This window comes from Mesorhizobium sp. DxT (assembly GCF_058448885.1).
In genome coordinates, this window is the sequence record NZ_JBZFLJ010000010.1 from 1 (window position 1) to 54,910 (window position 54,910).

At 62.9% G+C, this 54,910-nt stretch carries 58 protein-coding genes, 1 tRNA gene, 1 other RNA gene and 1 pseudogene (1 of these 61 cut by a window edge); 32 read left to right on the forward strand and 29 right to left on the reverse strand.

The genetic code is table 11. From position 1 onward, the window contains the following. Positions 1 to 526: 526 nt before the first annotated feature. From ACVJNE_RS17975 to ACVJNE_RS17990, 4 genes are all read left to right on the forward strand, one after another. Positions 527 to 1,051, forward strand: a complete 525-nt coding sequence (locus tag ACVJNE_RS17975) for a hypothetical protein (protein ID WP_499567801.1) — start codon at positions 527 to 529, stop codon at positions 1,049 to 1,051. Further along, the gene (locus ACVJNE_RS17980; RefSeq protein WP_499567803.1) at positions 1,038 to 1,289 is read left to right on the forward strand and encodes a hypothetical protein; all 252 of its coding nucleotides are present in this window, start codon (positions 1,038 to 1,040) and stop codon (positions 1,287 to 1,289) included. The genes ACVJNE_RS17975 and ACVJNE_RS17980 overlap by 14 nt, the downstream gene beginning before the upstream one ends. Before the next feature lie 157 nt (positions 1,290 to 1,446). Then, positions 1,447 to 1,938, forward strand: coding sequence for a hypothetical protein (locus ACVJNE_RS17985; protein WP_499567805.1), 492 nt, complete (start codon positions 1,447 to 1,449; stop codon positions 1,936 to 1,938). Between the two features lie 71 nt (positions 1,939 to 2,009). Beyond that, positions 2,010 to 2,570 carry a hypothetical protein gene (locus ACVJNE_RS17990; RefSeq protein WP_499567807.1) on the forward strand — a complete coding sequence of 187 codons (561 nt, stop codon included), beginning with the start codon at positions 2,010 to 2,012 and terminating at the stop codon, positions 2,568 to 2,570. A gap of 165 nt (positions 2,571 to 2,735) precedes the next feature. Here ACVJNE_RS17990 and ACVJNE_RS17995 read toward each other — a convergent pair whose 3' ends face one another. The 4 genes from ACVJNE_RS17995 to ACVJNE_RS18010 form a co-directional block, all read right to left on the reverse strand. Continuing rightward, the gene (locus ACVJNE_RS17995) at positions 2,736 to 3,689 is read right to left on the reverse strand and encodes an FRG domain-containing protein (RefSeq protein WP_499567809.1); all 954 of its coding nucleotides are present in this window, start codon (positions 3,687 to 3,689) and stop codon (positions 2,736 to 2,738) included. Between the two features lie 197 nt (positions 3,690 to 3,886). Beyond that, positions 3,887 to 3,961, reverse strand: a tRNA-Glu gene (locus ACVJNE_RS18000). Positions 3,962 to 4,053: 92 nt separating this feature from the next. Further along, complete coding sequence (locus tag ACVJNE_RS18005; protein ID WP_499567811.1) at positions 4,054 to 4,497, reverse strand: VOC family protein; 444 nt, start codon at positions 4,495 to 4,497, stop codon at positions 4,054 to 4,056. Next, entirely contained in the window at positions 4,494 to 4,880 is a 387-nt protein-coding gene (locus ACVJNE_RS18010) for a fimbrial protein (protein WP_499567813.1), read from the reverse strand. Before ACVJNE_RS18010 ends, ACVJNE_RS18005 begins: the two co-directional genes overlap by 4 nt. Before the next feature lie 24 nt (positions 4,881 to 4,904). Between ACVJNE_RS18010 and ACVJNE_RS18015 the strand changes: the two genes are divergently transcribed. Beyond that, complete coding sequence (locus tag ACVJNE_RS18015) at positions 4,905 to 5,957, forward strand: RluA family pseudouridine synthase (RefSeq protein ID WP_499567815.1); 1,053 nt, start codon at positions 4,905 to 4,907, stop codon at positions 5,955 to 5,957. Positions 5,958 to 6,140: 183 nt separating this feature from the next. Beyond that, positions 6,141 to 7,052 carry an RNA polymerase sigma factor RpoH gene (gene rpoH, locus ACVJNE_RS18020; protein WP_173194594.1) on the forward strand — a complete coding sequence of 304 codons (912 nt, stop codon included), beginning with the start codon at positions 6,141 to 6,143 and terminating at the stop codon, positions 7,050 to 7,052. 86 nt (positions 7,053 to 7,138) lie between these two features. Here rpoH and ACVJNE_RS18025 read toward each other — a convergent pair whose 3' ends face one another. Then, positions 7,139 to 8,713, reverse strand: coding sequence for a hypothetical protein (locus tag ACVJNE_RS18025; protein WP_499567817.1), 1,575 nt, complete (start codon positions 8,711 to 8,713; stop codon positions 7,139 to 7,141). A gap of 73 nt (positions 8,714 to 8,786) precedes the next feature. Continuing rightward, positions 8,787 to 10,085, reverse strand: coding sequence for an adenylosuccinate synthase (locus tag ACVJNE_RS18030; RefSeq protein WP_499567819.1), 1,299 nt, complete (start codon positions 10,083 to 10,085; stop codon positions 8,787 to 8,789). A 207-nt stretch (positions 10,086 to 10,292) separates the two neighbouring features. Between ACVJNE_RS18030 and ACVJNE_RS18035 the strand changes: the two genes are divergently transcribed. Next, positions 10,293 to 11,189: a DMT family transporter gene (locus tag ACVJNE_RS18035; protein ID WP_499567820.1), complete on the forward strand. Its 897-nt coding sequence runs from the start codon at positions 10,293 to 10,295 to the stop codon at positions 11,187 to 11,189. Position 11,190: 1 nt separating this feature from the next. Here the strand turns inward: ACVJNE_RS18035 and ACVJNE_RS18040 are convergent, their stop codons facing one another. From ACVJNE_RS18040 to ACVJNE_RS18050, 3 genes are all read right to left on the reverse strand, one after another. Next, the gene (locus tag ACVJNE_RS18040; RefSeq protein WP_499567822.1) at positions 11,191 to 12,810 is read right to left on the reverse strand and encodes an FAD/NAD(P)-binding protein; all 1,620 of its coding nucleotides are present in this window, start codon (positions 12,808 to 12,810) and stop codon (positions 11,191 to 11,193) included. A gap of 85 nt (positions 12,811 to 12,895) precedes the next feature. Then, positions 12,896 to 14,494, reverse strand: coding sequence for a phosphoglycerate dehydrogenase (serA, locus tag ACVJNE_RS18045; protein ID WP_173194598.1), 1,599 nt, complete (start codon positions 14,492 to 14,494; stop codon positions 12,896 to 12,898). Between the two features lie 68 nt (positions 14,495 to 14,562). After that, on the reverse strand, positions 14,563 to 15,738 hold the full coding sequence (locus ACVJNE_RS18050; protein ID WP_499567824.1) for a phosphoserine transaminase: 1,176 nt from the start codon (positions 15,736 to 15,738) through the stop codon (positions 14,563 to 14,565). 318 nt (positions 15,739 to 16,056) lie between these two features. On the opposite strand from ACVJNE_RS18050, the gene ACVJNE_RS18055 reads away from it, so the two are divergent. Continuing rightward, positions 16,057 to 16,887: a hypothetical protein gene (locus ACVJNE_RS18055; protein WP_499567826.1), complete on the forward strand. Its 831-nt coding sequence runs from the start codon at positions 16,057 to 16,059 to the stop codon at positions 16,885 to 16,887. Positions 16,888 to 16,959: 72 nt separating this feature from the next. On the opposite strand, the gene ACVJNE_RS18060 is transcribed toward ACVJNE_RS18055, so the two are convergent. The 5 genes from ACVJNE_RS18060 to ACVJNE_RS18080 form a co-directional block, all read right to left on the reverse strand. Continuing rightward, positions 16,960 to 17,658 (reverse strand): outer membrane protein, encoded by a 699-nt coding sequence (locus ACVJNE_RS18060; protein ID WP_499567828.1) that lies wholly within the window; start codon positions 17,656 to 17,658, stop codon positions 16,960 to 16,962. 187 nt (positions 17,659 to 17,845) lie between these two features. Further along, positions 17,846 to 18,643 (reverse strand): outer membrane protein, encoded by a 798-nt coding sequence (locus ACVJNE_RS18065; RefSeq protein ID WP_368803428.1) that lies wholly within the window; start codon positions 18,641 to 18,643, stop codon positions 17,846 to 17,848. Positions 18,644 to 18,832: 189 nt separating this feature from the next. Continuing rightward, positions 18,833 to 20,188 (reverse strand): phosphoglucosamine mutase, encoded by a 1,356-nt coding sequence (gene glmM / locus ACVJNE_RS18070; RefSeq protein WP_499567830.1) that lies wholly within the window; start codon positions 20,186 to 20,188, stop codon positions 18,833 to 18,835. Between the two features lie 260 nt (positions 20,189 to 20,448). Beyond that, positions 20,449 to 21,510, reverse strand: coding sequence for an SO2930 family diheme c-type cytochrome (locus ACVJNE_RS18075; RefSeq protein ID WP_499567832.1), 1,062 nt, complete (start codon positions 21,508 to 21,510; stop codon positions 20,449 to 20,451). A 14-nt stretch (positions 21,511 to 21,524) separates the two neighbouring features. Beyond that, on the reverse strand, positions 21,525 to 22,676 hold the full coding sequence (locus ACVJNE_RS18080; RefSeq protein ID WP_499567834.1) for a parallel beta-helix domain-containing protein: 1,152 nt from the start codon (positions 22,674 to 22,676) through the stop codon (positions 21,525 to 21,527). A gap of 158 nt (positions 22,677 to 22,834) precedes the next feature. Between ACVJNE_RS18080 and ACVJNE_RS18085 the strand changes: the two genes are divergently transcribed. From ACVJNE_RS18085 to ACVJNE_RS18120, 8 genes are all read left to right on the forward strand, one after another. Continuing rightward, a complete protein-coding gene (locus tag ACVJNE_RS18085; protein ID WP_499567836.1) occupies positions 22,835 to 23,461 on the forward strand; it encodes a TetR/AcrR family transcriptional regulator in 627 nt (208 codons plus the stop codon). A 90-nt stretch (positions 23,462 to 23,551) separates the two neighbouring features. Continuing rightward, positions 23,552 to 24,199 (forward strand): thiamine phosphate synthase, encoded by a 648-nt coding sequence (locus ACVJNE_RS18090; RefSeq protein ID WP_499567838.1) that lies wholly within the window; start codon positions 23,552 to 23,554, stop codon positions 24,197 to 24,199. Positions 24,200 to 24,202: 3 nt separating this feature from the next. Beyond that, on the forward strand, positions 24,203 to 25,162 hold the full coding sequence (locus ACVJNE_RS18095) for a tetratricopeptide repeat protein (protein ID WP_499567840.1): 960 nt from the start codon (positions 24,203 to 24,205) through the stop codon (positions 25,160 to 25,162). A 119-nt stretch (positions 25,163 to 25,281) separates the two neighbouring features. Further along, complete coding sequence (gene efp / locus ACVJNE_RS18100) at positions 25,282 to 25,845, forward strand: elongation factor P (protein ID WP_173194606.1); 564 nt, start codon at positions 25,282 to 25,284, stop codon at positions 25,843 to 25,845. A gap of 31 nt (positions 25,846 to 25,876) precedes the next feature. Next, positions 25,877 to 26,668 carry an inositol monophosphatase family protein gene (locus ACVJNE_RS18105; RefSeq protein ID WP_499567843.1) on the forward strand — a complete coding sequence of 264 codons (792 nt, stop codon included), beginning with the start codon at positions 25,877 to 25,879 and terminating at the stop codon, positions 26,666 to 26,668. Positions 26,669 to 26,693: 25 nt separating this feature from the next. Then, positions 26,694 to 27,302: a GNAT family N-acetyltransferase gene (locus tag ACVJNE_RS18110; RefSeq protein WP_499567845.1), complete on the forward strand. Its 609-nt coding sequence runs from the start codon at positions 26,694 to 26,696 to the stop codon at positions 27,300 to 27,302. A 344-nt stretch (positions 27,303 to 27,646) separates the two neighbouring features. Further along, positions 27,647 to 28,672, forward strand: a complete 1,026-nt coding sequence (locus ACVJNE_RS18115) for a MotA/TolQ/ExbB proton channel family protein (RefSeq protein WP_173194609.1) — start codon at positions 27,647 to 27,649, stop codon at positions 28,670 to 28,672. A gap of 1 nt (position 28,673) precedes the next feature. Beyond that, a complete protein-coding gene (locus tag ACVJNE_RS18120; RefSeq protein ID WP_444726133.1) occupies positions 28,674 to 29,702 on the forward strand; it encodes a peptidoglycan -binding protein in 1,029 nt (342 codons plus the stop codon). On the opposite strand, the gene ACVJNE_RS18125 is transcribed toward ACVJNE_RS18120, so the two are convergent. Together ACVJNE_RS18125 and ACVJNE_RS18130 are read right to left on the reverse strand one after the other, a co-directional pair. Beyond that, a complete protein-coding gene (locus tag ACVJNE_RS18125) occupies positions 29,699 to 30,052 on the reverse strand; it encodes a DUF1304 domain-containing protein (RefSeq protein ID WP_499567848.1) in 354 nt (117 codons plus the stop codon). The two genes, ACVJNE_RS18120 and ACVJNE_RS18125, sit on opposite strands and share 4 nt — an antisense overlap. Before the next feature lie 85 nt (positions 30,053 to 30,137). After that, positions 30,138 to 30,998 (reverse strand): DMT family transporter, encoded by an 861-nt coding sequence (locus ACVJNE_RS18130; RefSeq protein WP_499567850.1) that lies wholly within the window; start codon positions 30,996 to 30,998, stop codon positions 30,138 to 30,140. A gap of 115 nt (positions 30,999 to 31,113) precedes the next feature. Between ACVJNE_RS18130 and ACVJNE_RS18135 the strand changes: the two genes are divergently transcribed. The 5 genes from ACVJNE_RS18135 (at position 31,114) to ACVJNE_RS18155 (ending at position 37,708) form a co-directional block, all read left to right on the forward strand. After that, complete coding sequence (locus tag ACVJNE_RS18135; RefSeq protein WP_499568134.1) at positions 31,114 to 32,511, forward strand: aminotransferase-like domain-containing protein; 1,398 nt, start codon at positions 31,114 to 31,116, stop codon at positions 32,509 to 32,511. A gap of 78 nt (positions 32,512 to 32,589) precedes the next feature. Beyond that, positions 32,590 to 34,074, forward strand: coding sequence for a carboxypeptidase M32 (locus tag ACVJNE_RS18140; protein ID WP_499567852.1), 1,485 nt, complete (start codon positions 32,590 to 32,592; stop codon positions 34,072 to 34,074). Positions 34,075 to 34,334: 260 nt separating this feature from the next. Then, positions 34,335 to 34,727 (forward strand): hypothetical protein, encoded by a 393-nt coding sequence (locus tag ACVJNE_RS18145; protein WP_499567854.1) that lies wholly within the window; start codon positions 34,335 to 34,337, stop codon positions 34,725 to 34,727. Positions 34,728 to 34,874: 147 nt separating this feature from the next. Beyond that, entirely contained in the window at positions 34,875 to 36,533 is a 1,659-nt protein-coding gene (locus tag ACVJNE_RS18150) for an FAD-binding dehydrogenase (protein ID WP_499567856.1), read from the forward strand. 26 nt (positions 36,534 to 36,559) lie between these two features. After that, positions 36,560 to 37,708 (forward strand): amidohydrolase, encoded by a 1,149-nt coding sequence (locus tag ACVJNE_RS18155; RefSeq protein WP_499567858.1) that lies wholly within the window; start codon positions 36,560 to 36,562, stop codon positions 37,706 to 37,708. Between the two features lie 31 nt (positions 37,709 to 37,739). On the opposite strand, the gene ACVJNE_RS18160 is transcribed toward ACVJNE_RS18155, so the two are convergent. After that, the gene (locus ACVJNE_RS18160; protein ID WP_499567860.1) at positions 37,740 to 38,213 is read right to left on the reverse strand and encodes a hypothetical protein; all 474 of its coding nucleotides are present in this window, start codon (positions 38,211 to 38,213) and stop codon (positions 37,740 to 37,742) included. Next, positions 38,210 to 40,012, reverse strand: a complete 1,803-nt coding sequence (locus ACVJNE_RS18165; protein WP_499567862.1) for an ABC transporter transmembrane domain-containing protein — start codon at positions 40,010 to 40,012, stop codon at positions 38,210 to 38,212. Before ACVJNE_RS18165 ends, ACVJNE_RS18160 begins: the two co-directional genes overlap by 4 nt. A gap of 196 nt (positions 40,013 to 40,208) precedes the next feature. Here ACVJNE_RS18165 and rpmE point away from each other — a divergent pair, with 196 nt between their 5' ends. Then, positions 40,209 to 40,430, forward strand: a complete 222-nt coding sequence (gene rpmE / locus ACVJNE_RS18170) for a 50S ribosomal protein L31 (RefSeq protein ID WP_173194616.1) — start codon at positions 40,209 to 40,211, stop codon at positions 40,428 to 40,430. A gap of 128 nt (positions 40,431 to 40,558) precedes the next feature. Then, positions 40,559 to 40,690 (forward strand): glycine zipper domain-containing protein, encoded by a 132-nt coding sequence (locus ACVJNE_RS18175; protein WP_499568136.1) that lies wholly within the window; start codon positions 40,559 to 40,561, stop codon positions 40,688 to 40,690. 49 nt (positions 40,691 to 40,739) lie between these two features. On the opposite strand, the gene ACVJNE_RS18180 is transcribed toward ACVJNE_RS18175, so the two are convergent. Both ACVJNE_RS18180 and ACVJNE_RS18185 read right to left on the reverse strand, forming a co-directional pair. Beyond that, entirely contained in the window at positions 40,740 to 41,042 is a 303-nt protein-coding gene (locus ACVJNE_RS18180; RefSeq protein WP_173194617.1) for an Rdx family protein, read from the reverse strand. Then, on the reverse strand, positions 41,039 to 41,788 hold the full coding sequence (locus ACVJNE_RS18185; RefSeq protein WP_499567864.1) for a YebC/PmpR family DNA-binding transcriptional regulator: 750 nt from the start codon (positions 41,786 to 41,788) through the stop codon (positions 41,039 to 41,041). Before ACVJNE_RS18185 ends, ACVJNE_RS18180 begins: the two co-directional genes overlap by 4 nt. A 109-nt stretch (positions 41,789 to 41,897) precedes the next feature. Between ACVJNE_RS18185 and ACVJNE_RS18190 the strand changes: the two genes are divergently transcribed. Beyond that, positions 41,898 to 42,593 (forward strand): hypothetical protein, encoded by a 696-nt coding sequence (locus ACVJNE_RS18190; protein ID WP_499567866.1) that lies wholly within the window; start codon positions 41,898 to 41,900, stop codon positions 42,591 to 42,593. 80 nt (positions 42,594 to 42,673) lie between these two features. After that, entirely contained in the window at positions 42,674 to 43,489 is an 816-nt protein-coding gene (locus ACVJNE_RS18195; RefSeq protein WP_499567868.1) for an MBL fold metallo-hydrolase, read from the forward strand. A gap of 7 nt (positions 43,490 to 43,496) precedes the next feature. Here ACVJNE_RS18195 and ACVJNE_RS18200 read toward each other — a convergent pair whose 3' ends face one another. From ACVJNE_RS18200 to ACVJNE_RS18210, 3 genes are all read right to left on the reverse strand, one after another. After that, a complete protein-coding gene (locus ACVJNE_RS18200; protein WP_499567870.1) occupies positions 43,497 to 44,270 on the reverse strand; it encodes a TerC family protein in 774 nt (257 codons plus the stop codon). Between the two features lie 119 nt (positions 44,271 to 44,389). Beyond that, the gene (locus ACVJNE_RS18205; RefSeq protein WP_499567872.1) at positions 44,390 to 45,211 is read right to left on the reverse strand and encodes a TIGR00282 family metallophosphoesterase; all 822 of its coding nucleotides are present in this window, start codon (positions 45,209 to 45,211) and stop codon (positions 44,390 to 44,392) included. A 9-nt stretch (positions 45,212 to 45,220) separates the two neighbouring features. Next, positions 45,221 to 45,799, reverse strand: coding sequence for a 5-formyltetrahydrofolate cyclo-ligase (locus ACVJNE_RS18210; protein ID WP_499567874.1), 579 nt, complete (start codon positions 45,797 to 45,799; stop codon positions 45,221 to 45,223). A 117-nt stretch (positions 45,800 to 45,916) separates the two neighbouring features. Here ACVJNE_RS18210 and ACVJNE_RS18215 point away from each other — a divergent pair, with 117 nt between their 5' ends. Continuing rightward, on the forward strand, positions 45,917 to 46,396 hold the full coding sequence (locus tag ACVJNE_RS18215) for a GNAT family N-acetyltransferase (RefSeq protein ID WP_499567876.1): 480 nt from the start codon (positions 45,917 to 45,919) through the stop codon (positions 46,394 to 46,396). A 1-nt stretch (position 46,397) separates the two neighbouring features. On the opposite strand, the gene ssrS is transcribed toward ACVJNE_RS18215, so the two are convergent. Further along, positions 46,398 to 46,554, reverse strand: a non-coding RNA gene (ssrS, locus tag ACVJNE_RS18220) — 6S RNA. A gap of 167 nt (positions 46,555 to 46,721) precedes the next feature. Between ssrS and ACVJNE_RS18225 the strand changes: the two genes are divergently transcribed. From ACVJNE_RS18225 to msrB, 4 genes are all read left to right on the forward strand, one after another. Further along, positions 46,722 to 47,561 carry an AAA family ATPase gene (locus ACVJNE_RS18225; protein ID WP_499567878.1) on the forward strand — a complete coding sequence of 280 codons (840 nt, stop codon included), beginning with the start codon at positions 46,722 to 46,724 and terminating at the stop codon, positions 47,559 to 47,561. A 225-nt stretch (positions 47,562 to 47,786) separates the two neighbouring features. Next, a complete protein-coding gene (locus tag ACVJNE_RS18230; protein ID WP_499567880.1) occupies positions 47,787 to 48,233 on the forward strand; it encodes a GNAT family N-acetyltransferase in 447 nt (148 codons plus the stop codon). Positions 48,234 to 48,238: 5 nt separating this feature from the next. Beyond that, positions 48,239 to 49,429 (forward strand): vWA domain-containing protein, encoded by a 1,191-nt coding sequence (locus tag ACVJNE_RS18235; protein WP_499567882.1) that lies wholly within the window; start codon positions 48,239 to 48,241, stop codon positions 49,427 to 49,429. Between the two features lie 56 nt (positions 49,430 to 49,485). Next, positions 49,486 to 49,887, forward strand: coding sequence for a peptide-methionine (R)-S-oxide reductase MsrB (gene msrB / locus ACVJNE_RS18240; protein WP_499567884.1), 402 nt, complete (start codon positions 49,486 to 49,488; stop codon positions 49,885 to 49,887). A 47-nt stretch (positions 49,888 to 49,934) separates the two neighbouring features. Here the strand turns inward: msrB and ACVJNE_RS18245 are convergent. From ACVJNE_RS18245 to ACVJNE_RS18260, 4 genes and pseudogenes are all read right to left on the reverse strand, one after another. After that, a pseudogene (locus tag ACVJNE_RS18245) lies at positions 49,935 to 51,096 on the reverse strand (M20 aminoacylase family protein). A gap of 75 nt (positions 51,097 to 51,171) precedes the next feature. Beyond that, on the reverse strand, positions 51,172 to 51,435 hold the full coding sequence (locus tag ACVJNE_RS18250; RefSeq protein WP_173194630.1) for a DUF2312 domain-containing protein: 264 nt from the start codon (positions 51,433 to 51,435) through the stop codon (positions 51,172 to 51,174). Between the two features lie 79 nt (positions 51,436 to 51,514). After that, the gene (locus ACVJNE_RS18255; protein ID WP_499567886.1) at positions 51,515 to 51,823 is read right to left on the reverse strand and encodes a DUF1244 domain-containing protein; all 309 of its coding nucleotides are present in this window, start codon (positions 51,821 to 51,823) and stop codon (positions 51,515 to 51,517) included. A gap of 21 nt (positions 51,824 to 51,844) precedes the next feature. Continuing rightward, entirely contained in the window at positions 51,845 to 52,642 is a 798-nt protein-coding gene (locus tag ACVJNE_RS18260) for an N-formylglutamate amidohydrolase (protein ID WP_499567888.1), read from the reverse strand. A 224-nt stretch (positions 52,643 to 52,866) separates the two neighbouring features. Here ACVJNE_RS18260 and ACVJNE_RS18265 point away from each other — a divergent pair, with 224 nt between their 5' ends. Further along, positions 52,867 to 53,352: a DUF1036 domain-containing protein gene (locus tag ACVJNE_RS18265; protein WP_173194833.1), complete on the forward strand. Its 486-nt coding sequence runs from the start codon at positions 52,867 to 52,869 to the stop codon at positions 53,350 to 53,352. After that, positions 53,349 to 54,785: a pyruvate kinase gene (gene pyk / locus ACVJNE_RS18270; RefSeq protein ID WP_173194633.1), complete on the forward strand. Its 1,437-nt coding sequence runs from the start codon at positions 53,349 to 53,351 to the stop codon at positions 54,783 to 54,785. Before ACVJNE_RS18265 ends, pyk begins: the two co-directional genes overlap by 4 nt. Positions 54,786 to 54,792: 7 nt before the next feature. Here pyk and ACVJNE_RS18275 read toward each other — a convergent pair whose 3' ends face one another. Continuing rightward, positions 54,793 to 54,910 carry the end of an alpha/beta fold hydrolase gene (locus ACVJNE_RS18275; protein ID WP_499567890.1) on the reverse strand. 938 nt of this gene lie beyond the right edge of the window, so the window shows 118 of its 1,056 coding nt (coding positions 939-1,056); its start codon lies off the right edge, out of view; it ends in the stop codon at positions 54,793 to 54,795.

Consider the following 54,910-nt stretch of genomic DNA (forward strand, 5'->3'; position numbering starts at 1 on the left):
ACCGTAGACACAGAAACTGACACCTCCGCCAATCCCTGCCTTCATACAAGACGCCCAACCGAAACGTCAGGCGGCCCAGACTTCGCGCTTACATTTCCGCTATTGCAATGCGTAAACAAGCGTTCGCGATTGCAGGAAGTGTAAGGGCCCGGCTAATAGCGGGTACATAATTCAGTCAATAAACGGACTGTGTGGGGCATTCTCTCCGCGCTCTACTTAGCGCCGGCAGGTAAGTAAAAGAATAGCCTTTTTCGGGGTTTACTTGTGCTGCACCGTGTGTTTGCGTCTAACAAACGCCGCTGCTTTGGTTTTCACATGCCGCATCTAAATACACGATTGCCGAATAATTTGGAAGAGCTAGTAACTCTTTCTGCTGAAAAGCTGTCTGTTGACAAAAGTACTTTTGCCAGACACGCAATTGCTTGCCTCGCCCGGCAGGTTATCGAGTTGAGTGAGCGCCAAGACAAGCTAGACGAGCTTACGCTGCAGATTATGCGCGAAGAAGTCGAGCGGAGGCGCGAGCGCAATGGCTAAGATCGTGCAGGGGTATATCCACTACCGGACCGAGGGGGAAGCGGCCGATGCCTTCGCGCTGGATACCAGCGTGCCGCTGCTGCTCAATCACCCAGTGCGCTCACCGTCCAGCAACCCGGCGAAGGTAGCCGCCGCACCCCGCGCCGGGAAGTTCATCGACCTTGAGCAGCGCGAGGATGGCATCTACGCAACCGCGCTCATTTACGACGACACGGTGGCGGATACCGCCAACGGGTTCAGCGTTGGCACCAACCTGCAAGAAGCCAAGCAAAGCGGCAACCGGGGCAAGCTGGCCGAGGTCAGCATCCTTACAGGCGACAAGCGCCCCGGCAACAAACATTGCTTCATTCGCCAGTGCCGGGCCGCCACACCAGTGCACGCCAAGGCCGCCGCATGGGCCGCCAGCGTGCGCGCCGAGCAGGCCGCCGTGCGGGACACGCTGGCCACTGTGGCAAGGGCATGTGCGGCGTTGGCCGATGCGGTTGAACAACGGAGGCAGGGCGATGCTGCTTCTTAACTGGTGGAGGCACCACAAAGAGCATCAGGCGGCACGCGACGAGCTGCTGCTGACGTTGGCGGAAGAAGTCCGCAAGCTGCGCACCGACGTCGAGGGTCTCGCCACCGAGGTCCAGCACGACCAAGCGGCGTTCACCAACGTTTGTGACCAGCTTCACCGACACGCCCGCACCATCGACCAACTGGTGGCGCGTACCAACGTGCCCCCGCTCAACCAGCACGGGGAGCACAGACATTGAGTTCCGGCGCCATGGGCCGGCCCCTGCCGCCGCTCGGATTTGGGTTCGTTCCGCCTTGGTTGTCCGAGCGGCGGTTCTTCTAACTGATACGAAAGAGCTATCGATGTTTTGGAATAAGCCAGAGAAGACGCCCGCGCCGGCTCCCAAGCAGAAGGTGTTGACCGCTGCTGAGGCTGCCGCCGAGCACCAGCGCAAGATGAACAACTGGGACGAGGACGCCTACCGGGCCGCCTCCCAAGCACGCCGCAATGCACAGTTCGCCAGCACCAGCGCAGGCGGGAACTACACCGAGCAGGCGTGGCGACATAAGCAGCGGCAGGCGGCGGCGCATGAAGCCCGCAAGGCCCAGCTTACGCAGCCGCTGACCGACAAGCCCAATGCTGCGACACGGAAACTGATCGTCGCTGCCATCCGTAAAGGGGCGGCGCATCTGACCAGCGGGGCGGCAGCGCTCCACCGCAGTCAGACGGAACTGGCAAATCTTGCCGGTGTGAACCAGACCGCCCTGCAAGCCTTCATCGACGGCGCGGACAGTCTGGACGACGGGGAGCTTTCGCGCGTGTCACAATTCCTGTGGCGGGAAGGCAGCTTCGATGCCGAGCTTCGCGAAGTGCGGTTCAGCCGATTCCTTCAAGGCGGAGGGATGTAGGGTGGCGTTGTCGCTTGCGGGTGCCGAAGCGGCAAGCTAACCGGTCCGCTGACCATCGTGGAGATCTACAAATGACGATAGATTGGAACAAGGCGCAGCAGGAAAACATCGAGCTAGCGGCCGCAGTGGTGGATCGTCGTCTAGCCGCAGCCGACTTGAATTTTCAGCACGTCGAAGAAAAAGCTAAGTGGGTAATGACTCTACTGCTATCGCTTGGTTCGGCATTGGGTGCGTTCCTGATCTCCGGTGCAGCAGCAAACGCATGTACAGCAATTGCCGGTGGGGTATTAGCGGCTTGTTTCTTTATCGGAGCAGCGCTAGCCGGTTTCGCTTTGCGAACACAAGGATACCTCGTTCCTGCCCGCATCCCAGATGAACTTCAGGACTGGAAACCCTTCTTTGAAGGTGGAGAGCGTGAGCGAAAAGTTTTTCAGTACACTCAAATTGGCACCATGCACCGCGCGGTGTCGGCAAATGAGAAAGCTAACGACGCGAAGGCTTGCTGGCTGAGACGTGCAATCTTGTTCGGACTACTTGGTGCGTCGATCGCCGCCGCTGTTATTGCCGCCTGTTCCATCGCGCTGCTCGTAGCGGTCTCGCCCGGAATTTGCCCAGCCGTCATCGGATTGTGAGCTTTGGTCCGTTTCGTTGTCTTTCTCGCCGCCCATCGCTGCGCTCTCCCAGTTTCTGGATCAACATGTGCGCTGCGGACTTGAGGAGTCAACCTATTGCTCACACTCGCCAGCAATTGGGACGTGGCTAATCCGCACGCAGAGGCACAATCAGTTTACATCTACCTAGGCAGGTGCATGAGACGCATTTCCACCGGCGGACTGGAACCTGCGTGCCTGACCTTCGATGACTTGGTCGGCAACACCTTTGTATCCAGGAAATAGCCGAGCGTGGCCGTAGCCCGCTGTGGCCAAAAGGCTAACGACCGCAGGCGCGTGTTTCGTTTCAAGACAAATCTTGTGCAACAGCGGGCGCGAGACGGTTTTCCCGCTTTGCTCTAGGCTGCTGCGAAGTTGAACATCAAGGGAAGAACGGTCAACGGAAAGCGGCCCCTGAGATGTGATGACAGGCATCGTCTGTCGCTCCGTCGACCAATATGTGAAAAGCCCTTTTTGCGCGGCAAGGTTTGGGTTGCCATGATATGGCGGCGTAACAAATCGCAGGGATAGTCGCCCATCAACGGCGTTCAGAAGCGACAATTCTTGAGTTTCCAGTGCCCATACAACGATCTTCCCAACCTCTGTCCCGATAGCGCCTGAAGCCGCAAAGTAGGCAGCGATCAACGGGTCATACGTCCAGTCGAGAAGCCTTGTTGGAATCCCATGGTGCTGCGCCAGCCCCGCAACCTCCAAAAGGTAGTCGGGTAGCCACTCGTTTGAAACCGGCGAGATTACCTCTCGCCAATCGATATGTTCAATGAGTTTGGAACGCACAGGTTCAGATACTGGAACGTAGAGCCCTTGCTGGTCTGCCAACTTGAAGAACGCCCGCAGAAGGGTGAGTTCGGCGTATGTTTGCCACAGTTCCCAATTCTCTTGGCCGGCAGCTACTCCCCCCACAAGGTCGAATAGCCGTTCCCGGTTGCGCAACCGCAACGCGGTTGGGACCAACTCAAATGATTCGCACGCGTGTCCGCGAAATACAAAATCAGGAAACAGCGTAGGATTGGTCCAAGGCGTGAGAAGCGATAGAAACTCCTCAGCACTCGTCGCCTGCTTCTCTTTCAGCATTTCCGCCATGGTGCCCCCTATGGCAAGTCATCAGCAGCACCTTAGTGCGCGGCTTGTCACTGTACCAACTGAGCTGGGGACAGCCATTACTGTTTTTTTTCCCGAGGGTGCTGCTTTAGGCCGGCAGGGCCGTGGGCGTACCGGGCGCTTTTATACCCGAATATTTACCCGAGTTTGCCTGATTTGCGCTAAGTGCTTGATTTTGCTGGTACGCCCAAGGGGAATCGAACCCCTGTTTGCGCCGTGAGAGGGCGCCGTCCTGACCGCTAGACGATGGGCGCTTGCCAGAACCGGCGATATAGAGGGGAATTTTCGCGAATGCAACCTCGCCAAGTCCATTTCCTGTTGCAGCCGCTGATTTTTCGGTCGGGCGCTATTCCTTGGTCGCGGCTGCCGGGCGTGGCTCGATCAGATCGAAGAGATTGCCGTAGAGGTCGGCAAAGACGGCCACGGTGCCGTAAGGCTCGTGACGCGGTTCTTCCTGGAAGACAATTCCCTGGGCGATCATGCGGGCATGGTCGCGCGCAAAATCGTCGGTCTCGAAAAAGAAGCCCACACGCCCGCCGGTCTGGTTGCCGATCCGGCTCTGCTGCGCCTCGCCAGATGCCTTTGCAAGCAGGATGCGCGCGCCGGCGCGCGAGGCCGGCGCGACGACCACCCAGCGCTTGCCCTCACCCATATCGGTGTCTTCGACCAGGTCAAGGCCGAGCCTGTCGCGGTACCAGGCGACCGCGTCGTCATAATCGCGCACGACGATTGCGACGGTGGCGAGGCGGCCCAACATCGGCCGCTCCATCTGCGTGCCGCCGGCGCTCATTGCACCTCGCGAACCGCGAAGCGGCCGACGGGCTCGCCACGGACCGTGTCGTAGAGCAGGATAGAGCGCTCTCCATCCGGCAGTTGAAGCTGCAGGCTCAGCACACTGCCCGAAAGCGCGTGGCTGACGATGCGCGCGCCGGTCGGCAGCGCGATCTCGCCTTCAAGTACGGTGCCGTCCGCCGGCACCGGCAGTTCCGAGGCGGCGGCGGATGCAGGCTCCTCCACCCGGCTGGCGCGGTAGACAATGGCGACCACCACCGCCATAAGGGCGAGAAACAGGAGCCCCAGATTGATCGCGACGAACCGCACAAGCTTGCGCCGGACCCTTTCGACCGCTGGATCGAGCGGCTTTTCCTGTTCGTCGTCTAGGGGGGCGGCCATGGGCATGTCGGGTCCGGTTGATCAATGAGCGATCCTGATAACGAAGCCGAAGCCGCATTGAAAGAGTTCGTCGCCGATACAAGCGGCGAGCGTATCGATCAGTGGCTCGCCGCGCGCCTCGGCCCGGACCTCTCGCGCAGCCGCATCCAGGCGCTGATCCGCGAAGGTGCCGTCAGTGTCAACGGTGCGCCCGTGGCCGAGCCCAAGCGCAAGCTGGCCACAGGCGACCGCGTCGTGCTCGCGATGCCCGAGCCGGAACCTGCCGCTCCTGAAGGCGAGGACATACCGCTCGACATCCTGTTCGAGGACGACGACCTTGTGGTCGTCAACAAGCCCGCGGGTCTTGTCGTCCACCCCGGAGCGGGCAACTGGACGGGCACGCTGGTCAATGCGCTCATCCGCCACTGCGGCGCATCGCTGTCCGGTATTGGCGGCGTCCGCCGGCCGGGTATCGTGCACCGGCTCGACAAGGATACGAGCGGTGTGCTCGTCGTCGCCAAGAACGACCGAACCCACCGGGCCCTGTCGGAAGCCTTCGCCGACCATGGCCGGACCGGCGACCTCGAACGCGCCTACGATGCATTGGTCTGGGGCTCGCCCGCGCGCGTCACCGGTACGGTCGATGCGCCGCTGGGTCGATCGGGAACGGATCGCACCAGACAGGCCGTGGTTCGCGAGACGGCACCCGACGCGCGCCATGCCGTCACCCATTTCACCATTCAGGAACGCTTCGGCGAGAAACCGGATGCCACCGCCATGGCGTCGCTGGTGGAATGCCGGCTCGAAACGGGGCGCACCCACCAGATTCGCGTTCACATGGCCCATATCGGCCACCCGCTGCTGGGCGATCAAGAATACGGCAAAGCCTTCTTCACCAAGGCCAACAAGCTGGAAGAGCCGCTCGGCAGCCTTGTCCGCGCCTTTCCGCGGCAGGCACTTCATGCGCGACTGCTCGCCTTCCGTCACCCAACCACGGATGCGTTGATGCGTTTCGAGGCACCCCACCCGGTCGATCTCGCGGAACTCCTCGACGCTTTTCGCCGTTGGGACTTGAAGACCAAGGGTGGCAATACCTAAATCACGAAGGTTGCCCCCGCTGTTCAAGCCCGGGTGACACACTGTTTCCTGTGTTCACAGACCGTGATTTTGCCGCAAACACACCTATATTGAAGGTCTAACGGCGTTGTGCGCCAGAATGCGGCTGCGCCGAATGCCCGCCATCCTTGGGGGCAGAACACGCAAGATGAGGGAGGGCGCTTCATGGCCCAGTCACTACCCAGTATCGTTTCCGGAGAAGGCGGACTTTCCCGCTATCTCGAGGAAATCAGACGTTTTCCCATGCTCCAGCCGCAGGAAGAGTACATGCTCGCCAAGCGGTACCATGAGCATGAAGACACCGGCGCCGCTCACAAGCTGGTGACAAGCCATCTGCGTCTCGTGGCCAAGATCGCCATGGGGTATCGCGGCTATGGGCTGCCGATCGGCGAGGTCATTTCGGAAGGCAATGTCGGCCTCATGCAGGCCGTCAAGAAGTTCGAGCCCGAGCGGGGCTTCCGCCTCGCGACCTATGCCATGTGGTGGATCAAGGCCTCGATCCAGGAGTATATCCTGCGCTCGTGGAGCCTCGTGAAGATGGGCACCACCGCCAACCAGAAGCGGCTGTTCTTCAACCTGCGTAAGGTGAAGGGCAAGATTCAGGCGCTCGACGAGGGCGATCTTAAGCCGGAGCAGATCACCGAGATCGCCACCCGCCTCAACGTTTCCGAGGAAGAGGTCGTCTCGATGAACCGCCGCCTCTCGGGCGATGCGTCGCTTAATGCCCCGATCCGGGCATCCGAAGGCGAATCTGGCGAGTGGCAGGACTGGCTCGTGGACGATCACGAAAGCCAGGAAGCCATGTTGATCGAGCAGGACGAACTGGACAATCGCCGCGACATGCTGGCCGGCGCCATGTCTGTGCTGAACGACCGTGAGCGCCGTATCTTCGAGGCTCGTCGTCTCTCGGAAGAGCCGATGACGCTTGAAGAGCTGTCGTCCGAGTTCGACATCAGCCGCGAACGCGTGCGCCAGATCGAGGTTCGTGCCTTCGAGAAGGTTCAGGATGCGGTCAAGGCCGCGGCGCGCCGTCAGGCCCAGTCGCTGCGCACCATCGATGCCGAGCCTGCCCACTGACGGTGGCGCGGTAGCGTGACAATCAAAAGCCGCCGGTTCGCAAAATCCGGCGGCTTTTCTTTTGGTTCAAACTGAAAACAGAAGGTTCAGCCGCTGCTGGCCTCATCCCACGCGCGCAGGACGTCCTGGAAGACGCGGTCGCCCGGAATGCCCTTTTCGAGCGAAAGCAGCGCGCGGCGACCGGACTGGTACACGATCGGAATATCGACCCAGCTCTGCCGACGCAGCAGCGTCGTGTTGGCCTCGACCTCGGCGGGCGCATCCCCGAGCGCGATCAGGAAAAAGCCGTCGGCGATCTTCGCCGGAATACCGATCAGCGGATTACCCGGCGCCTGTTCCGTTTCCTTGAAGGCGATACGCGAGACATTCGAGATCGCGCCGCCCTCGAAACCTTCCGGGGTAAGGAAGATCATCTCGATGATATGGCTTGCCGGCAACGTCTGGTCGCCATTGCGGCGGATCGTCATGCGAAGCTGGATGTCCTTGCCGGGGATCGTCGCTTCAGCGCGGATGGCCGGCTCCGGCGGCAGGTCGCCTCCGGGCGATTCCTGCACCGTCGACCAGACAATCGATCCGGCCTCTGCCGAGCCCTGTGCCGCGCTGGTGCGTTCCTCGTAGAAGATCGCCCGCTGGCCGACGGCGACCGAGGGCTGCGCGGACTGCTCGCCGCCTTGTTCGCCGGACTCGGCCGCGGTCTGATTTTCACCAGCTTGTGCCGGCTCGGAAGGACCGCCCTCCGGCTGGGCGACCGATGCAATGGACGTCCCCTCGCCGACAGTCGGCTCGCCACCGGCCGGACCTTCATCGACTTCGCTGCCATCGGGCATCAGACGCTGGGTGAACTTCTCCGGCTCGCTGTCTGTCGTCGGCTGCTCGGCCGGTGCCGGTGATGTCTCCGGCTCCTCCGCAGCAGGAAGATTCGCGACGTCTTCTTCGGCAGCGGGTTCTTCCGGCGGTGTCTGGTTGAGTTCCTCTGCGGTCTCCGCACCTTCAGGCGCCGCCGCCTGCTGCTCGTCCTCGCCCGCATCCGTGCTGACTACCGTCGACAGGTCGTCACGGTTCATCCACACGGCATAGCCGGCGCCCGCAACCAACAGCAGAAGGACCAATGCTCCAATCATCAGACCCGTGCGGTTTCTGGATGCGCTGGGCGCGCTGCGCTCCCGCGCCGGTGCAGCAAAAGTCTCAGGCTTATCGGAAGCTTCTGGCGTTACATCATCTTGTGGTGCGAAATCATCGGCGGCAGGATCGACGGCAGACGACGCTGCGGCAGGCCGCTCTCCGGCCAAGGGACGCTCGGGCGCCGCCGTGGAAACTGGCGCGACCACGGACTTGGCCGCCTCAGCTTCTGGTACAGCAGCCGACGCGGATGTCGCGGGAGCCGGCGTGCCTATGCCTTCAAGGGTCGCGAAAGCGTCGTTGAGGCTGTCATCGTCCTCGCTGTCATCTGCCTCGGCATAGTCGGCGCGAAGAACGGCTATCGCGTCCTCCAGCGCCTTCCGCTGCCGTTCGACTACGGCCGCAGGCGGCGGCGGGTTGATCGCCGCCAGCTTCGCTTCGATGGTGGCGCGGGCCTTGTCATAGACTTTCTCGCGCATCTCGGGTGTGTTGTCGCCGAGCGCGTCGATCGTCTTTCTCAGAACCGCAACGAAATCCGCCATTCTCTGTATCGTCCTCGCATGTTTCCGGGTCGGCAGAGGACCAAATCAACGGTCCCGGAAAGGGTTGCCAAACCTAGTCTTGAAACGGGTCCGTAACAAGTATCGTGTCCTCGCGCTCGGGGCTGGTCGACAGTAGCGCCACCGGCGCGCCGATCAGTTCCTCGATGTAGCGCACATATTTTACGGCCTGTGCTGGCAGATCGTTCCAGCTCCGCGCGCCGGCCGTCGTTCCCTTCCAGCCCTCGAGCGTCTCGTAGATCGGCTCGACGCGCGCCTGCGCGCCCTGGCTTGCCGGCAGGTAGTCGATCGTCTCGCCATCGAGCCGATAACCGGTGCAGACCTTGATTTCGTCCAGCCCGTCCAGCACGTCGAGCTTGGTCAGGGCGATGCCGTCGATGCCGTTGACGGCGACGGCCTGGCGCACCAGGACGGCGTCGAACCAGCCGCAGCGGCGCTTGCGTCCGGTCACCGTGCCGAACTCATGGCCGCGCGTGCCAAGGAACTCGCCAACCTCGTTGTCCTGCTCGGTCGGAAACGGCCCTTCGCCGACGCGCGTCGTATACGCTTTGGTGATGCCCAGAACATATCCGATCGCGCCGGGTCCGACACCGGATCCGGTCGCGGCCTGTCCGGCAATCGTGTTCGACGACGTGACGAACGGATAGGTGCCCTGGTCGATGTCGAGAAGCGTGCCCTGCGCGCCCTCGAACAGGATTCGCTCTCCAGCCCGGCGCGCGTCGTCGAGAATCTTCCACACGCGATCCATGTAGGGCAGCACCTTATCGGCCACCGAGGTCAGTTCATGCATGATGGTTTCATGCGCGACCTCGCCATGGCCCAGTCCCCGTCGCAAGGCGTTGTGGTGCGTCAGCAGCCTGTCGACCTTCGCCGGCAGCGTTTCCAAATCCGCGAGATCCATGACCCTGATTGCCCTGCGCCCGACCTTGTCCTCGTAGGCCGGGCCGATGCCACGCCGTGTGGTTCCTATCTTGGTGCCGGAATTCGAGGCAGCGTCCTCGCGGAACCCGTCAAGTTCACGATGAAGCGACAGGATAAGAGCGGTGTTTTCGGCTATTTTCAGGCGGTCCGGCCCAATATCGACGCCAAGTTCGCGGATCCGCGACAATTCCGCCACGAACGCGTGCGGGTCGAAGACGACGCCGTTGCCGATCACCGACAGCTTGCCCTCGCGCACGACGCCGGAAGGCAGCAGCGACAGCTTGTAGACCTTGCCCTCGACCACCAGCGTGTGGCCGGCATTGTGGCCGCCCTGGAAGCGCACAACCACGTCGGCGCGCTGAGACAGCCAGTCGACGATCTTGCCCTTGCCTTCGTCGCCCCACTGCGAACCGACGACCACCACATTGGCCATGGAAACTTCCCTTCTGATGAGGCCGGACGGCCCTGCCCGGCAAAATGACAGGCCTCTATAACGTCAAGTCTTTCGATACGCGACCCCCACTTGCCGCGTTCGCTCACGACTTTGCCGCGATTTATCCGTCCTTGGCACATTGCGCCCGCGGGCACGGGCGGCTAGGCGGGGTCCCAGTTCAGCATTCTGCTCCGGCCGGCCGCATCCATGTTCCGCAATGCCTATCTGCTCCTCATCCTGACCACCCTGTTCTGGGGCGGCAACGCGATTGCGGGAAAGCTGGCCGTCGGTCACATATCCCCGATGTTGCTGACGACACTGCGCTGGGCGCTAGCCGTGCTTGTCATCGCAGCGATAGGACTGCCGCAGCTTCGACGCGACTGGTCCGTGGTAAAACGCAATCTACCGCTTCTCTTCCTGCTCGGCACGGCGGGCTTCACCATGTTTAACGCGGCGATGTATTCGGCGCTCACCTTCACCACTGCAATCAACGTGTCGATCGAGCAGGCCGGCATGCCGATGTTCATCTTCCTCGCCAACTTCCTGCTTTACCGGATGGGCGTCTCGCCTGGCCAGATCGTCGGCTTTACCCTGTCCCTGGTGGGTGTGGCGCTGACAGCGAGCCACGGCGACCTGACGAGGCTGGCCGAACTCGACGTCAATTTCGGCGATGCGCTGATGCTCGCGGCGATCGTGCTTTACGGCGGCTACACCGTGGCCTTGCGATACAAGCCGGCGATCCACTGGAAGAGCCTGATGCTCGTCATGTGCTTCGCCGCCTTCCTGTCCTCGATCCCGTTCGCGGCATGGGAAATCACGACTGAGCGGGTAACATGGCCGGACACCCGCGGATGGATGATCGTGGTCTACACAGCCATCCTGCCCTCCATCGCCTCGCAGGCCTTCTACATGCGTGGCGTCGAACTGATCGGCGCCAACCGCGCGGGTCTGTTCATCAATCTGGTGCCGATCTTCGGCACGCTTCTGTCGATCCTGATTCTTGGCGAAGCCTTCCATCTCTACCATGCGATCGCGCTGGTGATGGTGCTGGGTGGCATCTGGCTGGCCGAACAGAGCGGCAGGAAACGGGCTGCCGGTTTGTAACCTAGTATTCGCCAGCAATGCGCCTTGCCCAGCGCCTCACAGCTTCGCCGAAGCAGTCGTGCAGGGAATCGGTGGCAATCACCGACCCGTTAGCGAGCCTGCCCAGCAGCGAAAGACCCTCCACCGGCTCGCCGTTTACATCGATAATCCTTCCGTCCGGTCGGACCGATGCACCGAGCCCCTTGCCAAGCTGCGAGACAAACCCGCGCTCACGCAAATCGGCTATCAAAGGTGAAGACACTTTGGCGATGTTCGGCCCAGCGAGGACAGAATCCACCATCGCCGTTGCCACATCCGCCCCTCCATTCTCAGCAATACGCCAGCCGCCGTCGACGAGTTCGATATCGGGATCGTCCACCCGTCGTAGTGTTAGCTTTCCCGCGTCGATGAGAGCCAATAGCCTCGCGGTGGCCTCGGCCGGAGGCCCGTACGAGAACCGCTTCAGGCCATCGTCGAACGGTATCAGCGCTTCAGCGACCGCAGCGGTTTTAGGCGCCGGGTTGTAGGCGATGCGCAGATCGTTCTGGAGGTGCCGCCAGACCTGACCGGTGACGTAGCCGACAGAGGGCTTAGCCTTGCCCAGCGCCATCGCGAGATAAAGCCTCATCGCCTCCGCCGGCTGCTCATCGTCCGGCACATCGGGGTCGTCCTCTGCGCCGTCGCGCAGCCAGGCAAGCACCGCGCCCCAGTCGTGTTCCGGCAGCCTTGCGCCGGCCATCTCCGCCAAAATGTCGAAAATCGGTTCCAGATCACCGTCAGCCAGCTCCATCACGCTGGCAACCGCATCGCGGAAGGCAAGCCGCTCACGCTCCTCGACGATATAGGGCTGATCCGCTGCCACAGTTGCCGGCTTCGGCGCCGGCGGAATACCGTTAAGCGAAAAAGGCACCAGCTTTGCCGGTTCGCGACCGCTGGCGATGTAGGTCAGTCGGCCATCACTTTCGGTCTCGAACCGCCCTCCCAAGCCCTCTGTCAGCACTCTCGTGACATCGATCATCGCAAGGCCGAAGCCACGGATCGCAACAGTCCTGCCTTGCCAATCCGTCGCCGCCAGCAGGGCCGCGCTGGGATAGGCTTCGCACAATACCGCATCTGCCTCGCGCGCATGTTCGCGCCAGCGCTTTATCTGCCGGTCCTTCACCGGCTGATGGCCTAGGCACAGGAGCACCTCGTCGAACGGGCCGTGATCGCTTCCCTCGTCCGTGCGCAGCAGCCAACCGGCCTTCCCCGGCTCGCAGGCTACTACGTGGCGACCGATGACCTCCATCGGCAACCTTTCACGCAGGGCCGCAAATCGAGCCCGCAGATAAGCCCCGATCACCGCACGGGGCGGATAGTCATCCGGCCCATACGCTCCGTCGAGCCACGCATCGAATGACTGGCCGTGCTTCGGCACAGGCAGGTCGATGGCGCGCAAAGGAATGTTGAGAAGGTTGAGCGGCGTCTGCCCCGACGCATAATTGGGTCCGGCGCCCGGCGCCGTGTGCGTCTCAAACACTGTCACCGCCACCGTGCGATCACGCATATGGTCCGCCAACGCCTCGACAGCCGCCAGCCCACGCGGCCCGCCACCGACGATCGCGACACGCAGCGCCTGCGCTGAAATCTTGCCGGAATTCACGACACCCCCAACATAAATGAACGCCCGCGCTTTCGCACGAGCGTTCCCAATAAGCCTTGGGAGGCTGTTTTGGTTCCTTTGGCGCTTACGCCGCCACGTCGAAATGCAGCGGCTTGGCCGACTCGATCTTGGGATCGGCGCGCAGCTCCGCCAGAACGTCCTGCGGGAACGGTGCGTCGAGATAGAGCAGCGCAATCGCGTCGCCGCCCGGCTTGTTGCGGCCAAGCTGGAAGTTGGCGATGTTGACGCCCTTCGAGCCGCAGATCGATCCCAGAAGACCGATGATCCCCGGCACGTCGGCATTGGTGGTGTAGAGCATGTGCTCGCCCACCTCGGCGTCGAGATTGATGCCTTTGATCTGGATGAAGCGCGGCTTGCCGTCCGAGAAGCAGGTGCCAGCGATCGTGCGCGTCTTGCTCTTGGTCTTGACCGTAAGCTTGATGTAGCCGTCGAACACGCCGGACTTGTCGCGCTTGACCTCAGAGAGGATCACGCCCCGCTCCTTCGCCATGATCGGGGCCGAAACCATGTTCACATCGGCAACCTGTGGACGGATCAGCCCGGCCAGCGTTGCAGACACCAGCGCGCGGGTATTCATTTCGGCCGTCAAGCCGTCGAACAGGATCTCGACCTCCTGGATCGGCTCTTCGGTCACCTGGCCGACGAATGCGCCAAGTACCTCGGCGAGCTTGATGAAAGGCTTCAAACGCGGCGCTTCCTCCGCCGTGATCGACGGCATATTGATCGCGTTGGAGACCGCGCCTTTTACGAGGTAGTCCGACATCTGCTCGGCAACCTGCAGGGCCACGTTTTCCTGCGCCTCGGAGGTCGACGCGCCGAGATGCGGCGTGCAGACCACGTTCTCCATGCCGAACAGCGGGCTGTCGGTGGCCGGCTCGGTCTCGAAGACGTCGATGCCGGCGCCCGCAACCTTGCCGCTTTTCAGCGCTTCGATCAGGTCTGCCTCGACGATCAGGCCGCCGCGCGCGCAGTTGATGATGCGCACACCGTCCTTCATCTTGGCGAAGGCCTCCTTGTTGATGATGCCGCGCGTGCGGTCGGTCATCGGCGTGTGCAGCGTGATGAAGTCCGACCGCGCGAAGATGTCTTCGAGCTCGACCTTCTCGACACCCAGCTCGGATGCGCGCCCTTCCGAGAGGAACGGGTCGTAGGCGATCACGTGCATTTTCAGGCCGACGCCGCGCATGGCGACGATAGAGCCGATATTGCCGCAGCCGATCACGCCCAGCGTCTTGCCGGTGATCTCGACACCCATGAAGCGGTTCTTTTCCCACTTGCCGGCATGGGTTGAAGCATTGGCCTCGGGAAGCTGCCGCGCCACCGCGAACATCAGCGCGATCGCGTGCTCGGCGGTCGTAATCGAATTGCCGAAAGGCGTGTTCATCACGATGATACCGCGACGCGATGCAGCCGGAATGTCGACGTTGTCGACGCCGATACCGGCACGTCCGACGACCTTGAGATTGGTCGCTGCCGCGATCAGCTTCTCGGTCACCTTGGTAGCCGAACGGATCGCAAGGCCGTCATACTGCCCGATCACCTCGAGCAGCTTCTCCTTGTCCTTGCCGAGATCCGGCAGGTAGTCGACCTCGACGCCGCGATCCTTGAAGATCTGGACTGCAGTCGGGGAGAGTTTGTCGGAAACGAGTACGCGGGGCGCCATGATGGCCTCCTTCGTCATGTCTTGGAAAACGGGAATGGAAGGCCGCTTGGCGCGGCCTTTGAATGGCGTCAGGCAGCTGCCTTGAGCGCAGCCTTCTGGGTCGTGAAGGCCCAGTCGAGCCATGGCATCAGCCGCTCGAGATCAGTTGTCTCGACGGTCGCCCCGGCCCAGATGCGCAGTCCGGGAGGCGCGTCTCGATAATGGCCGATGTCGTAGGCGACACCTTCCTTGTCGAGCAGCGACACCATGCTCTTGGCGAACGCGGCCTGCGCTTCCTTGTCTAGGGCGACAATGTCCGGATCGACGATGGACAGGCACACCGAGGTGTTGGAGCGCGTTGACGGCTCGACCGCCAGATGGCCGAGCCAGGTGCTCTTCTCGACAAAGGCGTCGATCACCGCGAAATTGGCATCGGCCCGCTGCACGAGCCCATCAAGCCCGCCAATCGAGACGGCCCATTCAAGCGCGTCGATATAGTCTTCAACGCACAGCATCGACGGCGTGTTAATGGTCTCGCCCTTGAAGATGCCTTCGATCAGCTTGCCACCCTTGGTGAGCCGGAAGATCTTCGGCAGCGGCCATGTGGGTGTATAGCTTTCCAGCCGCTCGACGGCGCGCGGGCTGAGAATCAGCATCCCGTGCGCGGCTTCGCCGCCGAGCACCTTCTGCCAGGAGAAGGTCACCACATCGAGCTTCGAGAAGTCGAGCTGCTGGGCAAAGGCGGCCGAGGTGGCATCGCAGATCGTCAGGCCCTCGCGGTCCGCCGGGATGAAATCCGCATTCGGAACGCGCACGCCGGACGTCGTTCCGTTCCAGGTGAAGACCACGTCGCGGGAGAAGTCGATCTGGTCGAGATCGGGCAATTCGCCGTAGCCAGCCTCGATCTTGCGCGCATCGGCGAGCTTGAGCTGCTTGACCACGTCGGTCACCCAGCCGGCGCCGAACGATTCCCAGGCGACCATGTCGACGCCGCGCTCGCCGAGCAGCGACCAGAGCGCCATTTCGACGGCGCCCGTGTCGGAAGCGGGCACGATGCCGATGCGCCAGCCATCCGGCACGCGCAGAACGTCGCGGGTGAGTTCGATGGCCCGTTCGAGCCTCGCCTTGCCGATCTTGGCGCGATGCGACCGTCCGAGCGGCGCACCGGCGAGTGCTTCAAGCGTCCAGCCAGGGCGCTTGGTGCAGGGTCCGGAAGAAAAATTGGGATTGGCCGGACGCACGTCCGGCTTGGCAAATGTCGTCATTGTGGTTCTACCCTTTCAGATAGCACGCCCCTCGTTGGGGAGGGGTGGCCCACGGACGGCATTAGCGGAAGCGCCGGAGATCCGCAAGAGCGTTTAAGCCGCCATCTGCGAAATGGACGCTTACACTCGCAAACTGCTTTCGGCGTCAGCTAGGTTTCCCAGACCCATAAAATGTGTAGCCGAACGATGATTTACAAATGGGCGTGCATGCGGCAGGACGGCTTGAGTGGTTGCGTAATTGGGACCATAGATATCGCTCGAGGCCTGTTGCGCTGTCCTTGGACACCCTAGGTCGACAGCATCCGTCAGGAGTAGACTTTGGCAGTGAAGCACATCTTCATCGGCGGCACGTCCTTTACCGGCAGCACGCTTATCGGCCTGATTTTGGGAGCGATTCCCGGCGTCGCCAATGTCGGTGAATCAAACTGGCTGGTGCCACGTCTTGGAGAAGCAGACGCTTCGCTCAAACTCTGGAACGATTATGAGGGCATGGAGCAGTGCCGGCTGTGCGGATCCGCCTGCAAGGTATGGACGAAAGAATTTCGCATGGACTTGCAGCGCGACCCTGTCGATTGGTTCGAACGTGTTGCCGCGCGCCTTGGGACGAACGTGCTTGTTTCGTCCGAGAAAGAAACACCATTCGTCAATGCGCTGGACCCTCAAGAACGCTATACTGCTCTGATCCTGTTCCGCGAGCCGCGCCAGTTCTGGTCTTCAATTCGCAAAAGGCCTTGGCGGCAAGATACAATCCAGCAGGCAACTCGCCGTTGGGCGACCGCTTACAAACATTTCGTCGAAGACACATATCGCCCCGAAGGCGGCAAGATTTTCATGAATGTCGACGCCTTTCAGACACAACCGGAGCAGCGGCTTCGCATACTTCTGAAGCTTCTGGGAATCGAAGGTAATGTCGAATCCGTTTTGCGATACTGGCAATCGCAGCAGCACTATGTTGGCGGCAATTTCAACGTCTACCGGGAACTGGAGCAAAAGGGCGCTGCTTCGCTCTCCCTCAGGCCACCGGAAGCACTGTCGCTTTCAGCGAAAGAACACGACTTCATACAGAACCATGAAGCCGATGAAATCTACCAGCGACTTCTAAATCAAACGCCGGGTCTTTCGGAACCTGTTGCAGCAGCAACGCGCTGATATCCGACGAAGCCTCCAGGACGCAAAACGGCGGGCCGAAGCCCGCCGCAGTTGCCTGAGATGTGCGGCTCACTACCAGAGATCGTAGCGCAAGCCAACCTTGATCTGGTGCTGCTTGACGCCTTCCGCAATCGTGAAGGTGTCGGTGTCGAGATATTCCATCCCCGGTGTGTGCAGGAACTGGTATCCGACATCGATGGAGGCGTTCTGCGAGACCTTGTAGCTGGCGCCTGCCATCAGCGCATAGGCGAAGTTCGTTTGCCTGTCCGACCATTCGTCGAAGACGCCGAGCGTCGGCGAATCGATGCTCACGTGATGCTTCGAGTAGGTCGCGCCGACGCCGGCGCCAATATAGGGCGTCACGCCCATCACGGTTGCGATGTCCCAATAGCCGTTCACGAGACCGCTCCAGGCCGTATGGGATGCTTCGCCGAAATCAAAGCCGTCATCGTAGCGGTAGCGGTCACTGCCGAGATAGGCCAACGTCGCGTCAACACGAAAGTTGTCGGTCAGGTGATAACCTACGCCGAAGCCGCCACCGAAACGCCTGTTTGACGTTTCTTCACCCAGCAGTTCGAAGTCGTAGACCGGATCGCCCACATTGTAGCTGACGTCGCCGCGCAGGTACCAACCCGAACCGATTTCGACGGGCACCCATTCCGGCGCCTGCTCGATGATGATCGGCGGATCGTAGTCGGCAGCAAGACCCTGTGCGGCCGGAAGTACGGCAAAGGCGGCACAGGACGCGATGAGACGGTTTCTGATGCTCATGAATCATACTCCACAGGGCGCGGCCCCCGCTGCGGCCGCTGGTGTTGTCATGAGCCATTCTTAACCATCTTGGTTAAACCGGGGTTAAGGATAACAGAGGGTTAGCGCGCAGTTTGCTCGAAAATGACGGCAAAGAAAAAGCCCGGCAAAAACCGGGCTTTTTTTTGGAGGTCTTTTTGCTCGTGATCTAGTTGAGCGCGTAGCGCACGCCGAGCTTGAAGTCGTGCGAGGTGATATCGCGGAAGTGCATTGGGTTGTCGATGAGGTTCTGCCCATCATAGGTCACGATGTCGCCCGTCTGCCCGTCACCCAGATTGACGAAGCTGTAGCCAAGATCGATGGTCATGCGGTCCGTAGCCTTGAAGCCGACGCCTGCGTGCAGAGCCCAGGCGAGGTTCCACTTCGAAGCCGCATCGGCGTAAGCGAGCGTCGGCGCACCGGACGGGTCGATGCCCGCATCGCGGAAGGAATGGATGGTGACGCGGCTGGCACCGATACCGGCACCGACATAGGGCACGAACCCGCCGAAATCGCCAAGATCGGCATAGGCGTTGGCCATGAGCAGCCATTCGGACTTCTTGCCGGTGTAGTTGTTGAAGCGGTTGTTGCCGTCATCGTCGACCCAGGTGTCGAGACCATGGAAGCCAACTTCGCCGCGATACTCGACGATGCCGTCAAGGCGCAGATAGTCATTGATCTGGTAACCCGCGCCGACGCCGAAGGTCGGGCCGGACTCAAAATTCTTGTCGACGACCGCGAAGTTGTTGTCCGGTCCCATATCGTCGAACAGCACGTTGTAGAGGCTTTTGACGCGCTGGTTGGACATGCCGAGATGGCCGCGCAGATACCAGCCACCATAGACCGGAACGGGCTCCGGCTCGTAGGTGATGACCGGTGGCTCGTAGAGATCAGCAGCAGCGGCAGGCAGTGCCGTGGTGACCAGCAATGCGGCTCCTGCCGCGGCAGGCATAAGGTATTTCAGCATGAGGTCCGCCCTCCAGGATTCGGCAACGACAGACGCGTAAGGCGTCGGCTAAGTCGAGACGGATAATGCAGGGTAAAGGTTAAGTGCTGATTAACCCTGAGGATTAACTACGTTCCGGCTAATTTCCAGCAGCAGATGCAAAAAGGCCCGCTCGCGCGGGCCTCGAAAACTTCACGTATTGCCGATGAATCAGGCGGCGCTTTTGACATCGGCAATGACGCCGATGATATCGTCGACCACCTGTTCTACAAGCACCTTGTCGTCGGCTTCCGCCATCACGCGGATCAGCGGCTCCGTACCCGAGGGCCGGATGACCAGCCTGCCCTTTTCGCCCAGACGGGCTCGGGCGTCGTCGATGGCGGCCTTGACCGACTTGTCCTCCAGCGGAGCGCTGCCGCTCCTGAAACGCACGTTCTTGAGTACCTGCGGCACAGGCTCGAACTTGCGGCACACCTCGCTTACCGGTTTGTCGGCGCGCTTGATGCAGGCCAGCACCTGCAACGCTGATACGAGCCCGTCGCCGGTTGTCGAGAAGTCGGACAGCACGACATGGCCGGACTGCTCGCCACCGACATTGAAGCCGTGCGCGCGCATATGCTCGACTACATACCGATCGCCGACCTTCGTGCGGTGAAGAGAAAGGCCGAGATCGTCCATGTAACGCTCGAGGCCGAGATTGGACATCACGGTCGTCACAAGGCCACCGCCGGCCAGACGTCCGTTACGGTGCCAGCTTTCGGCAATCATGGCCATGAGTTGGTCACCATCGACGATGGCGCCGGTCTCATCGACGATCACGACACGGTCGGCATCGCCGTCAAGCGCGATGCCGATATCGGCGCGCACCTCGTGAACTTTCTTCGACAGGCCCAGCGGGTGGGTCGAGCCACAATCCTCGTTGATGTTAAGGCCGTTCGGCTCGTCGTTGATCGCGATGACCTCCGCGCCGAGTTCCCAGAGGGCGGCCGGTGCGACCTTGTAGCCGGCGCCGTTGGCGCAATCGACGACGATGCGCAGGCCCGACAACGACATCGACCGCGGCAGCGTCCGCTTGGCGAACTCGATGTAGCGATCATGCACGCCATCGACGCGCTTGGCGCGGCCCAGCGCATCCGCATCGGCCAGCGCAATGTCGACGTCACGATCCAGAAGCTGCTCTATGCGCGCCTCGATCTCGTCGGAAAGCTTGTAACCGTCGGGTCCGAACAGCTTGATGCCGTTGTCGTAATACGGGTTGTGCGAGGCGGAGATCATGACGCCTATGTCGGCACGCAGCGAGCGCACAAGCATGGCTACGCCTGGCGTCGGGATCGGGCCGAGCAGGAACACATCCATGCCCGCCGCGCAGAACCCGGCAACCATTGCGTTTTCGATCATATACCCTGAAAGTCGCGTGTCCTTGCCCAGCACGACCCGGTGGCGGTGGCTTCCACGCTGGAAAGACATACCGACGGCCATGCCCACACGCATTGCCACCTCGGCGGTCATCGGAAGCCTGTTTGCACGCCCCCGGATACCGTCGGTTCCGAAATACTGCCTGGTCATTCTTGCTCTAGAGTCCCCAGTCTTACTTACGCCCGAATAAGGTCTGCCACGAGAATTCACCGCGTAGGTATCACAATATATTAGTAACGGTTACGAAATGCTGTGCGCGTGGTAAACCCGTGCAAATGCAGTATCCACACGCCAACCACCAGTCGGCATTCCCCATTTGGCTGGCTGGAAAGCGACGTCATGCTCCCCAAATGTGGCAGAGCGTAGGCTATAGCAACGACCGTATCACCAGCCGCGGGGCCTTCGTGGCGCTAGCGCAGGCTTGAAACCCACTTCCGCAGAAGCGCGGCGGCGGCGGTATCCTCGCGCACACGGCCCAGTTCCGGCATCATGATGCCTGGTTCGGTGCTCTCAACGCGAAAGTTCAGGATAGAGCCATCCGGGTCTCCCGGCGCTATGTCGAAAAGCCTGCCGCCGGAGCCCCGCCCGGCTGCAACGGGGCGCTTGTGGACGCCGAGTGCCGGACCGATCGCCTCACCCCAGGTTAGATAGAGCCCCGAATTGCTGGCGGGGCCGTCGCGGCGGTGGCAATGCGCGCAATTCACATCGAGCCATGCTCTGGCGCGTGCATTGAGGTCTGCGCTCTCGTCACGCCAATCCGGCACGGCGTCAATCGCGGTCATAAGAGCCGGCAACCCCTCCAGCAGGCCCGCCTCTTTCCAGTGTTCGAGCTGGTTCGCCGGGCCGTCGTCATACTGGAACTCGAAGTTCAGATTGCGCGCCTTCGGCCCCAGCGGCACGATTTCTCCGGCAAGCTGATGACAGCCCTTGCACTGGTTCTTGTTAGGCACGGAATACATGAATGAGACGGGCTCCCCGCTTTCATCGATCGTTGCGACGTCGACCTTCGCGCCGGCAATCTTGAGCTCCGCGTCGCTCTGCTCCTCGTTCCAGAGATAGGCCCAACTCTGCCAGCCGTCCTCGTGTCGCAACATCACCCGCGTCTCGATAAGCCGAACTTTTTCATCGGGACTGCGGAAGTTGGCCGGAAAGGCAAAGCTCTTGATCAACGCCGATCCGACCGGAAACTCGAACGCCTCATCGGCAACATAGCGCGCAGCCTTGCCTTCCGGCACGTAGACGAAACGAAACTTCAGCGCGCCATCCGAAAACAGCGCGGTATGCGGCTCGAACGGCACGACACCTTCTGTCGGCACCTGCGCGTGCGCATCCGAGAAAAACCCGAATTCCGACAAAAGCCTCGGCGGTTTGTCGGCCATGATCGCCGTGTCGGAAGGGGCAGCAGCGGCGGCACAGCAATAGAGTAACAATGCGACCGCAGCGCCACCCAGCCGTTCGACGGCAAGGCTCAATTGCCGCATTTCGCTTACACGCCCCTGTCCTGCGGGAGCGTCACCGGCCCCGGCTCCGGCAGCGAGCCCTTGTAGCCGGCAATGTCCTTGTCCGGCCACCAGCCCCATGGCAGCAGCATCTGCGAGATCATCTTCAGATTGGCGAAGGTCGTCCCATCCGCCTCATCGATATATATTCGATCTTCCGCCGACACCCAGGAGAAATATTCCGGAAGCCGCGTCACCCCGTCCCAGACGATGTCCGGCACCGGCGTTCCGGAGACGTCGGAAATGATCTTGCCGACTTCGCCATCCGGCTCGCCGCCGCCCTCGCCATAGGTATTGCCGTGCACGTAGACGCCGCGCGGCACGAACATGTAGGCGTCGTCTTCATAGTCGTTCGGGTAGGCCGCGATCAGCACATGAGTCGTGCCGTTGCGGTCGAACCGATTGCCGAAGACGTGCACGTTGCGGTTGGCCATCACCATCACGCCCATGCCCTTGGGCACGATCCCGACGATGTTGCCTTCGGGCGCGAAATTGGGCGTATCGTTGTCCATGACGTCATTATCGAAGACGCGAATGTCGTGCCCGCCCTGCACTGGAAGGTTCGGCAGGTCGAAAATGAGGATGCCGCCTGTATTGTGGCGCGCGGTGTTTCCGTAGACGTCGGCCCTGTAGGAGTTCTCGATCTCGATGCCCGCGACATTGTACTCGGCAATTGAGTCGCGAACGATGATGTCTTCGCTCTGTCCGACATAGATGCCGGCATCGGATGCGCCGCGAACCGTCACGCCCTCGATCAGCACGTTGCTAGAGGAAACGGGATAGACCCCATAGGCACCGTTTTCCGGCTTTGGTCCGCCGGTCCACTCGACGCGCAGGTTGCGAAATGTGATCTGATCCGAGCCCTTCGACTTGACGCCGTCGCCCTTGGTGTCCTCGACAGCGAAGTCCTCCAGCACAACCCGGTCAGATGTTACCAGCAGCCCCTCGCCAGCGCCGGCCTGCCCCTTGAATGAGAGCACGGTTCGGCCGGCGCCTTCGCCGCGAACCGTTACCTCGTCGACGTCGAGCGATAACCCATCGACCAGATCATAGCGCCCAGCCGCGATGGTCACGGTATCGCCCGGTTCTGCCAGAATAAGCGCTTCAATCAGCTGTTCATTTGCGTCTGGCCCAGGCATCACGCGGTGATCCGCAGCGTATGAAGCGAACGTAAGACAGGACAGTATCGCAGTTGCCGCAAGAGATTCTTTGACAAATCGCATGGCGCATCCTCCCCTTTACCATCACGATGATCGTACTATTGCATTAAGTCAATAAAGATGAAACGAATTCATATATGAAGGAAGACACTGCTCCAAAGGGTGCGCGGCCGCGGCAGCAGCGGGCTATCGAGACCCGTGCAAGCCTGCTTTCGGCCGTCGAAACGATCGTCGCCCAAGAAGGCACTCAGGCTGTCACGACGACGCGGGTGGCCAGCGACACCGGCGTGGCCGTTGGCACGATCTACCGTTACTTCGCCGACCGCGACGCGATGCTGCTGGCAGCTTACGACACAACGGTCGCCAGGCTGATCGATACGTGCCACGCAGCGCTCGAAAACCTGGAGGACGGGACGCCGGTCGAAGATGCGGCGCGGCATCTGCTTGGCGTTTACCTGGAAGCTGCGGAGGCTACACCCGCTCATGCCGGGCTGCTTGCAACGATGCGCCTGCTGCGGCCCATCGAGGTCGATCGCAGTTCCACCGGCGACCGTGTCATCACCGATCTCGTTGCTCCGTTCTTCGAGCGTTTCTCGCGCGACACGGAAGTGAACCCCCTCCAATTGCAGCTTCTGGGTGCTGCTCTTGGCACGATGGTGGACCTTTACCTCGTGGCGCCAACCCAGTCGGATCGGGCACTGGTGCGTGCCGAGACGGAGGCGTATCTGCTTTTCATGGTCGAGCGGATCGTCGAGGAGCGGTAGTTCGAACCGCCCTGTTCAATCGGGGCGGGTTGTTCTATGCCGCATTCCAACCATGATCGCCCGCCATTGAGGCGCAATCGCAGGTATCCGATGAATCCGAAAGAAGCACCCTCGCGTTGCCGTATAGTGCTCATTGCGCCGCCCGAGCTTGAGGCAGGCCGGCTTATTGCTGCGCTTGACGGGGGCGATGTCGCATCCCTCATCCTGCCGGGCTGGGAAATGGACGACGATGCGTTCCAGCTTTACGCGGAACGCGTCGTGCTAGCCGCCCAGGAGCACGGCGTTGCCGTGGTCATCGGCGAGAGCAGCCGTGTCGCCATGCGCACCGGCGCGGATGGCCTGCACGTCGAGACCGATCGGCGCGAACTAGAGGAAATCATTGCCAAGCATCAGGCCAAGCTGATGATCGGGACCGGCGGTGCCACAAATCGCGACGATGCGCTGGAACTTGGCGAGGCGCGGCCCGACTATCTCTTCTTCGGCCGGTTCGGCTACGACAACAAACCGGAGCCCCATCCGCGCAATCTGAAGCTCGGCCAATGGTGGGCGGAGATGGTGCAGGTCCCCTGCATCGTCGCCGGCGGCTTGGAGTTGGATAGTGCATTGACGGTCGCAGCCACCGGCGTCGAATTCGTGGCCCTGTCCGAGGCGATCTTTTCCGGCGACCGCGATCCCGCCGAGAGCGTTGCCACGGTCAACGCCGCGTTGGACGCGCAGGCTCCACGGCTGGAGGGCTGAGTTGTGCGCAGGCCGGCCTTCATTCTGATTGCGGGCCTGTCGATGGTCATGCCCGCTCTGGCCGAAACCACCGGCCCGGATGGCGGCAGGGTAACGACTCCGGCCCCGGAGGCGGTCGATCCCGACCGCTTTTCCGAGCGGCCGGCGGACGTCGCTTACGGCGCCTTCCAGCGGGGGCTCTACAAGACAGCGCTCAATCTGGCGACGCCGCTGGCACTCGAGGGCAATCCGGCAGCGCAGACCCTCGTTGCCGAGATTTATTCGCGCGGGCTGGGCGTCCGGCAGGATGTCGTGACCGCGATGGAATGGTACGAGAAGGCTGCCGAGCAGAAGGTGCCAGAGGCGGTTTTCCAGCTCGCCATGATCCTGCTCGACGGCGGGGCGGAAATCGGCGATCCGGATCGCGCTTACACGCTTCTGAAGGAGGCTGCCGACGCGGACAACAGGCTGGCTCAGTTCAATTTCGCGCAGATGACGAACAGCCGCGATCAGTCGCCGGAAGGCATGAAGACGGCCGCCGCCTATTACGAGAAAGCCGCCGAGGCCGGCCTTGCCGATGCCCAGTACGCCATGGCGCAGATTTACGAGCAGGGCTTCGGCGGCAAGCCGGTCGACATGAACGAGGCGCGGCGATGGCTGGAACTGGCGGCAGCGCAGAATTTCGATACCGCGCAGATCCAGCTCGGCACCTGGCTGGTGGAAGGGATTGGAGGCGAGCGCGACCGGGAAGCCGGTTTCGCCTGGCTCCTGCGTGCGGCGCGGGCCGGCAACCCCGCAGCCCAGAACCGTATCGCCAAGCTCTATCGCGCCGGCATCGGCGTCGAACCTGATCGGGTGACGGCCGCCGCATGGTATCTGCGCGCGCGGCGGGCGGGCCTAGTCGACATGGTCATGGAAGACCAGTTGAACGGTCTCACGGAAGATGAGATGCAGCTCGCAAGCAGGCGCGCCGCCGTACTCTGACGGAAGGCTCTCGCGAAAGCGGGCGCCGGCTCTCTTGCCTCTCCGGCCGTTTTGTGGTCTTGGAGCCCCGATAAGCGCGCCCCTTGCGGCGCGGCACGCACAAATTCCGGAACCACACAATGGCTAAGATCAACGGCAACGAAATCCGTCCCGGCAACGTCATCGAGCACGATGGCGGCCTGTGGGTGGCGGTCAAGACCAACGCGGTGAAGCCCGGCAAGGGCGGCGCCTACAACCAGGTCGAACTCAAGAACCTCATCAACGGCACCAAGCTGAACGAGCGCTTCCGCGCTGCGGAAACCGTCGAGAAGGTCCGCCTCGAGCAGAAGGACTTCACCTTCCTCTACGAACAGGGCGACGCGCTGGTGTTCATGGACGACGAAAGCTACGAGCAGCTCGAACTCGACAAGGAATTCGTCGGCGAGCGCGCGGCGTTCCTGCAGGACGGCATGAAGGTGACCGTCGAGCTTCACGAGGAGCGCCCGATCGGCATCTCGCTGCCCGACCAGGTGACGCTGACCATCACCGAGGCCGACCCTGTGGTGAAGGGCCAGACGGCCGCGTCCTCCTACAAGCCGGCAGTGCTGGAAAACGGCATTCGCGTCATGGTCCCGCCCTTCATCTCGTCCGGCGAGAAGATCATCATCGACACCAACGAGATTACCTACATCAGCCGCGCCTGAGCGGCTGACACCTGACCTTCGGAGACTGTAAATGGCGCGTTCGGCGATCATCAACGTCATGGTGCAGGCTGCCATGAAGGCCGGCCGCTCGCTCGCGCGCGACTTCGGCGAGGTGCAGAACCTGCAGGTCTCGCTCAAGGGGCCTGGCGACTATGTCAGCCAGGCCGACCGCAAGGCCGAGGAGATCATCCACGCCGAGCTTTCCAAGGCCCGGCCCGGCTATGCTTTCCTGATGGAGGAACGCGGCGCGGTCGAGGGCGACGACGACCAGCATCGCTGGATCGTGGACCCGCTCGACGGCACGACGAATTTCCTGCACGGCATCCCGATCTTCTCGATATCGATCGCACTGGAGCGCCAGGGCCAGATCGTCGCAGGTGTCATCTACAATCCGGCCATGGACGAGCTCTACACCGCCGAGCGCGGCGGCGGCGCGTTCATGAACGATCGCAGGCTGCGCGTCGCAGCACGCTCGAAGCTGTCCGACTCAGTGGTCGGCACCGGCATCCCCCATCTCGGTCGAGGTCACCACGGGCGCGCGCTCGTCGAGTTGAAGAACGTGATGGGCGAGACGGCCGGCATCCGCCGTCTCGGCTCGGCAGCGCTCGACCTCGCCTATGTCGCAGCCGGCCGCATGGACGGCTTCTGGGAGAACTGGCTGGCGCCCTGGGACCTCGCCGCCGGCATTCTGATGGTGCGCGAGGCGGGCGGTTTTTGCTCCGACCGTGACGGCGGACAGGCGATGTTCGACAGCGGCACCATCGTCGCCGGCAACGAGGCGATCCACAAGGCGCTGCTGAAGACGATCCAGCAAAAGAGCTGATCGACCAGAAGCGAGGGATGGCTGAATGGCGGCGAATGACACAACGCGCTCGCCGCACGCCACTCTCGACTGGCGCCTGCTCGACGGCCTCGGCTGGAACGAAATCGCCGAAGCTTTCCGGCCCTGCTACGACGGCTACCTGATCCCCATACGCATGACCGCACCGCAGATGGCAGCGCGTTTCGCGGCCGAAGATCTCGACATGCAGGCAAGCGGCATCGCGCTCGTCGATGGCAAGGTCGCGGCTATCGGCATGGTCGCCCGGCGCGGTTGTCTGTCGCGTCTGGCCGCCTTCGGCGTCGGCACCAGCTTTCGCGGCAAAGGCGTCGCGTCGCAGGTTCTTGGCCGTTTGGTGCAAGAAAGCGGGTCGCGTGGCGACAGTCGCATAGAGCTTGAGGTTTTCGAGCACAACCACCCGGCGGTTAAGCTCTATGAACGTTTTGGTTTCGCTCGCATCGACAGGCTCATCGGCTTCGAGAAGCCGGTGCCGAACGCACAGCTAGACGCGGCTACGCCGGAACTTTCCTCGCCCGACATCCTTGTAGAACTGATGCACGAGGAAAAGACCGACGCGACCTGCCCTGGCAACTGCAACCGGCTACCTTGGCCCGCCTTGAGGCGCCATGGCAGGTGATCTGCAACGGAGACGCCCTCGCGCTCGTCGACTTTTCCCGAGAGACCGCCATCGAGGTCAGGATGATCCATGTCCAGCCTGGATCGAGACGGCAAGGACACGCTCGCGCGCTTCTCTCGATTATCGAAGGGCTGGCCGGCGAAAGGCCGATCCGCGTCCCGCAGCTCATTCCCGCGAGATATCAAGCCTTTGCAGAAGCGCTCGGTTTCACGCCGCTCGAGCACTACCAATTCAGAATGGCGCGATGATGCGCGACGCACCCAACACGTCACCTTTCAATTTAGTCATAATTCCGTTTAGAGTCGCCATCACCTTGATGCCGAAATCAATTCAGAGGCGCGCCAATGGCATTTCTCAGAACCCTGGGAGCTGACGACGGTCTCAGCGAGGGCGCGGAATACGATCCGCGCAACCTGTCGAGCCCCCAGGTCTTCCTGCTGTCGATGCTCATATTCCTGGCCATCGTGGGCTTCGTCGCGGCCATTCTCTACCGCCAGATTTCGACCGCCTTCCAGACCAATCCTGGCCTCAACGGTCTGATCCTCGGCGTGCTGGTGGTCGGCATCCTGCTTGTCTTCGGGCAGGTATTCCGCCTCGTGCGCGAGGTTCGCTGGGTCAATTCCTTCAGGGCCGGCACCCAGGCGCGCGATCCTGTATTGCTGGCCCCCATGAAGGCACTACTGGGACGCTCGTCCACCATGACGTTGTCGACCAGTTCCATGAGGTCGATCCTCGATTCAATCGCCACGCGCCTCGACGAGAGCCGCGACATCTCGCGATACCTGACCGGCCTGCTGATTTTCCTCGGACTGCTTGGCACGTTCTGGGGCCTGCTTCAGACCATCGGCGCGATCGGAACCACCATTCAGACGCTCGATCCCGGCTCGGGCGACGTCAACGACGTGCTGGATACGCTTAAGGCGGGCCTTTCGGCGCCGCTTTCCGGCATGGGCACTGCGTTCTCGTCCTCGCTGTTCGGCCTTGCCGGCTCGCTGGTGCTGGGCTTTCTCGACCTTCAGGCAGGCCGCGCCCAGACACGTTTCTACACGGAACTGGAAAACTGGCTGTCTTCGGTTACGGATGTTGGCTCGGACTTTGCCGTCGGCACGGATGCCGCAAACACGTCGGAAGAACTCAAGGCGTTGTCGGAGCGTCTGCGCACCATGCAGGAAGGCGACGGCACCTCCAATCCCCGCATCGCAGCCTCCATGGCCAGCCTTGCCGATGGTATCAGCGGTCTGGTCAAGAACATGCGTTCAGAGCAGCAATTGATGCGCGACTGGGTGGAGGCTCAAGCCAACGAGCAGAAGGCAATGCGTGTGACGCTCGACAAGCTCACCGACGCGATCCGCAAGCAGGAGAAGGGCTGAGATGGCGCTGGCGCGCAGGCGCAACAATCGCAGCGTCGATTACTGGCCGGGCTTCGTCGATGCCCTGTCGTCGCTGCTGCTTGCCATCATGTTCCTGCTGTCGGTCTTCGTACTGGCGCAGTTTCTGCTCAGCCAGGAGATCACCGGCCGCGATGCGGTGCTCACCCGGCTGAACTCCCAAATCAATGAATTGACCCAGCTTCTCGCCCTCGAACAGTCGAATTCGCAGGATCTCGAGGACATGCTATCCAACATGCGCGCCTCGCTGTCACAAGCGGAAAGCGAGCGGTCGCGCCTCGAACAATTGCTGGCAGCCGGGGCCGGTGCGGGAGCCGAGGCCGAGCAGCGTGCCTCGCAGCTTTCGGGCGAGCTTGACGAGGAACGACAGCTGAGCCAGCGCGCGCTCAGCCAGGTCGAACTGCTGAACCAGCAGATAGCCGCATTGCGCAGCCAGATCGGCGCGCTTGAGGCCGCACTCGAGGTATCGGAGGCGCGTGATCGCGAATCCAACACCAAGATCGCCGACCTTGGCCGCAGGCTCAACGTGGCGTTGGCCCAGCGCGTTCAGGAACTGAACCGCTATCGGTCCGACTTCTTCGGCCGTCTGCGTGAAATCCTGTCCGACCGCGAGGGCATCCGCGTCGTCGGCGACCGCTTCGTCTTCCAGTCCGAGGTGTTGTTCCCCTCCGGTTCGGAAGTGATCAACGACGCCGGCCGCGAGGAGATGGCGAAGCTGGCGGAAGCAATCCTCGAACTGCAGCGCGAGATCCCGCCGGAAATCAACTGGGTACTGCGCGTCGACGGCCACACCGACAACATCCCGCTATCGGGTACGGGCCGCTATCGCGACAACTGGGAACTCTCAAGCGCCCGCGCGACATCCGTCGTGAAGTTCCTGATCGAGAACGGTGTACCGCCCGAAAGGCTGGTCGCAGCCGGCTTCGGCGAATTCCAGCCGCTCGACCCCGCCGACACGCAGGAAGCGCGCGACCGCAATCGCCGTATCGAGCTGAAGCTGACCGAGCGCTAGATGCCGATCCACAACGCAGCCAGTGCGAGTGCGGCCGGCACTGCCTGCACGTAGAGTATCCTCATGCTGGCGGTCGCGGCGCCGTAGAGCCCCGCGACCAGCACGCACAGCAGGAAGAATACCTTCACCCCGAACCCCGCCTCGCCGAGCCAGAGCCCCCAGGCCAGCCCGGCTACCAGAAAGCCGTTGTAGAGCCCCTGGTTGGCGGCAAGCACCTTAGTCGATGCGGAAAACTCCGGCGTTGTGCCGAAGGCGGCGCGCCCGCGCGGCGTGTCCCACAACACCATTTCCAGCACGACGATATAGACGTGGATCAGGGCGACCAGCCCGATAAGGATGGTGGCGATCATGGCGGTTCCCTCGCTGCCTCGACACCGCAGTTTCAGCACCGATCCTGCCTCGCGCGCAAGCGGTTTGCTGCATTGACGCCGAGGCTCAGGCAAACCGCTTGGCTCCCGCCACGCAGAGAACCACGAGAGCCGTGACCGCGACCATGCTCCAGGCGACCGGCTCGCCGAGCAGCAGACCCGCCAGCGCGAGCCCGAAAAACGGTTGCAGCAACTGAAGTTGACCGACGCCGGAAATGCCGCCCAGCGCCAGCCCGCGATACCAGAACACGAAGCCGACCAGCATGCTGAACACCGACACGTAGGCGAGCCCGATCCATGCCGGCATCTGCACATCGGCAAGCGTATCCGGCAACGTTGCCAGCGCAAGGACGGCCATCACCGGCAACGACAGCAGGAGGGCCCAGGAGATGACCTGCCAGCCGCCCAGGCGGCGAGACAAGGTGGCACCGTCGGCGTAGCCCAGCCCGCAAAGCAGGATGGCCCCGATCATCAGCAAGTCGCCCGTCAGCGAGCCGTTTCCGCTCTCGCTCAAGGCGAAGCCCGCCACTAGAGCACTGCCGGCAATCGAAAACAGCCAGAAAGCAGGCTTCGGCCGTTCACCACCCCGCAGCACGCCGAATATTGCCGTGCATAGCGGCAGCAAGCCGATAAAGACGATCGAGCGCGCCGCGCTGATGTGTTGCAGAGCAAGAGCCGTCAGCAGAGGGAAGCCGACCACGACGCCGAGCGCAACGACGGCAAGTGACCCCAGATCGCTTCGTGCCGGGCGCTTCTGCTGCAACGCGACGAGTAGCGCCATTCCGAGCAAGGCAGCGATCACCGCGCGCACCGACGTCAGGAACAGTGGCGAGAAACCGCCGATCGCAACCCGCGTCGCCGGCAGCGATCCGCTGAAGATGATCACGCCCAGAAGCCCGCTTCCCCATCCTGCCGTTTCTGCTCTCATGATGCCTCCTGCAAAGGTGGCTTCGTAGCTAGCAAGGGCTGGCATGGACAGCGACAGTACGATACAATTTTGCAAAACTGTATGGTATCGATCGGCAGTACAATTGAGGTATCGCATCTTGCAGGATCGTCAGACGCGTACAGAGGAAGTGATGGAGGCAGTCCGCGCCAGGGTCGCGCGCCGGGCGCTCGGCACCGGCGATCGCCTGCCCTCCATACGCGCCTTTGCAGCCACGATGGCGGTGTCGCCGTCTACGGTTGTCGAAGCCTATGACCGCCTCGCCGCCGAGGGGCTTATCCGCGCCCGGCAGGGTTCCGGCTTCTATGTTGCCAGCGCGCCACCGCCGCTGACACTGACTGAAATCGGCCCGAAGCTCGACCGTGCGCTGGATCCGTTCTGGGTTTCCCGCCAATCGCTGGATGCCGCCGCCGCGGTCGCGAAGCCCGGCTGCGGCTGGCTGCCCGCCGACTGGATGCCCAACGACGCTATCCGGCGCGCCTTGCGCAAGGTAGCGAGAACCGACGCTGCAATTCTCTCGGACTATGGCGCAACGCGCGGCCCCTTGGCCTTACGACACCTGCTGGCCAGGCAATTCGCCACGGAAGGTGTTGACGCAGGACCAGACGGTATCCTGCTGACGGGGTCGGGAACGCAGGCGATCGACCTGATCTGCCGCTTTCTCGTCAGGCCGGGCGAAACCGTGCTTGTCGATGATCCCTGCTATTTCAATTTCCAGGCCCTTCTGCGCGCCCATCAGGCGACGATTGTCGGCGTTCCCTACACGCCGAACGGCCCGGACATCGAGCGGTTCGCGGACGTGATCGCGCAACATCGGCCGCGGCTCTACATCACCAATTCCGCGCTGCACAATCCCACAGGGGCGACGCTGTCGCCGCAGTCCGCCCATCGCATCCTCAACATCGCGACCGAATACGGCATGACGATCGTCGAAGACGACATCTTCGCGGATTTCGAACCGGAGCCTTCGGCCCGTCTCGCTGCACTCGACGGCCTGTCCTCTGTGATCCGCATCGGCAGTTTCTCCAAGACTCTCTCCGCATCCATCCGCTGCGGCTACATCGCCGCCCGCACCGACTGGATCGAGGCTTTGATCGATCTGCAGGTCGCCACGAGTTTCGGGGGCGTTAGTCCTGTCGCCGCCGAGCTGGTTTTCGCATCGTTGAGCGACGGCAGCTATCGCAAGCATCTGGAGGGTGTGCGGCGCAGGCTGAACCACGCCCGGCGCGACGTGGCAGACAAGCTGGAAAGGTTGGGTATTTCTCCCTGGATTATGCCGCGTGGGGGCTTCTACCTGTGGTGCAGCCTGCCTGACGGTTGTGATTCAGCCGAGATTGCACGCGCCGCGCTGAATGACGACGTGGTGCTGGCGCCAGGCAATGTCTTCAGTGTCTCGCAAAACGCCTCCCGCTACATGCGCTTCAACGTGGCTCAAATGGGCGAGCCGCGAATCTTCGAAGTGCTGGAGAGGGCATTGGTCACCACCCCTGACTAGGCAACAGCCCTTTGCTGGCTCTTGCAAGCGGCAGCACCTTCGTGTCCCTTCACCACCATCGCAATTTGGGAAATCCGCATGTCTTTCCAGAAACTCGACGAACTGGGCCATCGGCTCGAAGCCCTCGGCCACGCCCTTGCCATCCTCGGCGCCGACGAGGCCACCCAGATGGCGGTCGGCGGTGGCGAGGCGCGCGCCGAGGCGATGGCCACGCTGGCCGGCATGCATCACCGCATGGCGACGGCGCCGGAAATTGCCGACTGGATCGAAGCAGCCCAAGACGAGGCGCTCAACGATGATCAGACTGCCGCACTGCGCGAGTTCAGGCGCCAGCATCTGAACCTGACCTGCCTGCCGCCGGAATTTGTCGAGAGGCAGATGCGCACCCGCATGCGCTGCGAGCAGCTCTGGCGCGACCTGCGTGCCCGCAACGACTGGGCCGGCTTCCAGCCGGCGCTCGAAGGCGTGGTCGATCTCGTGCGCGAGGAAGCGCAAATGCGCGCCGAAGCGCTGAAGCTCGGCCCCTACGACGCACTGATGGAACAATTCGACCCGGGCAACCGCGTCGCCGACGTCGGGCCGGTTCTGGAAGAACTGAAGACGTTCCTGGTAGATTTCGTCCCGCGCGCCCTTGACGTACAGGAGAAGCGGTTGGCCAAGCGCCCGCTGAAAGCGCTCTCCGGCACATATCCCGTCGACAGGCAGCGCGAGCTGGGGCTGGCGCTGATGGCTGCTGTCGGCTTCGATGTCACGCACGGCAGCCTCTCGGTCTCGCACCACCCGTTCTGCGGCGGCGTGCCTACGGACGTGCGCATCACCACGCGCTACCGCACAACCGAATTCCTGTCGGCGCTGATGGGCGTGCTGCACGAGACGGGCCATGCGCTCTACGAACAGGGCCTGCCGCGCGAGTGGGCGCATTGGCCGCTTGGCAAGGCGCGCGGCATGGCGATCCACGAAAGCCAGAGCCTGTTCGTGGAAAAACAGATCGGCCGCAATCCCGCCTTCTGGACCTGGGCGTTGCCGATGGTTGAGCGCCATCTCGGCGAGGATTGGTCGCTGGACGACATCCTGCCGCACGTGCACCGGGTCGAGCGCGGTCTGATCCGTGTGGATGCGGACGAGGTCACTTACCCGCTCCACGTCATCCTGCGTTTCGAACTGGAACAGGATTTGGTTGCCGGCCGCCTCGAGGTTGCCGATCTACCGGAAGCATGGGATGCGCGCATGCAGGCCTATCTCGGCCTTTCCACCATCGACAATCCCGCCGACGGCCCCATGCAGGATGTCCACTGGCCGTCCGGCGCATTCGGCTACTTTCCCTCCTATACGCTGGGCGCAATGATCGCCGCGCAGCAATGGGCGGCGATCGAGCGCGAGCATCCCGACGTCTCGGCGGACTTTGCCGAAGGGCGCTTCGATCGCGTCAACGATTGGCGACGCGAGCGTATCTGGTCGCAGGGTTCGCGCTGGTCGACGCCGGAACTGATCGAACGTGCCACTGGAGAACCGTTGAACGCTGACCATTTCCGCCGGCATCTGGAAGCCCGGTACGGCGGTTGAACAGAAAAATTCACGTTCAAAAAAATTCAACCACGCCGCGAAGTTATTGAATTTCCGAGGTTTCGTGAGCCGTCTCATCAATTCTGACCGCCTAGGCTTACGTTAGGTAAGTTTGAACCGTCCAGACGGTACACCTATTCTTCGTCGTGGCCGGAACCTGCCGGCGGCGTTTTGGGAAGGACGCTGTGACAAGGCAGGCTCAGACGGCCAAGATCTGACCACTGGCTCCCAACAGTCGGTCAAGGAATGGACGAAAGAAAATGCGTAACCTTACTCTCAAGACCACCCTTTCCGCGCTTCTGGTTTCCGTGCCCCTGGCAGGTGCCTTTGCTGAGGACGACGCAACGCGTGGCCTCCCGAACGTGGATGCAATGTACACCTCTTCGATCTCGTCTGCGCAGTCTTCCTACGCAAGGCAGCTCGACGCAGCCCTGGTCGCGGCTCAGACCAACCTGCAGGCCGGTGACCGCTCCAACGCTGTCGACGCCGGCAGCGCGGCCCAGGTCCGTGCGCAGATCGACGCCGTAAGACAGGCCGCTGCCCAGGAGAAGGCCACCAATGGTGGCGACCTGAGCGCCGCTTCCTATCAGGCGCTGTCCGGCCAGGTCCGCGGCATCCAGCAGACCATTCACGGCCTCCAGAACGGTAGCTGATCCCGTCTGACCTCCGTTGAATTGCTCAGAAGGTCGCCGTTTTCGGCGGCCTTCTTAGTTTGTGCATCCCCTTTTTGTCGCCCGTTGACCATCCGCTCCAAACAACGGCAATCTTGCCGCCGGAAAACAAACCCTAGGGAGGGGATCATGGCCGACGAGGCGGACGCCATCGTAATCGGCGGCGGACTTGCCGGCCTTGTCGCAGCCGCAGAGCTTGCCGATGCCGGTCGCTCTGTTGTCATCCTTGAACAGGAAGGTAGCAACGCGCTCGGCGGCCAGGCTTTCTGGTCGCTGGGCGGCCTGTTCTTTGTCGACAGTCCAGAGCAGCGCCGCATGCGCATACGCGACAGCCGCGAACTTGCCTTGCAGGACTGGATGGGTTCCGCCCAGTTCGATCGCGAGGAGGATTACTGGCCACGCTGCGCGGCCGAAGCCTATGTCGATTTTGCCGCCGGCGAGATGCGCTCCTGGCTTCACGCGATGGGTATGCGCTGGTTTCCCGTCGTCGGCTGGGCCGAACGCGGCGGCGCGCTGGCCGATGGTCACGGCAATTCCGTCCCGCGTTTCCATATCACATGGGGCACCGGCCCCGGCGTGCTGGCGCCCTTCATCCGCCGCGTCGGCGAACATGAGCAGGCAGGCCGCATAAAGATCAGGTACCGCCACCAGGCGAGCCGACTCGTTACCACCAACGGTGCGGTCACAGGCGTCGCCGGAGAAGTGCTCGAACCATCGACCACCGAACGCGGCCAGCGCTCCGGGCGAGGCGTGATCGGCGCCTTCGAACTCTCCGCTCCAAAGATCATCGTCACCTCGGGCGGCATCGGCGGCAATTTCGACCTGGTGCGCGCCAACTGGCCTGTCGAGCGCCTCGGACCCGCACCACAAACCATGGTTGCCGGCGTGCCGCACCATGTAGACGGCCGGATGGTTGCCATTGCTCAGGACGCCGGGGCGGCGCTCATCAATGCCGACCGCATGTGGCATTACACAGAGGGCGTGCAGAACTGGGCGCCGATTTGGCCCAACCACGGCATCCGTATCCTGCCGGGGCCATCGTCCATGTGGTTCGACGCACTGGGTAAGCGCCTCGCCGCGCCCTGCATGCCGGGGTTCGACACGCTGTCGACGCTGAAACGCATTCTTTCCACCGGCTATGACTATTCCTGGTTCGTGCTCACCCAGAGCATCATCAAGAAGGAGTTTGCCCTGTCGGGTTCCGAGCAGAACCCCGACCTGACCTCAGGCAAGTGGCTGAACGTGCTCAAGACCCGCCGGGGCGCGGGCGCGCCGCCGCCAGTCGAGGCCTTCAAGAAGCACGGCGCCGACTTCATCGTCCGCGATACACTGCCCGAGCTCGTCTCGGCGATGAACACGATGACCGGCGAGGACCTGCTCGATCATCAGCGGATCGCGGCGCAGATTCAGGCCCGCGACCGCGAGATCGAGAACCCGTTCTCCAAGGATGCGCAGGTAACAGCCATTCGCGGAGCACGCGCCTATCTCGGTGACAAGCTCATCCGCACGGCCAAGCCGCACCGCATCCTCGACTCTGCCCACGGTCCATTGATCGCGGTACGCCTGCACGTCCTGACCCGCAAGACACTGGGCGGGCTCCACACCAATCTCGACGGACAGGTTCTTGACGCCACCGGCGCCACGTTGCCCGGCCTTTATGCGGCCGGAGAGGTGGCGGGCTTCGGCGGCGGCGGTTATCACGGTTACAACGCGCTGGAAGGCACCTTCCTCGGCGGCTGCATCTTCTCCGGCCGCAATGCCGGTCGCCACGCAGCCGCCAGCGCCTGAACGGACACGAAAAAGACGGAGACATCATGACCCTCACCAACCAGGACATCGCCGATCTGGTCGAGTTTCGCCGTGAATTGCACCGGTTCCCGGAAATCTCCGGCGAGGAGGCCGAGACGGCGCGTCGGGTTGTGACGTTTCTGGACGATACGCGGCCCGATACGGTGCTCACCGGGCTCGGCGGTCACGGCGTCGCTGCCGTCTATGACAGCGGGCTACCTGGTCCGACCGTGTTGTTCCGCTCCGAGCTCGACGCACTGCCCATCGAAGAGCTTTCCGACGCGCCGCACCGGTCGACGATTGCAGGCAAATCGCACATGTGCGGCCATGACGGCCACACCACCATCCTCGCCGCTCTCGGCCGCCAGTTCGGGCGGCAGCGCCCGGCACGCGGCCGCGCGGTGCTGATGTTCCAGCCGGCAGAGGAGACCGGCGCCGGTGCCGCCGGCGTGGTTGCCGATCCCCGCTACGAGGCGATCCGACCGGACTTCGCCTTCTCGCTTCACAATGTGCCCGGCACGCCGTTCGGCCACGTTCGCCTCAAGCCCGGCGTGGTCAACTGCGCCTCGCGTGGCATGCGTATCGTACTGGAAGGCAAGACAGCCCATTCCTCGATGCCCGAGACCGGCACCTCGCCGATGCTCGCCGTCAGCCGGCTGATGCCAGCGCTGGCCAAACTCGGCGGCGGCAGCTTCGAGAACGACGATTTCGGCATGGTCACTGTCACGCATGCGGAAATGGGCGAAGCCGTTTTCGGCATCGCGCCCGGCCGTGCCGAGGTGTGGTGCACCCTGCGCACGCGGCTCGACGAGCGCATGGCCGATCTCTGCGCGGCCGCGGAAGGTCTGGCGGGCGAAATCGCCGCGCAGGACGGATTGCGCTTTGCCTTCGACTATCATGAGATTTTCGTTGCCAGCCTGAACGCACCCGAGGCGGTCGATCACCTGCGCGCAGCACTCGACGCGGAAGGTATCACCCACGACGAGGAACAGCTTCCGATGCGCGCCTCGGAGGATTTCGGCCTGTTCGGGCACACGTCTAAGTCGGCGATGCTCTTCCTCGGTGCGGGCACCGACCTTCCCGAGTTGCACAACCCGGACTACGACTTCCCCGATGACCTGATCGCCATCGGTTCGCGGATCTTCATGCGGACGGCGCGGTCATTGCTTGGCTGAAGTACATTGATGTGAATCCTACGCGACGTCTTCAGCCCTCGGCCTCACGCGTTCGCTCTATGTGAACCAGCTTCGCCAAATCCTTTTCGCGGCCGAAAAGCTTCAGGATTTCCGCTTGCTCTTCAAGCACAGGCACATGAAGCAGACCGCCACCCGACCGAACCGCCATTCTGGTCTTCGGGATCAACCGCTTCCATTCACCCGCATGAAGCACGTCCAGATCGCCCATCGTTTCGATGGGTGTGCATCCGGGCAGTTGCACTCTCATATAGGGATATGAGCGGAAGCGCGCGCTGGGGGCAGGCTGGCCGGCCTCGACGCCCCAGCGGCGCAGGAAGTGCTCGATCGTCGTACGCGAGCCCAACACATCGACATCTTCGGGCTCGATGCCGTCAACGCCGCAAAGAACCATGGCGGCACTTCCGATGATCCACCAGTCGTCCGCGTCTCCCGGCGCTGCGCCTGCGATCGCAGCGAAAGCGCCGTCGAGCGGACCGAAGCTCACTCGGCCGCCTTGCCGAAGGCCTCGGCACCGTGGTCGAACTGCAGCCGCGCCAGCCGCGCATAGGTGCCGCCGCGCGCCACCAGGCTCTGGTGCGTGCCCTCCTCGACGATCCGCCCCTGATCCATCACCAGGATGCGATCGGCCTTGAGCACGGTCGCCAACCGGTGCGCGACAACGATGGTGGTCCGCCCCTCCATCAGGCGCTCGAGCGCGGTCTGCACCAGTGTCTCGCTTTCGGCGTCGAGCGCCGAAGTTGCCTCGTCAAGCAGCAGGATCGGCGCGTCGCGCAGGATCGCGCGGGCGATTGCCACTCGTTGCCGCTGGCCGCCGGAAAGGGTCACGCCGCGTTCACCCAGTGCAGTCTCGTAGCCGTCGTCCAGCTTCGAGATGAAGGTATCGGCATGGGCGTCGCGGGCCGCCGCCTCGATCGCCTCGCGGCTCGCCCCTGGCCGCCCGAAGGCGATGTTGTCGGCAGCGCTCGCGGCAAAGATCGTCACGTCCTGCGGCACGATGGCGATACGGCTGCGTACAGCCTCCGGGTCTGCATCGCTGATATCGACGCCGTCGATAAGCACCGCCCCGGATTGCGGATCGTAGAAACGCATAAGCAGCGAGAACACGGTGCTTTTGCCCGCACCCGACGCGCCGACGATCGCCACCGTCTCTCCCGGTGCGATGCTGAAGGAAAGCCCATGCAGCGCCGATTGACCCGGCCGCACCGGATAGGCGAAGCAGACGTTGCGGAACTCGATCGCGCCGCGCGCGGGTTCCGGCATCGACAGAGGCGACAAAGGCGCGGTAACCGTAGGTTCTTCTGCCAGCAGTTCGGTCAACCGTTCGGCCGCACCCGCCGCCTGGCTCAGCTCGCCCCACACTTCCGACAATGCGCCCAGAGCGCCGGCCGCCAGCACGGCGTAGAACAGGAACTGGCCCAGCGTACCCGGCGAGAGCGTACCGGAAAGCACGTCGTAGGAGCCGATCCACAGCACCGCGACCACAGAGGTGAAAATGGTGAAGATGGCAAAGAAGGTGAGGAAGGAGCGCGCGAACACCGAAGCCCGCGCCGCGGAAAACGCAGTCTCGACTGCCGCTGAGAACCGCTCCGTCACTAGCCTTTCGTTGGTGAAGGCCTGCAACGTGCGCACCGCGCCGATCTGCTCGCTCGCATAGGCCGTGGCATCAGCCAGAGTATCCTGCGCGAAGCGAGACCTGCGTCGCACGGACCGCCCGAATGCGACGAGCGGCAGAACCACGATAGGAATCGCCGCGATGACGAGGCCGGAGAGCTTAGGGCTCGTCACCACCATCATCGCGAGCGCGCCGAGCCCCATGATGAGATTGCGCAGCGCGACAGACGCGGTCGCTCCCACGGCGGACTTGATCTGGGTGGTGTCGGCCGTCAGCCGCGAGACGATCTCGCCCGACTGCACCGTGTCGAAGAAACCGGGTGATAGGCGCGTCACATGCGCGAAGACGTCGCGGCGGATGTCGGAGACTACCCGCTCACCCAAGGTGATGACGAAGTAGTATCGGGCGGCCGAGGCCAGCGCCAGCACACCGGCAAGCACCGCCAGCATGGAGAAGTAATTGGCGATCAGGGCGGAATCGGAATCGCTGAAACCGAAGTCGATCATGCGCCTTACGGCGATCGGCAAGGTCAATGTCGTCAGCGCGGCGGCAAACAGCGATATGACCGCACCGACGACCAGTCGGCGATAGGGCAGGATGTAGGGAAACAGCCGGCGCAGCGGCTGCAGCGAACGGTCGCGCCCTCCCCGTTCTGGTATCAGATCCGCCATCAGCCCTTTCCTGTCGCCGCCCTCGGGCGAATTTGCCGGCCAGTCGGCCTTGTGGTTTTCCGCCGGCTCATGTATAGGCCAGCCCGACCGTTTTTGGAGCCGCGGCCTTTCCATAGCTGCGGCTTCAGGTTTTGATAGTGGGCGCATCGCCGCAGCGTAGCGCCGCGCGACAGCCCCGAAAGCCAGGACGACACCGATGAAAGCCGATATCCATCCCGACTACCACACCATCAAGGTCGTCATGACCGATGGCACCGAATACACGACCCGCTCGACCTGGGGCAAGGAAGGGGACACGATGAACCTCGACATCGACCCGACCACGCACCCGGCCTGGACCGGTGGCCAGCAGACGCTGCTCGACCGCGGCGGCCGCCTGTCCAAGTTCAAGAAGCGCTACGAAGGCCTCGGCATCTGAGCCTTGCGTCAGATCAAGCAGAAGTGAAAAACCCGCCGAAAGGCGGGTTTTTTGTTCGCATTGGAAACGACAGCGGCGGCAACAATTATACCAGCCGAAACGGGAGATGAAGCATGAACACCTCCAGAATGGGTTTCGGCATCGCTGTTGGCGTGGCCGTCGGCGCGGCGATTGGAGCGGCAATGGATAACGTCGCCGTTGGTCTGGCTATCGGCATGGCGATCGGTGTCGCACTTGGGGCGGTGTTGTCGCGCCGGTAGGACTATTCGGACCATCAAACCGCACGCGACGATGAAACCGCGTGCGCGCTCAATCCTTCCGGTCGGAATGGCCGAGATCGCGCTCCGGCCATACACGATCGCGCACGAGCTGCTTCAACACCTTGGCTTCCGGAAAGCCCCCGTCGCGCTTGCGCTCCCATATCAGCTCGCCGTCGAGCGCGATCTCGTACGCACCGCCGGTGCCGGGCACAAGCGCCACCTCGGCAATATCCGCTCCGAAGGTCGACAACAGCTCCTGCGCCATCCAGGCTGCACGCAGCAGCCACTGGCACTGCGTACAGTAGGTGATCGTGATGCGCGGGCGCGGTGCCCCGCCCGAGCCGACCGTCATGCCGCGCTCAGTTTGGCGAGAGTCTCGTCATCGACCTCGAAATTGGCGTAGACGTTCTGCACGTCGTCGTCGTCTTCCAGCGTTGCGATCAGCTTGAGGATCGATTGGGCGCGGTCCTCGTCGACCGGAGTGGAGGTCTGCGGCTTCCAGATCGTCTTGACCGATTCCGCTTCGCCCAGCGAAGCCTCCAGCGCCGAAGTCACGTCGCCGATGTCCTCGAAGGCGCAGATGATGACGTGGCCGTTCTCGTCGGACTGCACGTCGTCCGCACCGGCCTCGATCGCCGCTTCCATCACCGTGTCCGCGTCGCCGGCAGCCGCGCCATAGACGATCTCACCGACCCGATCGAACATGAAGGAGACAGAGCCCGTCTCGCCCATCGCCCCGCCAGCCTTGGTGAAGGCGGCACGCACGTTGGATGCGGAACGATTGCGGTTGTCGGTCAAAGCCTCGACGATCACGGCAACGCCGCCGGGACCGTAGCCCTCGTAGCGCACTTCGTCATAACTCTCCGCATCACCGCCCGACGCCTTGTTGATGGCGCGCTGGATGTTGTCCTTGGGCATCGACTGAGCCTTGGCGTTCTGCACGGCAAGGCGCAGTCGCGGGTTCATGTCGGGGTCGGGTGCCCCCATCTTGGCTGCGACGGTGATTTCGCGCGCGAGCTTGGAAAACATCTTCGAGCGGACCGCATCCTGCCGGCCCTTGCGATGCATGATGTTCTTGAACTGTGAATGACCTGCCATAACACCCCTATGCGGACTTCTTCGCAATGTCGTTGAATGGCGCGCCTTATAGTGAAAAGCCCGCCGAACGTCCAGAAAAAGCCGGGTGCCGGATAGGCGCAGCAACCGTATGTCGACGCAGATTCCCCTTGCCGCGCGCAGTTTCGAGCCCGAAACTGCTTGTCGGGGCACGTGGAGGCTTGTGATGACGACCGAGCAAGGGGACAGCTACTTCAATCCGGTGAACAACACGCGGCTCGTGTTCACAGAGCTGCCAAAGGACAATGGCGGCGTCAGGCTGATCATGGACTGGTTTGCAGGCCCGGGAGAAACGCTGCCGAACACGCGCCATTATCACGCCGGTCCGGCGGACTTCGCTTCGGAACGCTTCGACCTCATTGCCGGCAGTGCCGTATACTCGATCGGCGATACCGAACACCGCGCCGACGCTCCCCACAATTTCGATGTCCCATGCAACACGGTTCACGTTCATCCGCGCAATGTGGGGAGCGGCGAAATGCATGTGCGCCAGACGGTGACGACACCCCAGCCTGACCTTCACAATCTGCAGCGCGCACAGCATTTTTTCGAAACGCTGGTGGCGCTCGGGCAGCAGGGCAAAACCGATCGAGAATGCAACTTCACCGACCGTCTGCAATCGGCGCTAACGGTGAGGGAGACGCTGCTGGACCCCACCTGGCTTGCGGGGCAGTCGCAAGCCCTGCAGCGCGCGACGATTGGCCTTGGCGCAACCCTTGCACTCACGCTCGGCTACAAGGCCCGCCATCTGCCAGTCAAGGAGCAGGCCACCGCGCAGACCCCGTAGCGGGCTCGCACAAACGTGAAGCCGGGTATCGGCAGTTTGGCTTAACCTGCCGGGCGACGCTCGAAGCCCGGAGAACCGCCATGCGCCTGGTCCGCCGCCTCGCCCTTGCCGCCACCATCCTTGCCGCCCTTCCTGCGGGCGCCATGGCCCAGGATCAGGCGGAGCCACCGCCGAGCAGATGCGTCGCGATCGCAGAAACGCTCCCCCATGTCACCTACGCAAATTTTACACCTGCGCAGACCTTCGTCGATGGAGACGTGACGATCACTTATGCTGGCCACTCGACCTACGTGATCGAGACGCCGGGCGGCGTGCGCATCGCCACCGATTTCTCCGGTTACTACGGCGCCGAGCCTCTGCCGCGCATCGTCACGATGAACAAGGCGCACCGCACCCATTTCACGGAAAGTCCGGATCCGGGCATCGAATACGTCCTGCGCGGCTGGAACCCGGAAGGCGGCCCCGCCCGCCATGCCGTCGTCGTGGACGACATCTACATCCGCAACGTGCCAACCGACATACGCTCATGGGGCGGCATGGAAGAAGGTGGCAACTCGATCTTCATATTCGAGGTAGCCGGGCTCTGCATCGGCCATCTCGGCCACCTGCACCACCGGCTGGAGGACGCACATTACGGCGCCATCGGGCGTCTCGATATTCTGATGGTACCGATCGACGGCGGCATGACGCTCTCGGTCGGAGCGATGAGCGAGATCGCCACCCGGCTTTTCTCCTCGCTCATCCTGCCGATGCACCGCCATGCGACGCCGATGGCCGAGTTCACCGGCCGCATGGGCGAAACCTTCGACGTGCGCTACGCCGAGGAGTCCTCTTTCAGCGTCTCGCTGCGCAGCCTGCCCTCGCGCCCCACCATTCTGGTGCTCAAGGGCGTATGACGCGGCATCAATGCGCCGCGTCGGTTCCGGCGGCCTTGTCCAGCGTGCGCTTACGCCGCGCCAGCATGTTGAGACCTTCGACCAGCGCCGAGAAGCCCATGGCGGCGTAGATGTAGCCCTTGGGCACATGGAAGCCCATGCCGTCGGCGATCAGCGTCATGCCGATCATCAGCAGGAAGGCCAGCGCCAGCATCACAATCGTCGGGTTCTTCTCGATGAAACGGGATAGCGGATTGACGGCCACCAGCATCACGGTCACCGCAAAGATGACGGCGATGTACATGATAGCGATCTCGTCGGTCATGCCGACCGCGGTGATGATCGAGTCGATCGAGAAGACGAGATCCAGAAGCAGGATCTGGAAGATCGCGCCCGCGAGCGAGATCTGGATCGTCTGGCCGATCATGTTCTCCTTGCCGTCGTCGTGATCGACGGAGTGGTGGATTTCCTTGGTGGCCTTCCACACGAGGAACAGACCGCCTGCGATCAGGATCAGGTCGCGCCATGAGAACGGATGGTCGAACAGCACGAACAGCGGATTGGTGAGCTGGACGATCCACGCGACGGTGGCGAGCAGTAGAAGACGCATGATGAGCGCGCCGCCGATGCCGATCCGCCGTGCCCTCGCCCGGTGTTCCTCGGGCAGCTTGTTGGTCAGGATCGAGATGAAGATCAGATTGTCGATGCCGAGAACGACCTCAAGCACGACCAGCGTGACCAGCGCAACCCAGGCTGTCGGATCGGAAAGCCAGTCGAAATGTCCGGCGAAGAACTCGATCATTGGTGCCCCCGGCTGTGGATTGATGGGAAGATTAAGAGAATTAGGCGCCCCTGCGCCCCGGCGTCAACCGCCGCGGCACCTGCCGGAAATCCGCGAGCGCCACTTTGGTTCCCGCTCACCTACCAGAACGCGGGCACAGTCTCCTCGAGCCGCGGCCCCAGCCGCAGCGGCGCGATCCGCTCGGCAAGGCCCGTCCGGTCGGAGATGTCGAGGCCGACGCCGCAGATCGTTGCCGGCCCGCTTGCCGCCTCGAAACGCCCCTTCGGCACCTTGGACAGGAACCGGTTCAGCGGCTCCTCCTTGTCCATGCCGAGCGACGAATCGTAGTCGCCGCACATACCCGCATCCGTCAGGTAGCCCGTGCCGCCATTGAGGATCTGGTGGTCGGCCGTTGGCTGGTGCGTATGGGTCCCCACCACAAGGCTTGCACGACCGTCCACGAAATGTGCGAAGCACATCTTTTCCGAGGTCGCCTCAGCGTGGAAGTCGATCACCACCGCATCCGCCTGCTCGCCGAGCGGGCAGGCGGCAAGCTCGCGCTCGCCCGCCTGAAACGGATCATCGAGCTCCGGATGCATGAAGACCCGGCCCATGATGTTGGTCACGAACACGCGCGCGCCATTGCGGGCCTCGTAGAGCCCGGTTCCCCTGCCCGGCGTGCCGATCGGAAAGTTGGCCGGCCGCAGGAAGCGGTCGGAGCGTGACGCGAATTCCAGTGCCTCGCGCTGGTCCCAGACGTGGTTGCCCGTGGTCACCACGTCGGCGCCTGCTTCCAGCGTCGCGAGATAGATTTCTTCGGTGATGCCGAAGCCGCCGGCCGCGTTCTCGCCATTGACGATGACGAAGTCGAGCCGGAAATCGGAGATCAGGCCCGGAAGCCTTTCCCACACCGCCGTGCGGCCGGATCGCCCGACCATGTCGCCCAGAAAAAGAAGTCTCATGACAGGTGTCTATAAGGCCAGGGGAAACCCGCGCAAGCCGCTTTCGGTGAGGATTTCTTCGAGCTGCACGTCATGGTCCTGGTTCGGAACCTCCGGAACGAGCTGGCAGTCGAAGGCGATGCCGATCAGCCGCGGCGTCAAATTCCTGCGATGCAGCCGGTCGATCGCCCGGTCGTAGTAGCCCGCGCCATAGCCGATGCGGTGGCCGCGCGCATCGAATGCCGCCAATGGCATCAGCATCAGCGCAGGTTCGAGCACCTGAGCCTCCTCGCCCGGTCCTGCTGTCCCGAAGCCCATATCGATCAACGGCGCACCCCGAACGAGCTCGCGAAACACGATGGTCGTTTTGTCGAGGATCGCCGGCAGGCAGAGCCGCGCACCCTTTTCGCGCAGCGCGAACATCAGCGGCCGCACATCGACCTCCGAACGCATCGGCCAGAAGCCTGAAACGACCATTCCCGGCTCGATGTCGATGGCCGAGGCCGCCTCGGCCATCGTAAGTGAGGCCTCGACCCGCCATATGGCGTCGAGCGCATCACGCCGGGCCAGCGCTTCCTGGCGCAGCTGCTTCTTCAACTGGGCGTGCACAGCCACCTCCACATTTTTGCGCCGGGCGCGACTTTCTCTCTGCGGTCATAGAACTTCGGCACGCCCCTCTCTATCCTGAAATCGACGTCACGAAATGCGGGCAGCTCCAAATTGGCCATGATCGACGAAAATTCCCCACGCCCCGCACACCCGGACGAGCAGCCGGCACTTGAAGGCATCTTGCGCCGGGCGTCGCTTGCAGAATCCAGATACCGCGAACAGCTTCTGGCGCATCCGGAGGTGCTGGAGCTGCCGGTCGAGCAGATCGTGGCAGGCCGCGTGTTCGTGTCAGACATGGATCGGAAGCCTGCCGGCTTCTGTGTGGTTGTGCCGGCATCCACTGACGAATTCGAGCTCGAGGGACTTTTCGTCGACCCGCCGTTCTTGGGCCGCGGGATAGGCAGGCTCTTGGTGGGCCACGCGGCGGCTATCGCCGCGGGCATGGGTGCCAGGCGGATGAGCGTCATCGCCGGCCATGAGGCCAGGGGATTCTACGAGAAATGCGGATTCGCGGTGACGGGCGAGACGCACACACAGTTCGCGCCGGCCCTCATCATGCTTCTGATGCTGGACGATGCCGCCGGCGGACCGGAATAAGAGACGTTCCACGACGACCGATGGAGCGGTTGATCCCGGGAGCCTACAAAGTAGGTGGGCGCCGTATGTCCAAGCCCACGGGCCTGGCCAGGGACAGCTCCCTAAGGATCAATAAGGCCCCGGGGAATAGTTGCTCCTGTCGGGAAGCGCAGAACGCCGAAGCCAATATAGGGCTCACCGAACGGTCTCGCCAGCGAAATGAATGACTTCTGTTTCCATGGGGCTCTTTTTCGCGCCGGCGACGATTTCGCCGCCTGCCCCTGCGTCTTCTTGCCCTGTTCCGCGCCCGCCTCTACTGTCCGCCCCGACGAACAGGAGAGCATGGATGCGTTTTGAAGGAACGGCGGCCTATGTCGCCGACAAGGACCTGATGGTGGCCGTCAATGCGGCGATCGCGCTGGAACGGCCGCTGCTGGTCAAGGGCGAGCCCGGTACCGGCAAGACCGAGCTTGCCAGGCAGATCGCAGCCGCGCTCGGCCTCGATCTCCTCGAATGGCACGTCAAGTCCACCACGCGCGCGCAGCAGGGTCTCTACGAATATGATGCGGTTTCGCGCCTGCGCGACAGCCAGCTCGGCGACGAACGCTTCAACGATATCCATAACTACATCCGCCACGGCAAGCTGTGGGAGGCCTTTGCCGCTGACCGCAAGGTGGTGCTGCTGATCGACGAGATCGACAAGGCCGATATCGAGTTCCCCAACGACCTGCTGCAGGAACTCGACAAGATGGAGTTCCATGTCTACGAGACCGGCGAGACCGTGCGCGCGCGGCAACGCCCGATCGTCATCATCACGTCCAACAATGAGAAGGAACTGCCGGACGCCTTCCTGCGCCGCTGCTTCTTCCATTACATCCGCTTCCCCGACATGGACACGCTCCAGCGCATCGTCGACGTGCACTATCCGGGCATCAAGCAGAACCTCGTGCGCGCGGCGCTTACCCAATTCTACGAGGTGCGGGAGGTGCCGGGCCTGAAGAAGAAGCCCTCAACCTCGGAAGCGCTCGACTGGATCAGGCTGCTGGTAGCCGACGACGTCGACCCGGCCGATCTGCGCGCAGACCCGAAAAACGCCCTGCCCAAGCTGCACGGCGCGCTTTTGAAGAACGAGCAGGACGTGCACCTCTTCGAACGGCTGGCCTTCATGGCGCGAAGGCAAGGCTGAGGAGTATTCGTCAACGCAATTGCCCGGACTGGACCGTTGCGCGGCGATCGCATTCAGGCATGGGTCCTCGGGTCAAGCCCGAGGATGCCGAAGGAAGAAACGCTGATGCTACTGGCCAAAGTCGCGTTGTCGCGGCAGGCAATCTCATACTCGTCATCCTCGGGCTTGACCCGAGGATCCATGCCTGAGCCGCTCCGCAGCCACTACTGCTAGGGGGAACTGTCTATGTCCGACGTCACTATCCGCCCGCTGACCGACGCCGACCACGCCGATTGGCGCAGGCTCTGGACCGAATATCTGAAATTCTACGAGGCGACGGTGCCCGAGGAGGTCTACGCCTCGACATGGGCGCGCCTCTTCGACGACGGCGAATACGAGCCGCGCGGCTTCATCGCGACCGTCGACGGCAAGGCGGTCGGTCTCGTCCACTATATCCTCCACCGCACCTGCTGGTCGGTGAAGAACAATTGCTACTTGCAGGACCTCTATGCCGACCCCGAAGTGCGCGGCAAGGGCATCGGCCGCGCGCTGATCGAGGCGGTCTACGCCGAGGGCGAGCGGCTCGACACCAACGGCGTCTACTGGATGACCCAGCATTTCAACGAGACGGCGCGCAAGCTCTACGACCGCATCGGCACGCTGACGCCGTTCATCAAGTACCAGGGAGGCTGAGCCGGGTGTTCCTGCCATTTTTCCTCGAGCTGAAAGCGGCAAAAGTTCCCGTGTCGCTGCGGGAATACCTGACCCTGCTAGAAGGCATGGAGGCTGATCTCGTCACCTACGATGTGGAGGGGTTCTACTATCTCTCCCGCGCCGCGCTGGTGAAGGACGAGCGGCATATCGACCGCTTCGACCAGGTTTTCAGCCATGTCTTCAAGGGCGTCGAGGCGGTGTCGGGCGAAGGCGCGGTCGACGTTGCCAACCTGCCCGAGGAATGGCTGCGGCGGCTCGCCGAAAAGCACCTGAGCGAGGAAGAAAAGAAGCTCGTCGAGGCGCTGGGCGGCTTCGAAAAGCTGATGGAGACGCTGAAGCAGCGGCTGGAGGAACAGAAGGGCCGTCATCAGGGCGGGTCGAAATGGATCGGCACGGCCGGCACCTCGCCCTTCGGCGCCTATGGCTACAATCCCGAAGGCGTGCGCATCGGGCAAGCTGAAAGCCGCCATCGCCGCGCGGTGAAGGTGTGGGACAAGCGCGAGTTCAGGAATTTCGACGATTCCGTCGAGCTCGGCACGCGCAACATCAAGGTCGCGCTGAAGCGCCTGCGCCGATGGGTGCGCGAGGGTGCCGAAGAGGAGCTCGACCTGCCGGGAACCATCCACGCCACGGCAGAGCATGGCTATCTCGACGTGCAGACACGGCCCGAGCGGCGCAATGCGGTGAAGCTGCTGATGTTCTTCGATGTCGGCGGTTCGATGGACGATCACATCCGCGTCGTCGAGGAGCTGTTTTCCGCCGCCCGCGTCGAGTTCAAGCACATGGAGTATTTCTACTTCCACAACTGCCTCTACGAAGGCGTGTGGAAGGATAATCGACGCCGCCACGCCGAGGTCATCCCGACCATGGACGTGCTGCACAAATACGGAAGCGACTATAAGGTCATCTTCGTCGGCGACGCCTCGATGAGCCCGTACGAGATCGCTTATCCCGGCGGATCGGTCGAGCACTGGAACGAGGAACCGGGCCACGCCTGGCTGTCGCGCGTCACCGCGCAATGGCCCAACGCCGTCTGGCTCAACCCCGTCCGCGAGAAGCACTGGGGATACACCCACTCGATCGGCATGATCTCCGAACTGTTCTCGCAGCGCATGTACCCCCTGACGCTGACCGGACTGGAGCAGGCCACGCGCGAGCTGTCGCGCAGGCATTGAGGCCGGGACGCGGCCGCATTACATATGTGGCGATCCACCTTTCAGGAGCCACCGCCATGGACGCCAAGACCTATCCCGTCTCCCGCACCGACGCCGAGTGGCGTGCGCTGCTGACGCCCGAGCAGTACCAGGTCATGCGCCAGCACGGTACCGAAAGGCCCGGAAGCTGCGCCCTGCTGCACGAAAAACGCGCCGGCACCTTCACATGCGCCGGCTGCGACCAGCCGCTGTTCGAATCGAAGCTGAAGTTCGAGAGCGGCACCGGCTGGCCGAGCTTCAACGACCCGGTGCCCGGTTCGGTCGAGATGACCGAGGATCGCAGCTACGGCATGGTGCGCACCGAAGTGCATTGCGCCAATTGCGGCAGCCATCTCGGTCACGTCTTCCCCGACGGCCCGCCACCGACCGGCCTGCGCTACTGCATCAACGGCGTGGCGCTGGAGTTCGAGCCGGCGTAAGGCCTGTTCGTGCGTCCTTCGAGGCTCGCTCCGCTCGCACCCAAACGCTATCGCGAAGCCAGCGCCGTTTCCGCAAGTCTTACCCAATAGCTGACGCCGGCGGGGATCGCCTCGTCGTCGAAATCGTAGGCAGGGTGGTGCAGGCCGGCGGAATCGCCGTTACCGATGAAGATGAACGCGCCCGGACGCACCGTCAGCATGTGCGAGAAATCCTCGCCGGCCATCACCGGTCGCACGGCGCGGTCGACCGTCCCGGCCACCTCTTTCGCGACCTGCGCCACGAAGTCCGCCTCCTCTGGGCGGTTGAACGTCACCGGATGCGCCTGGCTGTAGTCGATCTCGATCTCGGCCCCCGTCGCCTTGGCGATACCGGCGCAGACCTCACCGATCCGGCGCTCGGCCATGGCGGCGTTTTCCATGTCGAGTGCGCGCGTCGTGCCCCAGATCTCGATCGTTTCGGGAATGATGTTGTAGGCCGTGCCCGCGATCACCCGCGTAATGGTGACCACCAGAGAAGCGACCGGATCGGCGTTGCGCGCCACGATCGACTGTAACGCATCGATGAGCTGCGTCCCGGTGACAATCGGATCGATCGTCGTGTGCGGTCGGGCCGCATGCCCGCCCCGCCCCCTTGATGCGGATGGTGAACTTGGCGACGGCGCCCATGATCGGCCCGGCGCAGACCGCGAACTGCCCGGTCGGGATTCCCGGCATGTTGTGCATGCCGTAGACGCGCTCGATGCCGAAACGCTCCATCAGCCCATCGTCGAGCATGGCCCTAGCGCCGCTGCCGATTTCCTCGGCCGGCTGGAAGATCAGCGCAACGGAACCGGCGAAATTGCGGGTCTCGGCGAGATATTGCCCGGCACCGAGCAGCATCGTGGTGTGCCCGTCATGGCCGCAGGCATGCATATGGCCCGGCGACTTCGACGCATGAGGCTTGCCGGTCTTCTCGACGATCGGCAGGGCGTCCATGTCGGCGCGCAACCCGATGACCGGCCCCTCGCCCAGCCTGCCGCGGATGACCGCGACAATACCCGTACGGCCGACGCCGGTCACGACATCGTCGCAACCGAATGCGCGCAGCTTCTCGGCAACGAAAGCGGTGGTGCGGGGAAGGTCGAAGCCGATCTCGGGCTGCTCGTGCAGCAGCCGGCGCCAGCCGGCGGCATCCTGCTGCATCTCGCTCGCGCGGTTGAGGATCGGCATGTCGGCTCCTTCGTCGGTTGTGGGTTGACCAACCTTAGGAGCGGATTGCCGGAACCGCCAGAGCCGACCTGTGAACTATTCCATGCCGAGCGCGGCCTTGTAGAGGTCGAGGATCGCCTCTTCCTCCTGGCGCTCGTTCGCGTCCTTCTTGCGAAGCCGGATGATAACGCGCATCGCCTTGGTATCGAAGCCGGTACCCTTGGCTTCGGCGAAGACTTCCTTGATGTCGTCTGCGATGGTCTGCTTTTCTTCTTCGAGCCGCTCGACGCGCTCGATGAAGGCGCGGAGCTGGCCCGCGGCTACGGTCTGGGCGGATTCGGCTGTGATGTCATCGGCCATGCTTGGATCTCCGGATTGGTCGGGCCGCGACTCGGGCGGCAAAAGGTCGGCGTTTGGTTGCCCGACACGGAGCCAAGAATCAATGGTCTTTCGGCCTGTTTTCCTCGAATGCCGTCTGCTTCTCGGCCGGGGCCTCTGTCTGGTATTTCGCACGCCACTCGGCATAAGGCATGCCGTAGACGATCTCACGCGCATCTTCCTTGCCGAGTTCAACGCCGGCGTCCGAGGCTGCGTCGCGATACCAGTTGGACAGGCAGTTGCGGCAGAAACCAGCGAGATTCATCAGGTCGATATTCTGCACATCGCTGCGCGTGCGCAAATGCTCCACGAGGGTGCGGAAGGCAGCCGCCTCGAAATCGCGCTTCTGGTCCTCGGTCAGGTCGGCCATGGTCGTTGCTCCTTCGCCAGCTCAGATCGGCCCGGTGCGCGAGCCATGCTGCTGCACCTCATGAATATCGGGCAGCGCGTTGATCGCTTCAAGGATGGGCACCAGCCGATCCGCCCACGCCTCGGCGTCGCGTGCTTCTGCGATCAGGTCCTGCCGCAGCTCGATCAGCGCATGGGCGTAGCCATTGACGATGGCGTGGCGGAACATGGTGTCGCCGCGCAGCGCGCCGTCATAGGGCTCGTTGTCGCCCACCGTCAGTGCGGGATCGGCTGAAAGCATGTCGAGCAGCGGCCGCACCGCGCGGGCGTCGGAGTCCCACAGCACCCCGACATGCCACGGCCGGGCGCGGCCCTGCATGGAAGGCGTGAACGAATGGATCGAGAAGATGAAGGGTGCGGCGCCGGTTGCCGACGCAACCGAGGCAACCATCGACCCGACGGCGTCGTGGTACGGGCGATAATAGTGCTCCAGCCGCCGCTCCCTCTCCTCATCGTTCATCGGATAATTCGCGGGCACGATCGTGCCGTCATAGAGCTGGCGGATCAGAGTCGGATCATCCTCGCCGCGGTTGGGGTCGATCAGCAGGCGCGAAAAGCGCGCCATGACCGCCGGCACGCCGAGCCGCGCGGCCAGCCGGCGCGTCACGGTCTCGACTCCGATGTCGTAGGCTATGTGCCGGTCGAATTCCGAGGCAGGCAGCCCGAGATCGCCATACTCCTCGGGAAGCGCGCGTCCGGCATGGTCCGCGAGGAGGACCAGGCCCTTCGTCCGGTCGCCTTCGATGGCTTCGAAAGGAGCGAAAAGGGCGTCACGCGTCATCAAACGATCCGAAAGCTGAAAAGATGCAGCGGCCTGTGTTTCATGAACGGCCGAACCATGCAATGCCGCTGTTTCGACACGCTTTCGGGCAGGATCGGCGAGGATGCTCGTCGGCTGTCGAATCCGCGATCTAAATCGGTTCACCTGCCCGTCGGCATGCGTTGACACAGGCTTGTACTTCCCCGAAAAGGACTTGAGAGATGACGATTCCGGTGGCGAGGGTGATGAAGACGGCTTCGGCGAGAGCGACACGTTTCTGCCTCCTGGCAGGCCTGTCCGGCTTCGCCATAGCGGGTTCCGCGCTGGCGACCGCGACACCGGCGCTTGCCGATTTCCGCGTCTGCAACGCCACGCAAAGTCTCGTCGGCGTTTCCATCGGCTACCGCGCCAGCACCGGCTGGGTCACCGAGGGCTGGTGGCACATCGAAGGTTCGACCTGCAAGACGCTGATCGAGGGCGCACTGTCCTCACGCTATTATTATCTTTATGCCGAAGACGCCGAGCGCGGCGGACGCTGGGACGGGCCGGTCAACATGTGCGTGGCCGAGCGCGAGTTCAAGATTGCCGGTGCCGGAGACTGCTTCGCGCGCGGCTTCCAGCGCGCTGGCTTCCAGGAATACGACACACGGGAACAGGCGAGCTGGATGGTCCAGCTCACCGACGAGCCGGCAAATGGCGGCGCTGCCGTCACGGGAACGGGTAATCAATGAGACGCAGCCGCAAGGTCAAGATACTCGCGACGCTCGGACCGGCATCTTCGGAAGAAGTTATGATCAGGCGGCTTTTCGAAGCCGGGGCGGACGTGTTCCGCATCAATATGAGCCACGCCGACCATCCGCTGATGCGTACGCTTGTCGAGCGCATCCGCAAGGTGGAAAAGGATGTCGGCCGTCCGATCGGCATTCTTGCGGATTTGCAGGGGCCGAAGCTCCGCGTAGGCAAGTTCGCCAGTGATTCCGTCGAATTGACGCCGGGCCAGACCTTTGTACTGGATGACGACCCCGCGCCCGGCGACGAGACGCGCGTGCAGCTTCCGCATCCGGAAATCCTGCAGTCGGTCGAACCGGGCCACAGGCTTCTGATTGATGACGGAAAGCTCCAGCTCAAGGCGGTCGAGACCGACGGGCACAAGATTGTCTGCACCGTCGTCGCCGGCACGAAAATATCCAATCGCAAGGGTGTAAGCCTGCCCGATACCGACCTGCCGATTGGCGCGCTGACGGACAAGGACCGCAAGGATCTCGAGGCGGTTCTTGCCACGGGCGTCGACTGGATCGCGCTGTCCTTCGTGCAGCGGCCGGAAGATCTGGCGGAAGTGCGCAAGGTTGCCCGCGGCCGCGCCGCGCTGATGTCCAAGATCGAGAAGCCGCAGGCGGTCACGCGGCTCGCCGAGATCATCGAACTGTCCGACGCGTTGATGGTCGCGCGCGGCGACCTCGGCGTGGAAATGCCGCTCGAGGCGGTGCCCGGCATCCAGAAGCAGATCACCCGCGCCGCCCGGCGCGCCGGCAAGCCGGTGGTGGTTGCCACCCAGATGCTTGAATCGATGATCACCGCGCCGGTTCCGACACGCGCCGAGGTTTCCGACGTCTCGATTGCCGTTTTCGAAGGCGCGGACGCGATCATGCTTTCAGCCGAATCGGCTGCCGGCGACTATCCGGTCGAGGCAGTAGCCACGATGGACGCGATTGCGACGCAGGTGGAGAAGGACCCGCTCTATCCCGGCATCATCAACGCCCAGCGCTCCGAACCCGAAGCGACCGGCGCCGACGCCATCTCGCTTGCCGCACGGCAGATCGGCGAGACGCTGAAGCTGTCGGCGATCGTGACCTACACCTCGTCCGGCACCACCGGTCTTCGCGCGGCCCGCGAGCGCCCGCAACTGCCGATCATCGCGCTGTCGCCCGTTGTCGAGACCGCACGACGGCTGTCGCTGGTGTGGGGCACCCATTGCGTCGTGACGCAGGACGCAAGCAACCTCGACGACATGGTCGATCGCGCCTGCCGCATCACCTACCAGGAAGATTTCGGCCAAGCCGGTGATCGCATCATCATCACCGCCGGCGTTCCGCTGGGCACGCCGGGCGCAACCAACATGCTGCGCATCGCCTATATCGGCTCCGACGGCATGAGCGGTCTCTGACGGGGCTTCAGCCGGCCGCAGACAGTTCGGGCTTCTCGTCGGGGCAGGCAGGCCCGTACGCATCGTCTGCTATGCGGGCTTCAACCTTTTTCACCGCCGCTTGCAGGTCGACTGGCTTGCCCGAG

Coding starts and splice junctions, on each gene's coding strand:
- ACVJNE_RS18205 (WP_499567872.1), bottom strand. CDS start 45,211: ATGAGACTTCTTTTTCTGGGCGACATGGTCGGGCGATCCGGCCGCACG.
- ACVJNE_RS18005 (WP_499567811.1), bottom strand. CDS start 4,497: ATGAGCGCCGGCGGCACGCAGATGGAGCGGCCGATGTTGGGCCGCCTC.
- ACVJNE_RS18050 (WP_499567824.1), bottom strand. CDS start 15,738: ATGACGACATTTGCCAAGCCGGACGTGCGTCCGGCCAATCCCAATTTT.
- ACVJNE_RS18015 (WP_499567815.1), top strand. CDS start 4,905: ATGAGCGATCCTGATAACGAAGCCGAAGCCGCATTGAAAGAGTTCGTC.
- ACVJNE_RS18150 (WP_499567856.1), top strand. CDS start 34,875: ATGGCCGACGAGGCGGACGCCATCGTAATCGGCGGCGGACTTGCCGGC.
- ACVJNE_RS17980 (WP_499567803.1), top strand. CDS start 1,038: ATGCTGCTTCTTAACTGGTGGAGGCACCACAAAGAGCATCAGGCGGCA.
- ACVJNE_RS18130 (WP_499567850.1), bottom strand. CDS start 30,998: ATGAGAGCAGAAACGGCAGGATGGGGAAGCGGGCTTCTGGGCGTGATC.
- serA (WP_173194598.1), bottom strand. CDS start 14,494: ATGGCGCCCCGCGTACTCGTTTCCGACAAACTCTCCCCGACTGCAGTC.
- msrB (WP_499567884.1), top strand. CDS start 49,486: ATGGACGCCAAGACCTATCCCGTCTCCCGCACCGACGCCGAGTGGCGT.
- glmM (WP_499567830.1), bottom strand. CDS start 20,188: ATGACCAGGCAGTATTTCGGAACCGACGGTATCCGGGGGCGTGCAAAC.
- ACVJNE_RS17990 (WP_499567807.1), top strand. CDS start 2,010: ATGACGATAGATTGGAACAAGGCGCAGCAGGAAAACATCGAGCTAGCG.
- ACVJNE_RS17975 (WP_499567801.1), top strand. CDS start 527: ATGGCTAAGATCGTGCAGGGGTATATCCACTACCGGACCGAGGGGGAA.
- ACVJNE_RS18260 (WP_499567888.1), bottom strand. CDS start 52,642: ATGACGCGTGACGCCCTTTTCGCTCCTTTCGAAGCCATCGAAGGCGAC.
- ACVJNE_RS18090 (WP_499567838.1), top strand. CDS start 23,552: ATGAATCCGAAAGAAGCACCCTCGCGTTGCCGTATAGTGCTCATTGCG.
- ACVJNE_RS18185 (WP_499567864.1), bottom strand. CDS start 41,788: ATGGCAGGTCATTCACAGTTCAAGAACATCATGCATCGCAAGGGCCGG.
- ACVJNE_RS18140 (WP_499567852.1), top strand. CDS start 32,590: ATGTCTTTCCAGAAACTCGACGAACTGGGCCATCGGCTCGAAGCCCTC.
- ACVJNE_RS18060 (WP_499567828.1), bottom strand. CDS start 17,658: ATGAGCATCAGAAACCGTCTCATCGCGTCCTGTGCCGCCTTTGCCGTA.
- ACVJNE_RS18080 (WP_499567834.1), bottom strand. CDS start 22,676: ATGCCTGGGCCAGACGCAAATGAACAGCTGATTGAAGCGCTTATTCTG.
- ACVJNE_RS18115 (WP_173194609.1), top strand. CDS start 27,647: ATGGCATTTCTCAGAACCCTGGGAGCTGACGACGGTCTCAGCGAGGGC.
- ACVJNE_RS18010 (WP_499567813.1), bottom strand. CDS start 4,880: ATGGCCGCCCCCCTAGACGACGAACAGGAAAAGCCGCTCGATCCAGCG.
- pyk (WP_173194633.1), top strand. CDS start 53,349: ATGAGACGCAGCCGCAAGGTCAAGATACTCGCGACGCTCGGACCGGCA.
- ACVJNE_RS18195 (WP_499567868.1), top strand. CDS start 42,674: ATGCGCCTGGTCCGCCGCCTCGCCCTTGCCGCCACCATCCTTGCCGCC.
- ACVJNE_RS18145 (WP_499567854.1), top strand. CDS start 34,335: ATGCGTAACCTTACTCTCAAGACCACCCTTTCCGCGCTTCTGGTTTCC.
- efp (WP_173194606.1), top strand. CDS start 25,282: ATGGCTAAGATCAACGGCAACGAAATCCGTCCCGGCAACGTCATCGAG.
- ACVJNE_RS18225 (WP_499567878.1), top strand. CDS start 46,722: ATGCGTTTTGAAGGAACGGCGGCCTATGTCGCCGACAAGGACCTGATG.
- ACVJNE_RS18030 (WP_499567819.1), bottom strand. CDS start 10,085: ATGGCCAATGTGGTGGTCGTCGGTTCGCAGTGGGGCGACGAAGGCAAG.
- ACVJNE_RS18110 (WP_499567845.1), top strand. CDS start 26,694: ATGGCGGCGAATGACACAACGCGCTCGCCGCACGCCACTCTCGACTGG.
- ACVJNE_RS18230 (WP_499567880.1), top strand. CDS start 47,787: ATGTCCGACGTCACTATCCGCCCGCTGACCGACGCCGACCACGCCGAT.
- rpmE (WP_173194616.1), top strand. CDS start 40,209: ATGAAAGCCGATATCCATCCCGACTACCACACCATCAAGGTCGTCATG.
- ACVJNE_RS18085 (WP_499567836.1), top strand. CDS start 22,835: ATGAAGGAAGACACTGCTCCAAAGGGTGCGCGGCCGCGGCAGCAGCGG.
- ACVJNE_RS18035 (WP_499567820.1), top strand. CDS start 10,293: ATGTTCCGCAATGCCTATCTGCTCCTCATCCTGACCACCCTGTTCTGG.
- ACVJNE_RS18120 (WP_444726133.1), top strand. CDS start 28,674: ATGGCGCTGGCGCGCAGGCGCAACAATCGCAGCGTCGATTACTGGCCG.
- ACVJNE_RS18105 (WP_499567843.1), top strand. CDS start 25,877: ATGGCGCGTTCGGCGATCATCAACGTCATGGTGCAGGCTGCCATGAAG.
- ACVJNE_RS18125 (WP_499567848.1), bottom strand. CDS start 30,052: ATGATCGCCACCATCCTTATCGGGCTGGTCGCCCTGATCCACGTCTAT.
- ACVJNE_RS18200 (WP_499567870.1), bottom strand. CDS start 44,270: ATGATCGAGTTCTTCGCCGGACATTTCGACTGGCTTTCCGATCCGACA.
- ACVJNE_RS18025 (WP_499567817.1), bottom strand. CDS start 8,713: ATGGCGGATTTCGTTGCGGTTCTGAGAAAGACGATCGACGCGCTCGGC.
- ACVJNE_RS18190 (WP_499567866.1), top strand. CDS start 41,898: ATGTCGACGCAGATTCCCCTTGCCGCGCGCAGTTTCGAGCCCGAAACT.
- ACVJNE_RS18255 (WP_499567886.1), bottom strand. CDS start 51,823: ATGGCCGACCTGACCGAGGACCAGAAGCGCGATTTCGAGGCGGCTGCC.
- ACVJNE_RS17995 (WP_499567809.1), bottom strand. CDS start 3,689: ATGGCGGAAATGCTGAAAGAGAAGCAGGCGACGAGTGCTGAGGAGTTT.
- ACVJNE_RS18155 (WP_499567858.1), top strand. CDS start 36,560: ATGACCCTCACCAACCAGGACATCGCCGATCTGGTCGAGTTTCGCCGT.
- ACVJNE_RS18265 (WP_173194833.1), top strand. CDS start 52,867: ATGAAGACGGCTTCGGCGAGAGCGACACGTTTCTGCCTCCTGGCAGGC.
- ACVJNE_RS18250 (WP_173194630.1), bottom strand. CDS start 51,435: ATGGCCGATGACATCACAGCCGAATCCGCCCAGACCGTAGCCGCGGGC.
- rpoH (WP_173194594.1), top strand. CDS start 6,141: ATGGCCCAGTCACTACCCAGTATCGTTTCCGGAGAAGGCGGACTTTCC.
- ACVJNE_RS18165 (WP_499567862.1), bottom strand. CDS start 40,012: ATGGCGGATCTGATACCAGAACGGGGAGGGCGCGACCGTTCGCTGCAG.
- ACVJNE_RS18175 (WP_499568136.1), top strand. CDS start 40,559: ATGGGTTTCGGCATCGCTGTTGGCGTGGCCGTCGGCGCGGCGATTGGA.
- ACVJNE_RS18065 (WP_368803428.1), bottom strand. CDS start 18,643: ATGCTGAAATACCTTATGCCTGCCGCGGCAGGAGCCGCATTGCTGGTC.
- ACVJNE_RS18180 (WP_173194617.1), bottom strand. CDS start 41,042: ATGACGGTCGGCTCGGGCGGGGCACCGCGCCCGCGCATCACGATCACC.
- ACVJNE_RS18215 (WP_499567876.1), top strand. CDS start 45,917: ATGATCGACGAAAATTCCCCACGCCCCGCACACCCGGACGAGCAGCCG.